The organism is Dyadobacter sp. HNCC25DJ186, assembly GCF_056895235.1.
This window is the reverse complement of sequence record NZ_JBXHAS010000009.1, coordinates 173,015-230,685: the sequence shown is the minus strand read 5'-3', so window position 1 is coordinate 230,685 and position 57,671 is coordinate 173,015. Positions and strand designations below refer to the sequence as shown.

Here is a 57,671-nt window from a genome sequence, read left to right as displayed (position 1 = left end):
AGAAAAAAACAATGTTGAGCTTTCGTTCAGTGCTGGAAATAAGGTTTTTGGCAAAAAAGCAGCCGGTTCGCCGTTCCGTGTTTACGCGATGAACCCATACCAAAACGATTCATTAAAATCCTGGGATTATAGTGTCGCGGCCGGTGATATTTTGCAGGACGAGTATAAAATCGAGGACTTTGAAAACGGTAATTACCATTTCAGGGTTTATGGGCCAAACGGATATTTCCGGGAATTTACCGGAGATGCTAAAAATCCGCTGCTTAAAATCAAATGTACCTATGAATCAGCGCGCCTGAATCCGTCGCGGTTAACGGGAAATATTGTGGTTACGATTACAAATCATGATACAAAACCACATACATTATCCATCTTTGACAATAGTTACAAAGCTGGTGTCCAAAATAAGGTGGTCGCAGCTGGTGGACAGACTTCGCTGACGCTTTATCTTGCTAAAAACTTTAACTGGTATGATTTCAGTGTAAAAATAAAAGGAAACGAAAACTTTGAAGAACGTTTCGCCGGCCATGTTGAGACAGGCGTTGTTACGAAAACTGATCCGCTGATGGGTGGAATAGTTTAGTAAATCAGAAATAAAAATATAAAGAGCCGGTTGACGATAAGTCATCCGGCTTTTTATATTTTGATCCACCCAAAATTTTTATGATATTATTTTATCATAAACCAATACAAAATCTTTCCAGCTCCGATCATGTCATTTTTTTGCAGCCCGCGATTTGCACGGCAACTAAAATATTGCCTAAATTTGGTTTGAATTAAATGGAGAATAAATATAATATTGTCGTTCGTGATCAGTGATTACCTCTCTCAATATTTAAAAATTTCGCCATTTTAATTTAAGTTTTTGATAAACAGATATAATGGCCGGACTGACAGATGAGAGGGAGTTGATGGATCGCTGCGCAGGCGGCGACCGGGATGCATATGCCAGGTTGTATAGTGGTTATTTATCTGCCCTTTTGAAATACATCTATCTCTTTACAAAATCAAGAGAATTAAGTGAAGAGATCGTTCAGGATGTTTTTGTGAAAATCTGGGAGAAAAAAGAAGGACTGTTGGTAGTTCAGGATTTTCAGGCTTACATTTTCAAAATTGCTAAAAATCATCTTCTCGACCATATTCGGAAGGAACAATCGCAATCTCGCTTTTTTTCTTTGACAGCTCCGTTTTCGGAAGTTTGTAACAAACAGGCAGACGACGATTTGATTTATGGACAATATTACCAGCTTGCACAAGACGCAATTAATCTGCTTCCTGAAAAAAGAAAGCAGGTTTTTGAAATGAAAACGAGAGAAGAATTATCGCTCGATGAGATTGCAGATCAACTTGGTATTTCTAAATCAGTAGTAAAAAAACAACTTTATGCGGCAACTGGTTTTGTTAAAGATTACCTGAAAAGACATGGAGAAATAACAGCAGATATGATAATATTCATGTATTTCTTTCTCCCTATTTAATTAATTCAAAAAAAAGTAAAAATAATTTTAATACTGAGGGGTTCTTTTCGACGGTCAATCCGTCTTCTCAGTATATGGAGGAAAATTACTACACCGAATTTCTTGAAAGGTATATCCAAAACCAGCATACGCCTGAGGAGCATGCGCTGTTTTTGAAATGGTTCAATTCCATTTCTTCGCAGCAGGCACAGCAGGTGATGAATTACTATGCACAAATTGCTGGTCACCAACCTGATTTTAGCCAGGTTGATGAAAATACTTCCCTGATCAAAAAAATTGAAGACCGCATCGATCAGATAGAAAATCCGGCTTATGAGACCGAAGCCAGTGTTTTCGGTTTGTGGAGTCTGTTGCGAAGGTTTTCTGCTGCGGCGGTGATCGTGCTTATTGGTATTGGTAGTTACTATATTTTTCTGAACAAAACGAGAAAACCGGAAATAGCTAACCAGAAAATCGAGACGAACGATGCGGCACCGGGTGGAAATAAAGCGATGCTGACTTTATCTGACGGCTCAAAAATAAATCTGAATGAGGCAGATGCCGGACAGATCGCCAGCCAGTCGGGCATTAAAATTAATAAGGTTACAGATGGGCAATTGGTTTATGCAAAACAGGGAGCCAATAGCTTGGCAGATAATAAAACAAATATCTTCAATCAGATCACCACACCCAAGGCAGGACAATACCAGATCGACCTTTCCGACGGAACAAAGGTCTGGCTCAATTCACTTTCTTCTATCCGTTTTCCTGCTGTTTTTAATGGAGATGAGAGAAAAGTAGAAATTACCGGAGAGGTTTATTTTGAAGTTGCTTCCTATCGCCAGGATAATCGGAAAATTCCGTTTTTAGTTGTTTGTAATAATCAGGTGATTGAAGTTTTGGGTACTCATTTCAACGTAAATTCTTATCGCGACGAAGCGGTCGTGAAAACTACGCTTCTTGAAGGAAGTGTGAAAGTGTATCCGCTGCAAGGTTCGGCCGGGAAAGCTGGTCAGTCGGTTAAATTGAAGCCGGGCGAACAGTCCATTGTAAAACAATCAAAAGCAAACGCATCCGGAATTGCGGTGGAAAAAGTGGACACCGAAAGTGCGATTGCCTGGCAAAAAGGTTTTTTCAAATTTAAGGATACGAATATTCAGGAGGTTATGCGACAACTTTCGCGGTGGTATGACCTCGATGTGGTCTACAACGGGCCTTTACCTGAGGAGCAGTTTACAGGTTATGTATCAAAAAAGGTAGCCGTTTCCAATGTTCTCGCAATCCTTGAAGAAGGAGGTGGAGTGAAGTTTTCTGTAAAAGACAAAAAAGTCGAAGTGATGGCGGCTGAATAATCATTTAAAAAAAACAATTAATCCTTTACGCTACGAAAATGACAAACGACAGTTGACCTACTTCACTGCTGGATAACCCAAAAAAAACACTCCGGATTGGCGTCCGAAGTGTGATCATCTACACTGAACTCTTTGGCCGGAATCAGTATAGCAGATGTTCAGGTTACAGACAGCCACGATTTTTTGCGAACCATTAACATGTACAATCACCTAAACAATGTAAAAGTATGAAATATGCTTTACTTAATCAACGCGGGTATGCGCGCCTGATTCCACTCGGTTTACAGAGATGGGAATGGTTGCTGCCGGCAGGCCTAAAACTAAAATTTGCTAGAATCATGAAGCTGACAGCCTTTCTCTTTTTTGTGGCTTTTATGCAAGTCAGCGCTGGCGTATATTCTCAAACCGTTAGGCTGAATGAAAATAACAGCGGACTTGAAAAGGTTTTTAACGAAATCAGAAAGCAGACCGGGTATAATTTCTTGTACAACAATAAGTTGTTGAAAAATACGCGTCCTGTTAACATTAAAGTAACCGGTGAAGAGCTGAAATCCGTTCTTGACCGGGTCTTTGAAAATCAGCCTTTGAATTATTCGATTATTGATAAAACGATTGTTGTCAAAAAAAGAAAATTGACAGCAGAAAGTATCAAACTTCCGGAAAGCTCACGGGAGAGTATGTCATCACCGGAGATTGCAAAAACGGATATTAAAGGCGCTGGCTCATTGACTAACCGTATTTCAGCCTATCAGACTGCCGTTATAGATATTACCGGAAAAGTCATTGACGAAAAGGCTGAGCCATTGCCGGGCGTGAGTATCGTGATCAAAGGTTTGTCGCAGGGAACAACAACCAGCGCGGACGGGAAATTTTCCCTGGCGGTTCCAGGCACAAGTTCGGTATTGATATTTTCATTCGTAGGTTATGTGCCGAAAGAAGTTGTAGTAGGAAATAAGAGTGTGATCGATGTAACACTTCTCGTCGATACAAAAGCGCTGGAGGAAGTTGTCGTGGTTGGGTATGGTGAGATGAAAAGAGCTGATCTTACCACGGCGCAGACTTCGGTTTCGGCGAAAGATATTGGCAGAACTGTGAATACGACAATTGAGCAGGCTATTCAGGGAAGAGCAGCCGGGGTTTACATCACACAAAATTCAGGTCAGCCGGGTGGTGGTATTTCAGTTAATATCCGCGGGGTAAATTCAATCAGCGGAAGTAACGAGCCACTGTATGTCGTTGATGGCGTTCAGATTCCGGGACAATCAGCATCTTACGGCGCGCAAAGTTCTTCCAACCCACTCGCTGGCTTAAACCCGGCAGACATCGAATCCATTGAGGTTTTACAAGGTCCGTCGGCCACCGCTATTTACGGCTCACGGGCAACTAACGGCGTTTTAATCGTTACCACAAAACGTGGAAAAGCGGGTGATACGAAGATATCTTATGGTTATCAGTACAGCTTGCAAACCGCACCGGCACCGCTGAAAGTGATGAATTTGCAGCAATATGCGCAGATGGTTGGTGAATATCATTTGCTTGCGGGCGGAGAAACGCCACAGGAGTTTTTAGATCCGTCGCTGCTTGGCCCTGGCACTGATTGGCAAAAAGAACTATTTAAAAGTGCTCCGATGAACAAACATCAGCTTAGCCTGAGCGGCGGAACGGATAAAACGACCTATTATTTGTCGGGAGAATATCTGAAACAGGATGGCGTAGCGCAGGGTTCTGGTTTTGATCGTTACGGTTTCCGGTTAAATCTTGATAATAAACCACGAAAATGCGCTTCGATCGGAGCAAATTTAAGTTTTAACCAAACGAATGATAATCTTACAACCAGTCAGGAAAACATTATTGCAAGCGCATTGCAATTGACACCTCAGGTTCCTGTGAGAAACATCGATGGCTCATGGGGCGGGGGCGACGAGAACAACGGAGCAAACCAGTTCGCGCCTGTGAATCCGATCGCGATTGCAAACCTGACAACGAATAAATTGGTCAGAAGACAATTTCTGGGTGGGCTTAATCTGGGTATTGAAATTGCTAAGGGCCTAAATTTTAGATCTTCCTTCAATACCAATCTAGGGTTTTCAAATTCAACCTATTACATCCCCACTTATGCGATTGGATGGGCGAGGAATGTCACAGCTACCCTTACGAACGGAACTGGAACGAATACCTATTGGAACTGGAACCAGCTTTTGGAATATACAAAAACATTCGGAAAGCATAGTATCAATGCCATGGTCAGCCATGAAGCCCAGGAGTCAAGTTATAAAAATGTGGGAGCGACAAGAACTGGTTTTTTAACCAATGACATTCTGGATTTGGCCGCTGGCGATGCATTAACTTCCAGCAATACAGGCGGTTCTGGCGACTGGGCGATGGAATCGTATCTTGGGAGATTAAACTATAATTACGGCGACCGCTATATCGTCATGGGTACCGTAAGAAGAGACGGTTCGGCGAATTTTGGTAAAGATAATAAGTGGGGTGTTTTTCCTTCTTTATCAGCAGCATGGAGAGTTTCTCAGGAAGCATTCTTCCATGTACCTTTTATTAATGAACTGAAATTACGCTTTGAGACTGGTGTTACCGGAAATCAGGGAAGCGGTGGGATTTATTCGCCGATGGGTACTGGTGCAACGCCGACAACAACCGGTTTTCTTCCAACAAAATATAGCAATCCTGGTTTGAAATGGGAGGAAACAAAAACGAGTAATTTTGGTATCAACATTGCCCTGCTGGATAACAGAATTCAGTTTGAGCTGGATTATTATATCAAAAACACAGATAACCTTTTGATGGAAAAACCCTTACCGTGGTATATGGGTACAAACGGTAACGGTGCGGTAGGTTCACCGACGGTTAACATCGGGGCGCTTCAAAACAAGGGTTTTGGGTTTACGATCAATACAACGAATATGAATCGTGGCGGTTTTAAATGGGAAACCAGTTTCAATATTTCAAGTTTTAAAACCAAAATTAAATCCTTCTATTCTGAAAGTGCTTTTGTTGATCGTACATCCTGGTGGTTACAGGACTGGACACAGCGCTCAGAAGTTGGAGAAGCTCCGTGGCTTTTCCGTGGTTACATGGAGGAAGGAATATTTCAAAATGTGGCGGAAATTGACGGAAGTGCGGTTCCGGTTGATAACAATGGAAACAGGATGCCGACAAACATAGACAATATCTGGGTTGGAGACGTGAAGTTCCAGGATATCAATGGCGACGGGAAAATCACCGAAGCGGACCAAACTGTGATCGGTAATCCATGGCCAAAAATGTTTGCAGGTCTGACCAATACGTTTTCTTATAAAGGTTTTGATTTGAGCCTTTTGTTCACAAGCACTTACGGAAATGATATCTATAATTATCTGGGCAAACTGAACACCAACGCGAGTAATATTAATCTGAGCCGTAACCTGCTGGTTCATGCAATGGATTATGCGAAACCAGTTATCAGCGAAAGCGGTGAGGTAACATTATCAAATCCAAATACTGACGTAGCGCGGATCTCGAACGGACCTAACGGAAACTTTACCCGCCATACCAACAAATGGGTTGAAGATGGTTCTTTTATTCGTCTTAAAAATGTTTCGCTGACTTACAATGTTCCTTCCGCATTTATGTCAAAACAGAAAATTGTAAGAGGAGCAAGATTTACGGTTGGCGCGCAGAATGTTTTGACTTTCACAAAGTATACCGGCTTCGATCCGGAAGTTGGGGCTTATGTTTCAAGAGATTCGAGTCCTGGAAACCAGGCGATTGGTCTGGACTATGGTCGTTATCCGCTGACTCCCGTTTACACTTTTAGTTTGGGTTTAGACTTCTAAAAACTGATTCACATGAAAAATTTCAAATATATATACCACTGGATTGTTGTCCTGATTCCTGCGTTGGTGTTGTCTGCTTGCTCGGAAGATTTTTTGGAACGTCCCCCGAAAGACTCCATTGTTGATGCAAGTTTTTACAAGACAGATGACCAGGTTTTGGCTTCAACGGCACTGCTTTACAGCAGAGTCTGGTTTGACTACAATGACAAAGCATCTTACAATATAGGTGATTTCAGGGCTGGAACTGCATTTTCCGCTTATAATGACCGTGGTAACGTTTTGTTCAACACAACGGGCAACACACCTGAGAATGGCTCAGCCTGGCGATCCTTTTTTATAGTGATCGGCCAGTCAAATCTTGCAATCAGCAACATCAATCAATATGCAGGCGAAGGAGTTACCCCTGCGATTAAGCGAATGGCCATTGCAGAAGCGCGATTTATGCGCGCCGTTGCTTATCGTTCCCTGGTAATGAACTGGGGTGCAGTTCCAATTATTGAAGATAATATCAAAATACTTTCTGATACTTCGGTTTCAAGAAATACACCAGAGAGCGTCTGGAAATTCATAACGAATGAGATGCGCGCCGTTGTTAATGATCTTCCAGAAACTCCAATACGCACAGGAAGACTTACAAGATGGTCAGCGGAAGGAATGCTTGCGAGATTTTATTTGAACCGGTCGGGTTTAGATGCTAAAGGAGCAGGTCAGAGAAACCAGGTTTTTCTGGACAGTGCCAAATATTATGCAGACAGAGTTATTACAAACAGCGGAGGCAGCCTGCTTAGAAATTACTCAGACCTGTTTCTTTTTCCTTATGACAACAATCCGGAATCGCTTTTTTCTCTGCAATGGGTTTACTCACCGGGAGCATACGGAACGCAAAACACCTCGCCATCTTATCTGGCATATAGCGCTGATATTGCCAATGGCGACGGCTGGGGAGGCGATAAAAGTGCAACCTGGTGGATGATTTCGCAGTATGAAGGAATCAAAGCGACAGCAACAGGTTTGCAGGGAAGAACGCTCGACCAGAGGTTAAAAGCAACTTTTATGCTTCCAGGAGCTTCTTATCCGGAAATCACACAGAGCATAACGGGCGGTGAACAAAAACTCGTATTCCCTTTCACAGGATCGGATAATAATTTCGTATCGATTAAAAAATACATTACCGGAAAAGCCAAAGACGTTGGTGGACAATCTGCATCGCAGAATTATGGAAACGATACCTACATGATGCGTCTGGCAGAAATGTATCTCATTTACGCCGAAGCAGTTTTGGGAAACAATGCATCCACGACCGATCCAAAAGCCCTGGCCTATTTCAATGTTGTGCACATGCGTGCCGGGTTGCCGGTTTTTGAAGATCCGTTGACTTTTGATGTGATTTTCAGGGAACGCCTTTGCGAATTTGCAATGGAAGGGATGGCCTGGTACGATCTGGTAAGTCTACATTATTACGATGCCGCAAAAGCTTATTCCATCCTGAACAGCCAGGATCGCGGTTTGTTCTTTACTGCGCCTGATCAATTCCCGAATCCAACTTCGTGGACTTTTACGAAAACGAGCTGGGCTACGACGGAAAGAACAATTGTTGCCAATAGCGGTAATTTTCTTTTACCAATCCCATCAGCCGAGTTAAGTCAGGCGCCGAATTTGCAAAAACCTCCGGTGGATTATTACGGGAAGTAAATTTTTGTGTTGCTCAAAACAGATATTCAAATGAAAAAAATATATAGCAAGATCCTGTTTATGACCGTCCTGGCGGCATTGATCAGTATAAATTTTTCCTGTTCGGAAAATGATGAACCTGGCGGCGGACAGCCAAGTATCAAGTATGTTCGGGTTACCAGACCAGAATCCTCCGATTCTTTACTGACGGGTGCGTTCCAGGGGAGTTTGATCGCAATCGTTGGAGAAAACCTGGCCGGGGCGCAGGAAATCTGGTTCAATGACCAAAAGGCGACTTTGACACCAACTTATGTTACCAGTAAGTCGATTCTTGTCAGCGTGCCAAGTCTGGTGCCGGCTGACATTACCAATAAACTGAGGATTATTTTCGGAGGCGGACAAACGCTGGAACACGATTTCGAAGTGCAGATCAGCGAACCGACGCTGTCCAGTATGAACAGCGAGTATGTACCTGATGGTGCCGTGGCAACAATCAAGGGCGACTTTTTTTACGAACCTCTGACCGTCACTTTTCCGGGAGGAATCGTAGGGGAACTGGTTTCGGTAGAAGATCAAACCATCCAGGTTCGTGTTCCGGCAGGCGTAAATCCTGGTCAGATCACTGTAACGACTAAGTTTGGCGGAACGAAGTCTGACTTTTGGTTCAGAGATAACCGTAATATTTTCCTGAGCAGTGATCCGTTTACCGGCTGGTGGAACGAGAAATATGTGGTTAAAGAACCGGTTGAAGGTGATCCGGTTGCTATCAACGGAAATTATATCCGTGTCAAAGAAGCCATTGGAGGCTGGGCCTGGAAAGAAGTTGCCGGCGGACCGCCGGATGCGATGGGGGCAATCAGCAAAAATGTTCCGGATGATGCGATTTTAAAACCTGCTGATTATAACCTGAAATTTGAGGTGAATACCAAGAAGCCTTACAATAATAATATGCTCAAAATCAACGTGGGCCTGAACGATTTTGTAACTGACGCTTGCCAATGGGCACCCCCGATTGATACCAAGGGAGAATGGGTGACCATCGTGATTCCGTTTGAAGAAGTTGCAGGAAGCTATGCAAGCGCAGGCGTCAAAATGGCTGTTAATCCAAATGGTTATTTCACACGTTTACTCTTTCACGGAGGTGGCGATCTTGATGCTGATATTGCACTTGATAATTTCCGGGTTGTGCCAAAAGTTCTTAAAAAATAGCTTATAAAACATCTGACGATGAAAATAGATTTTAACAAGCGGTTCATAACCGCACTATATCTGGTCCTGTTTTTCGGAATCCTGATTGCATGTAAAGATGATGACGTGACGACTTCCGAAGAGGTTCAGCTTTTAAGTTTCGGGCCTTCGGGGCTGAAGCCGGGAGAGAATATCAGTTTCATAGGTAATAATCTCGACAAAGTGACTGCGATTGAACTGACGGGTGCCAGTATTCCAAGTTCAGATTTTGTTACCCATACGGCCGAGCTAATTGTGTTAACCGTTCCGAAGGAAACTGATGAAGGGTTTGTGACATTAAAAACTGCTGCTGGCGATATTGTTTCCAAAACAATATTGAGTTTTGAAGTACCTGTAACCATTCAGTCTGTAACGGCAACAGCGAGGCCGGGAGATAATATTACGATTACGGGAGAGTACATGAACTGGGTGAGAGAAGTCCGTTTTGCCGGAGACACGGCTGTGGTACAGTTCGTGAGCCAAACCATGAATGAGCTGGTTGTGACAGTTCCGTTGGGAGCTGAGACCGGGCCAATTCTTCTTTCGACGGGTGGAACAGAACCATTGTCGATTGAAAGTGAAACGGAGCTCGTAGTTGCGCTCCCTTCAATCACAGCAATGACTCCAAACCCTGCGGAACGAGAAAGGAATCTTGTAATAAAAGGTGCGGATTTGGATCTTGCCATGGGTGTATTATTCAAAGGGGTAGTGGCGCCTGTGACGGAATTCGTAAGTAAATCTGCCACTGAAATTGTTGTTGTGGTTCCCAAAACTGCCGGTAAAGGTCTGGTTTCACTGGTTGCTTTTTCAGGTGTTAATGTTGCTTCGGCCGATACTTTGAGATTTGTTAATGATGCGGTTGTCGCGACAAAATAGTCACGTTTTTGATTAAGTTTTTGATAAAGACCGGGGGTTGTAGCAAACCTCCGGTCTTTTGTTTAACAGCTTTTGATTGCATGGTTATTGGTTGGAATATCAGACATGTAATATTTTAGTGATCATTGTTATAGTTATATTTTGTTTACAAAACTTTTGCTTTGTATTAAATTTTTAATAAATTATTAATATGTTTGCAGTAAATACCGAATAATATATTGTTTGTAATTACTTTTATCGGTAAAAATTAACTGGCAATAGGTGTGTTAACCCACGATCTGAAAAACGAAAAGGAGCTGCTTATACTTGCTGCACAAGCGGACGAAGGTGCATTCACTACGCTTTTTCATTTGTATAAAAATAAACTCTACGCATACCTTTTTCGCCTTACAGAATCTGATACGTTATCGGAAGATATTGTCCAGGATGTATTTATGAAACTCTGGAACGACCGTCAGACTTTGTCCTCCATTGATAATTTCGGCAGCTATCTTTTTAGAATGTCGAAAAATCATGCGATCAATTATTTCAAGCGAATGGCGCAGGAAACATTGATCATGGCAGAAATGTATGGACGGAATTCTTATGTTCATAATGAAACACAGGATATTATCGCATTGAAAGATGTTGAAAAACTGTTGAACGAAATTCTGGAAAAACTTCCTGCGCAGCAAAAGATCGTATACCACCTTAGCCGGGAAGAGGGAAGAACACACGATGAAATTGCTAACCTGCTTAAAATTTCTCCGAACACAGTCAAGAACCATATCGTTCAGGCTATGTCGACCATCCGTACACAGCTTCGCATGCATGCTGATACGATGCTTCTGGTCTCAATAATGTTTGCTCTGAAAAAATAAATCAGCTTTTTTTCAATACTGACTAGTCCCTTCGCTTTTCTCATTTGTCTTTTATTTGGTTATATGCCCGTTAGGGTTTATTTCTATTCTGGTTATTTGTTTTCAGCTGAAATAATTAATTGTAATAAAAGATTTTAACGTGTAAAATGGAAGTGGAAAGGATTGAGTATCTGACTAAAAATTTCTTTGCTGGGAATTGCACGGAAGCTGAAAAGCTTGAACTCTCGTTATGGGTAAATCAAAATCCTGACGATGAACGGATCGCTTCGCTTCTGGAAACTTCCTGGCAGGATTTTGTACCCAAAATTGAAATGTCAGAGAAATCCTCAGATCGAATACTTTCCAGTATTTTGTCTGAAAAAGAAGAAGCAGCATTTGACGATTTCTCTTCTACTCAAATAGGAACAAGATCTTTATGGCCGAAAATAGCTGCGGCTGCTGTACTAATATTGGGTTTTGGCTTATATTTTTTAATAGGTTCACAGAAGGAGCAAAAGCAGGCTCAGGATTCTACTTCTAAAACTACCAACAGCGACTTGCCGCCGGGAGGAAATAAAGCAGTTCTGACCTTAGGAGACGGCTCGAATATTGTTTTGGATAATGCCGGAAACGGAAATCTGGCAACGCAGGGAAATACTAATATTTTGAAATCCAAAAATGGTGAACTGGTTTACAAAAATGGTAACCAGGTTAACGAAGCAGTTGTATTTAATTCCTTAACCACGCCAAAAGGCGGGCAATATCATATCGTTTTGCCTGATGGCTCAAAAGTCTGGCTAAATGCGGCTTCAAGTTTAAGATTTCCAACCGTTTTTACTGGTAATGAAAGACGGGTTGAAATCACGGGCGAGGTTTATTTCGAAATTGCGCATAATGCGAAAATGCCTTTTATAGTAAAAGCTAACGACACCGAGGTTGCTGTTTTGGGAACGCATTTTAACGTAATGGCATATACTGATGAGAAATTTCTGAGAACTACATTATTGGAAGGTTCGGTTAGAGTATCAAAAGGAGGGAAGTTTGCACTGTTGACGCCAGGACAGCAGGCCAGGTTAAATTCTTACGGAATTAATGTGCTGAGCAATGTCAATATCGACCAGGAAATGGCATGGAAAAATGGCTTTTTTCAGTTTGAGGACGACAATCTGGAAACGATTATGCGGCAGGTATCACGCTGGTATGATGTAGATGTTGCCTACGAAGGAAGTGTAAGCCGTGAACGTTTCACCGGACGCCTGCCACGAAATGCTAACATTTCAAAGGTTTTGAAAATTTTATCACTCAGCGGATTAAAATATAAAATAGAAGGAAAAACAATTACTGTAACTCCATAACCCAACGAACACTTATGACGAAATAGACACCTTTACTACATTCAGAAACAGGTGTTGTCTCTATGCATTAACGCAAAAAAAAGAACGGGAACGTTGCAACCGTCCCGTTCAGAAGAGTCAGCACGTTCACAAATTATCTCAAACCGTTTAGTACAAACCCAACAACAAAAGTATGAATCACAACTCTTTAATCCAAAAGAGGCCTGGACTGTCGTATATAGCTGACAGGTGTCCCCGGCTTCTTTCAACCAGAACTATTTTGGTTATGAAAATGATCTTTATTTTTTCGCTGGCTTTTTGTATGCAGGTGAGTGCCAGCAGCTACTCACAGAAAATTACAATGGTGGCGCAAAATGCGACGCTGGAAAAAGTGCTTAAAGAAATCGAAAAGCAAAGTGGTTACTCTTTTTGGTATAAAACTGAATTGATCCAGAAGGCTGAAAAAGTAAGTTTCACGATCCGGGAAAGTAGTCTGGAAAACGCGCTGGAAAAATGTTTTAAAAACCAGCCGTTTGAATATTCCATTGTTGATCAGACGGTCGTGCTGCAACCCAGGAAACAGACCAAGCTAATCGCGCCGGTCAAAGAAATTCTCGAACTGATTAAAGGTCGTGTTGTAGGTTCGGACGGAAAACCACTAATAGGTGTTACGGTCATCGTAAAGGCAAGCAAACTTGGTACTACAACGGATACGGATGGAAACTTTTCGGTCAGTGCGGCTGATACGGACGTGCTGGTTTTCTCCTACATCGGTTTTACTACGAAGGAAGTTTTAGTTGGAAAACAAAGCAATATTGCTGTCGCGATGGTCGAAAGCAATACCACGCTTAACGAAGTGGCAGTGGTAGGTTATGGTCAGCAGTCGCGAAAAAATCTTTCAAGTGCCGTGAGTACCATTAAAACGGAAGAGCTGAACAGGGGAGCCATTACGGATGTGGGACAATTATTGCAGGGTAAAGTTCCCGGTTTGAACATTACGGCCAGCGGAGATCCGAACAAACCAGCAGCAGTTGTTATGCGCGGCGCATCAACGATAAATAGTGCACAAGGACCATTTTATGTGATTGATGGTGTTCCGGGTGCAGATATTTCTACCATTGCGCCAGATGATATTGCGTCAGTTGATGTTTTAAAAGATGCTGCGGCAACTGCGATATATGGTAACCGGGCGGCCAATGGCGTGATCATGGTCACTACGAAAAAGGGAAAACCCGGGCAAATGCAGATTTCTTACAATTCTTATGTAGGTATCGAAAAAGTATCAAATAAACTGGATATGATGAACGCGGCTGAACTGCGGTCATTTTTAGAAAAAAACAGTATTGGTTTTTCGCCGGCAGATGACAAAGGCGCAAGCACAGACTGGCAATCAGCGATCCAGAAAAAAACAGCAGTTTCAACCAATCACAACCTTTCATTCAATGGAGGCGGTGAGCATACTACTTACAGTGCCAGTTTGAATTTTGTGAAAAAAGATGGGGTATTGCTGAACAGCTCATTGCAGCGATTTATTGGTCGTCTTGGTATAGAACAATTGGCTTTGAAAGATAAATTGAAATTCAGTTTTTCTGTTACCAATTCGCATAGCAGCGCGGACGACGTGCCGTACAGAAATACGGTTTTGCTTCAATCTGCTATGTACCTGCCCGTTTCACCGATTAAAAACGAAGATGGAAGTTATTTTGAAAATTTCCAGAATACGAATTACTACAATCCTGTTGCGATGATGAACAACAGCGAAATGAATACCAAGACGAACAATCTGATCGGAAGTTTCAAAACGCAGGTTGAACTTCCTTTTGGACTTACTTATAACATTGACCTGTCATACCTGAATTCCACTGCGTTGCAAGGTTCGTTTTATAACAAATATTTTACGTCCAACTACAACAACATGTACGATAATCCGGATCCGGGTGTTGGATTTCACTCAGTTCAGGTTTTTGGGAGAAATGGTCAGGCGAGCAGAAGTTCTTACCAGAATACCAACAAAATTCTGGAAACGTATTTAACCTGGAACAAGGAGTTTGGAGACCATTCGATTAACGCAGTGGTCGGATATTCCTGGCAAAACAATAAAATCGGAGAGGGTTTTCAAGTAACGACCAGCAATTTGCCTGTTGATAATATCAGCTACAATAACCTGGCACTGAGTAATCCTTATGGAATTTCGGGTTATCAGATCAGTTTCGGACCAGACGGCATTTACCAGGAAACACAGCTAATCTCTGATTTTGCGAGATTTAACTATAACTATAAAAGCAAATATCTCTTGCAGGGATCGATCCGGAGAGACGGAAGTTCTGTATTTGGTGAAAATAATCAGTGGGGATATTTCCCGTCCGTAGGAGCGGCGTGGCGTATCAGTCAGGAATCTTTTATGGAAAACCAGGCTTTTTTCAGTGATTTGAAATTGAGAGCAAGTTATGGTGTAACAGGAAATGCAACGGGTTTCAATGCCTATACGGCACAGTTTATTTCGGGAAGTCTGGGAACTTACTATTACAATGGTGCACTGACCGGCGCATACGGCCCGACAAAATCTGAAAACCCGAATCTAAAATGGGAGAAAACGGCAACGACAAATTTTGGATTAGACTTCTCAGTTCTCGGAAACAAAATCAGCGGTTCGCTTGAATTGTATGATAAAAATACAACCGGCATGATTTACTCCTATACGGTTGACCCGATTCTGGTACCGTCAGGAAGCATTGTTGCTAACGGTGGAAGCGTTAATAACAAAGGGATCGAATTTAACCTGAGTGCAAAAGTTGTTTCCAAAACAAAGTTTAACTGGACAACAAGCGTTAATCTTGCCCACAACCGAAACCTGATCACAAGTTTATCAAACCCATTGTTTGCAGGGGGTGATTCAGTTCTTCTTTCCCGGCCGGAAGGTGGCGGGCAGTCAGGCAGATCTTTACAGATTTTGAAGGCTGGAAAGCCGCTCGGTCAGTTTTTTTCCTTCCAATATGCGGGTAAGAACGACAATGGCGTATCTCAGTTCCTGGCAGGTGACGGCAGTCTGACCACAACACCGATTGTTGGTAAAGACTATCACTATATGGGAAGTTCGCAGCCGAAGCTTTTGTTGGGATGGAATAACAATTTCAAATATGGCAATTTTGATATGAATGTCTTTATCAGAGGAGCTTTTGGAAATAAAATTTTCAATGCGACCCGTGCAGATCTGTTCAGGCCGAATACTGCTCAGTATACCAATATCCTCAAAGACGCTGCTGATGAATCTGTGAAAGATATCAATGCATATTTTTATTCATCCAGATTTCTTGAAAACGGCAGTTTCGTCCGGTTTGACAATGCTACGCTCGGTTACAGCTTCAAAAAATTAGGTCCTTTTGTGAAAAACCTGCGGGTTTATACTTCGGTAAACAACCTTTTTGTCATCACAAAATACACAGGAGTTGATCCGGAAGTAAATCAGGGCGGGATTGCCCCGGGAGTAGATTACAATAATTTCTATCCTAAAACCCGCACGTTTTTGTTCGGACTTAACATTTCAATTTAATCCTAAAACTTGAAATCATGAAAAGATCATATATCAAAATAGTATTGTCTGCTTTGCTGGCTGGTGTTATGGTTTCCTGCCATGACCTGGAAGTGCCGGTAACAACCGAGCTTACAACAGACGTTTTTCCAACATCTGCGGAACAATATATTTCTGCCTCAGGCCCTGCCTATGTTGCATTAAGAGGAAATTTCGGGGCGGAATATTTTCAGCAGCAATCCTATACTACCGACGAAGGCATTATGCCTGCGAGAGGTGGAAACTGGTATGACGGCGGTCAGAACCAGACATTTCATTACCACAACTGGACAGTCGACAACAGTTACATTAATGGCAACTGGACCTGGATGTCTACGATTATCGGAGTTTCGAATCAAACCATTTCTATTCTCAGGTCAAAAATGCCGGATGGCCCGGCGAAACTAACCGCCCTTGCGGAGATTAAAATGGTGCGTGCATTTTCTTATTTCATGATGATGGATAATTACGGAAATGTACCGCTTGATACGCTATACGGCGATTTTACCCCACGCACCAATACACCGCGTGCAGAGGTTTTCAATTTTATCGAAAAGGAAATCAATGATGCTCTACCTTATTTGAGCGATGTTTCCGGCGTGCCTACTTACGGGAGAGCCAACAAATGGACGGCTTATGCTTTGTTGGCAAAAATGTACCTGAACGCGGAATATTACACAGGCACAAAACGCTATGACGATTGTATTGCGGCTTGTGACAAGATCATGAGTTCGGGCTTATATGCGCTCGAACCAAAGAGCAGTTATCTGAAAATGTTCTACCCTACGAATGGCCCGCAACTGAAGGAATTTATTTTCGCTATCCCGTATGACCCGGCAGCAACCAACACGTTTCCTTTCCGTTCGGTGAATAACCGATCAAGATATGATGTGCCGAGAAGCGAAAATAAGAAATTCAGTCTTCCGTTCACGCCAGCCGGATGCGCGAGCACATTACCAGAATTCTACGCAAATTTTAACGACAAAGACGATGTCAGAAACGGGCAATGGCTTACAGGTCTTCAATTCATGAACGACGGCGTAACGCCTGTTACGGTAACAACGACGAACATCGGTTATGATCAGTTTTACAAAGGCGACAGCCCGTCTGCACCGTATACTTACCAGGTAAATTTGACGCCACAAGTTATTCTTAGACAAGATGTTAATGCCTTTGATGCCGGAAACGATGAAATTGCATGGCACATGGGTTACAGGAATATCAAGTTCTACCCTGATGCAACTTCTTTGAACAGAAACCAGAATAATGATATTCCTATTTTCCGATATTCGGATATTGTTCTCATGAAAGCAGAGGCAATTCTGCGCGGCGGGTCTGCGACACTCGGCCATACACCGTTACTTCTGGTTAATCAGCTGCGTGCGGAAAGAACAACAGCTCCTGCGTTGGCAAGCGTTGATCTTGAATTTATTTACGCAGAAAGGGCGCGTGAGTTTGCATGGGAAGGCTGGCGCAGAAATGATATGATCCGCTTTGGGAAATATGAGGGAAAATGGGGTTTTAAAACAGATGCTGACGTAAATCGCCGTATCTTCCCGATTCCGAGAGTCGCATTGCAGCTTAATCCGGTTTTAAAACAAAATCCTGGTTACTGAGCATTTCTATATGTCTATTCCTGAACCCGTAAAAAGTTGATTTACAATTCAGCAATTTATTTAAAATAGATTTATTGCAAAAAATGGCATACCAACCACACTGGAAGGTACGCCATTTTTGAATTTATGGAAAGTAGAAAAACGCGCCAAAGACTTTGTTCACTAACACAATTGCTAATGAAAGACATGCGTTTACGATTAAAAACAAGACACTTTAAAATGATTAGGTCCCGCTTATTTTCCATAGGGGTCATGATTTTTGTCCTGACTTCCCCCAGGCTTTTTGCTCAGAAGGATTTAAAACTTTGGTACAGGCAACCGGCCAGAAACTGGAACGAAGCTTTGCCCATCGGCAATGGAAGAATAGGAGCGATGGTCTTTGGCGGGGTTAATGAAGAACTAATTCAGCTGAATGAAGAATCGCTTTGGTCTGGCGGGCCGGTCAATCCGAACCCCAATCCTGGTGCGGTAAAATATCTTCCTCAAATACGTAAAGCGCTGGAAAACGAGGACTATAAGCTTGCAGAGGATCTTACGAAAAACATGCAAGGGTTGTTTACAGAATCCTATGAGCCGCTCGGAGATCTGATGATCAGGCAGGATTTTGCAGGAACGCCAACAGCATATCGAAGAGAACTTGATATATCAAATGCAACATCAACGACAACATTCACCGTCGATGGCGTAGAATATAGTCGCGAGATATTCATTTCCGGACCAGATCAGCTGATGGTTATCAAACTGAAAGCTGGTAAAAAAGGTGCGTTGAATTTTTCAGCTTCGACAAAAAGTCAATTGATATATACGAACGTCAGTATTGCAAAAGATGAAGTGGCTATGAAAGGGCAGGCGCCCTCTCACACGGATCCAAGTTATAACCAGACAATGGAAATTCCGGTGATTTATAACGATCCGTCCAGATGCCGAGGTATGCGTTTTGAACTCCGGATGAAGGTAAAGGAATCTGACGGAGAAGTGACTTCCGATAGTTTGGGTTTGAACTTTCGTGGTGCGAGTGAAGTGATTCTTTTAGTTTCTGCTGCTACAAGTTTTAATGGCTTTGATAAATGTCCGGATAAAGAAGGGAAGGATGAAGTGAAGCTCGTTGAAGGTTATCTGAAATCGTCCGGCCCAAAAAGTTATGACGCGATGAAGAATGATCATGTTGGCGATTATCAGCAATATTTCAACCGTGTAAACCTCGTTTTAAACGGCAATCCAAAGATGGACCTGCCAATGGATGAGCGTTTGAAAAACTATACAGAAGGTGCAAAAGATCCGGGTCTGGAATCATTGTATTTTCAGTTTGGTCGATATTTGCTGATTTCCAGCTCACGCCCGGACGGAGTACCAGCAAACTTACAAGGTATCTGGAACCATGAGGTCCGTCCGCCCTGGAGTAGTAATTTTACAACGAATATCAATACGCAGATGAACTACTGGATGGCGGAATCTGCAAATCTTTCAGAACTGCATACACCGTTACTGGAGCTCATCAAACATATGGAGGTGACGGGGAAAGAGACAGCCAGGAACTTTTATAACGCAAATGGTTGGGTCGTTCATCACAATTCTGATATCTGGGCGACTTCGAATCCGGTAGGGGGCAGTCCATCCTGGGCCAACTGGCCCATGGGAGGTGCCTGGCTTTGTCAGCATTTATGGGAGCATTATCAATTCACCGGAAACAAGGAATTTCTATCAAAAACGGCTTATCCCTTGATGAAATCTGCTGCTTTGTTTTGTATCGATTGGCTTATCAAAGATAAAAATGGCAAACTAGTTACTGCGCCGTCCACAACACCTGAAAATATATTCCTGACGGAAAAGGGGTTTAAAGGGTCCGTTTCTGTGGCCACGACAATGGATATGTCCATTATTTGGGATTTGTTTACAAACCTGATTGAGGCTTCGGAGCGACTGGATACAGATGCTGATTTTAGGAAGACTCTGATTGAGAGACGTAGCCAATTATTTCCTTTGCAAGTGGGGAAAAAGGGAAATCTTCAGGAATGGTCCAAGGACTGGGAGGATACCGAACCGGAGCACCGGCATATCTCACACTTGTTTGGACTATTTCCGGGACGCCAGATTTCGCCCCTTAAATCTCCGGTTTATGCCAATGCTGCCAGAAGAACCATGGAGCTTCGCGGAGACGGAGGCACAGGATGGAGTAAAGGTTGGAAAATAAATATCTGGGCCAGGTTACTCGACGGGAATCATGCTTATAAATTGATTCGCGAACAATTGAAACTTACCGGTGTAGAGGGCACGAATTATGCGAAAGGTGGCGGCACATACCCAAATTTGTTTGACGCACACCCGCCGTTCCAGATCGACGGAAATTTCGGGGGCACTTCGGGAATCACAGAGATGCTTATCCAAAGTCATGACGGATTGATCAATATTTTGCCGGCTATTCCGGATGACTGGGTCAGTGGAGAAGTGAAAGGTTTAAAAGCCCGCGGAGGTTTTGAAGCCGATGTTGCCTGGGCGAATGGCAAAATTACTTCGTTGATTATCAGATCAAAACTAGGTGGGAATTGCAGAATTGGTATACCTAATTCCTTGAAGTCCTCGGGTACAGTGAGATTGGCACCAGCAAAGGGAGAAAATAAAAATGCATTTTTCAAAAGTGTTCAACCAGCAGTAGGGGAAATGGTTTTAGTTAAAAAGGGAAGTCTTGCTGTTGATTTTGAAACTGAATCCGGTAAGGAATATATTTTTAAAGCTGTTAAGTAGCATATAGGTAATTTTTTAAAGACAAAGAGGGCAGTCGTTTATAACGCTGTCCTCTTTGTCTTTAATTTTTTTTTCATTAAATTATCTGGTGGTTTAAGATTCTATTACCCACATCCAGTTTTTTGGCCAGCAATCTGAATTGATCTTCTCATGAATAATCAGTTCATCGTTGACAAATTCATATCCTATCAAGCTTCCGCCCTGATTTTCTACATCCGATTTCGCGATGTTGTGGAGTTCAATCCAGGTTTCCGAAGTAATTTGGTCAGTGTCCAGCCATTTTAATGACTCCCATTTAGGATTCTCAGAATTGTAGACGTATCGCAGGACTAAATAATGAAGATAGGAATCGCTATTGAGTCCCATGACGGAAGGTTGTTTTTTAATAATTTTCATGATTTTAGAGACGGTTCATATTGGTGAGAAACATAGTAATTATAGAAAGTTTTGTCAAAAAAACAAATCAATTCTACCCCAATTTATTTAGAGGAGATTGATTGTAAAAAAAATCCCGGTCAACAGCATTCGTGTAGAAAGCGTTAACCGGGATTAAAGAGAAAATATTAAGGGGACAAGTTTTATTTTAAAACTTCTGATGGACGGCTTTATAAGAACCTTCTTCAATATCCTTCAAGATGGAATCGTATTTCGGTTGCCAGCCTAAAATTACTTTTGCTTTTTCGGAGCTGACCAAGCTGTTCGAAGCAAAACCGAATGCGGCCGCATCCGGTCCCCATTTTTCGATAGCACGATCCAGCGTAATTGATTCCGTTTTCCCCTGGAAATTTAGCAGCTTACTAATGCTTATTGCAATATTCTTTAACGACGTATTTCCGTTCTCTGTATAAAAATACGAGCCGTCAGAAGCTTTTTCAAGTGCCAGTACATACAGTTCGGCAAGATCTTCAATGTGGATATTCGACCATTTATTCTCACCTTTTTCAATGTATATACCCGCCTGCCTTTCTTTCGCAATTTCGATCAGCATCGGTATCTGAATACTATTCTGTTTGATACCCGTTCCTGTCCCGTAAATCATGGTCGGGACCAAAACAATCGTGCGGATATTGTCCTTGGCAGCAGCCAGAATATGATCATTTAGTGCAACCCTATGGAGTTTTTCCAATCTTGGCTGTACGGGAATGTCCTCCGAAAATACAAAATCATTCAATTCTCCTCTGGCATTGTCACCTACAAGGCTTGATCCCGATGTAAAAATGAAAGTTTTTCCTGTGCCTTTTAATTCTTCGAGAAAAGTGATCACAGAATAAACGTCGTCCGCGTCCGCGGTGTGGATAATCGCATCGGCATCAGCAGCAGATTTACGCAAAATTTGCATGTCATGGATCGAGCCCATGACAGGTATCATTCCTAATGCACTTAATTTTTCTGCATCCGCCTGTTTTCTGACCAAGGCAGAAACATGATAACCTTTTTTAAGAAGAAGCGTTGCAACTGATCCTCCGATGTAACCAGTCGCTCCGGTGATGAAAACATTTTTTATAGACATGTAGATTGATGTTTAATATATAATGGTTTGCAGCAATGCCGCAAGAATCTTTTCACAAAGTTGGTGTGAAAAGTGTTATCATAAAAATAAGTACTTTTATAGCTTGGTATTATAAAAATGATAGTTAAGCGATGGTGAATCTGGAATGGTACAGGACTTTTAAAGCGATTTACACCACAGGCACGCTTACAGGCGCAGCGGAGACTTTGTTTATTTCGCAGCCGGGCGTAAGTCTGCATTTGAGTTCTCTGGAAAGTTATGTTGGGTATAAATTATTTGATCGGACAGCAAGAAAAATGATCCCGACAGAACGTGGAAAAGTATTCTATAATTTTATAATAGAGCCGCTTACAAAACTTGAAGAAGCGGAAAAGAATTTTCAGAAAAGCACCGAAAAACAAACGCCGACGATCAGCGTAGGTATGTGTTTTGAAACTTTTCAGATTACTTTGGAGCAATATATTTCGACCTTGCCTTTCAACGTGATAATCCAGTTTGGCCAGTATCCCGAAATGCTCGATAATCTTGAAAAAGGTATCCTGGACCTTATTATTACACCTCAGAAGGGGACCAGCGCAAATATTGAGCATGAGGCATTTTCTTCTGAAACCATTGTATTGGTTGGTGGCAATGAAATTGATCACGAAAAACTTGATGAGGTCCTGGCGGAGAAAAATCCGGAAACTTTGGAGAAATGGTTAAAACAACAAAAATGGTATGGCACAACGGGAGACATGGAACATCTCAGGAAATTCTGGCAGCTCAATTTTAACAAATATCCCGATTTTCGTCCCAATTACATAGTCCCTAATTTGAATTCCATTGTTCGTTGTCTGACCAGTGGTGTTGGCCTGGCTATTATTCCTGATTTTCTTTGCAAAAAGGAAGTTGACAACGGCCAGATAAAACTTTTGTGGGAAGGCAAAACAAAGTTGATCAACACGTTATACTTCGGTACACGGAAGAAAAATATGTACAATGAAGAAACTGATGTAATTAAAAAATTATTCAGAGAAGTAATGTAAATGAATTATTTTGATCATTTTAGAATTTATTTGATCGATTTATTTGGAATATAGGATGTTTCCTGTTTACATTTACAGCATGAAAAAGCAAATCACAATTCTTTCTATTTCTTTCTGGTGGCGCACTACCTAACTCTGGTATTGTGAACGCTGGCTTTCCTGTTAGAATATTATTTTCTGATCTATACAAGGCTCTCTGTTCGCAGGGAGCTTTTTTTATATCTAATCCTTAATAAATTATGACGTATCAAGTTGACGAAAATGGATTTTACGGGCCTTATGGCGGAGCGTATGTGCCCGAAGTTTTGTATCCAAATGTAGAAGAATTAAGATTGAATTATCAGGTGATTCTGGACGATCCGGATTTTCAAAAAGAGCTCGGCCGGTTACTAAGTTTGTATGCCGGACGCGCTACGCCTCTTTATCCGTCTGTTTTTTTATCAGAGAAATATGGAGCAAATATTTTTTTGAAAAGGGAAGATCTTTGCCATTCCGGCTCACATAAAATCAACAATACACTTGGGCAGGTTTTGGTAGCAAAACGTCTCGGGAAAACGCGTATTGTTGCAGAAACCGGTGCCGGATCACACGGCGTAGCAACTGCGATGGCCTGTGCATTGCTCAAATTGCCATGTGTTGTTTATATGGGGGAAATGGATATGGTGAGACAAGCCCCCAATGTGGAGCGGATGAAACTTCTTGGAGCCGAAGTGATTCCGGCAAAAAGTGGAAGTAAAACGTTAAAGGATGCGACAAACGAGGCTTTTCGGGACTGGATCAATAACCCGGATGATACCTTTTATGTGATCGGTTCGGTGGTCGGGCCGCACCCATATCCTGACATGGTGGCTAAGCTTCAATCGGTGATCAGTAGGGAATTGCTGGATCAGGTCCCCGCACTGACTGGTCAAAATTTGCCTGATTATGTCATCGCTTGTGTCGGGGGTGGGAGTAATGCTGCTGGCTCTTTTTATTTTTTTCTGGATCATTCGGAAGTAAAACTTATAGCGGCCGAAGCGGCCGGGAAAGGTTTGGATTCAGGGTTTTCGGCAGCTGCAACTTTGTTGGGAAAGGAAGGTATTCTGCACGGATCAAAAACGAAATTTATGCAAACTCCGGAAGGACAAGTCTCAGAAGCACACTCCGTATCCGCCGGTCTCGACTATCCCGGTATTGGTCCGTTACATGCTTATCTGCATGATTGCGAAAGGGTAAAATTTCTTCCGGTGACTGATGATCAGGCCCTGGATGCAGGCATTATGTTAAGTAAAAACGAAGGGATAATTCCGGCAATCGAGTCGGCTCATGCACTTGCAGCACTCGAACAGCTGGATTTGAATTTAACAGATGTCGTGGTGATATGTCTTTCAGGGCGTGGTGACAAAGACCTGGAAACATACATTAATTATTCAACTGCTAAAAATTAATTCTATGAACAATCTGACTGAAAATCGGCTTAGCAAGGTTTTTAAAAATAATAAGAAAAAGATAAGTATTTACCTCACGGCCGGATATCCAAACCTGACGGATACGGTTAAAATACTTGAAATTCTGGAAAAGGCTGGTGTTGATTTTGTAGAAATTGGTATACCATTTTCGGATTCTGTCATGGATGGACCTGTTATATTGAACAGTCATAAAAAGGCTCTGGAAAACGGTATGACACTGGATATTCTTTTTGAACAACTGGAAAGAATTCGGGAGGATGTTTCCATTCCCATAGTTTTGATGGGATCTATGAATCCGGTTTACCAGTATGGTTTTAAGAATTTCTGCAAAAGATGCGCCGAGGTTGGTGTTGACGGATTGCTGCTGCCGGATCTTCCTTTGTCAGATTTCAACCAGTACTATCAGGACCTTTATCGACAAAATAAGCTTGCACCGATTTTTATGATTAGCCCTAAGACAAGCTCCGCACGGCTGGCAGCGATTGATGAAGCCGGAGCGGGTTTTTTGTATGCTGTTTCCAGCAGTTCAACAACAGGCTCTTCAACTAAAATGGCAGATAATATTGGTTATTTTGAGAGACTCAGAAATCTGAAATTAAAAAATCCTGTTGCAGTTGGGTTTAATATTAATAAAAAACCTGATGTCCGGATTGTTCATCAATACGCCGATGCAGCCATCATTGGCTCTGCGTTCGTCAAAGAAATTGAATATAAAATTGACGAAGACCGCATCAATAGTTTTATCGATAGACTTCGAAATTGACATACCTGCCGCTTTCAGATCCGGGACATTGTTTAAGCTTTCTTTTTTGAAAGAGAAGAAAGCCATAGATATCCCAATAATCCGGATAGAAGTGATCCTGCTAAAATTGAAAACTTGGCTTCTGCCAGGATCAATTGAGCACCTGGAAAGGATAACAAGGCGATAAAAACGGACATAGTAAAACCGATTCCTCCTAACATCCCAAGGCCTAAGATATGTTTCCAGGATGCTTTTTTCGGAATTTGTCCAACACCAGATTTTACTGCCAGCCATGAAAAGACAAAAATTCCAAGCGGTTTTCCTACAACCAGGCCAAGGATAATACCTAGTCCAAGCATGGTGGTTAAGCCGCCGATCATTTCAGATTGAAAAGTGATGTTGGTATTCGATAAAGCGAAAAGGGGCATGATGATAAAATTGACCGGATTCACCAGAATATGTTCCAGTTTTTCCAGCGGAGATTCCTGTGCATCCGGGGTGGTTGGAATGGCGAAAGCCGTCAGTACGCCAGCGATAGTCGCGTGGACACCGGAGTGATGAATAAAATACCAGATGAATAGCCCTGGAATCAGGTACGCTGCAAGATTTTTGACGCCGGCTTTATTTAGTACCAGTAGGAATAAAAATATGCCTCCGGCATATCCCAGATAAGCAAAATGGATGTCGGAGGAATAGAAAATGGCAATCACCAGAATGGCGATAAGATCATCAACAATAGCCAAGGCGGCCAGGAAAATTTTTAGCGAGGCAGGTACTTTTTTGCCTAACATGGTGATGATGGCAATGGCAAAAGCGATATCAGTTGCCATGGGAATACCCCAGCCAGCATGCGTTTCGGTGCCTTTATTGAGAAGGAAATAAATTGTCGCGGGAGCAATCACGCCTCCAAGAGCGGCCAGAATAGGCAGAGATGCTTTTTTGAACGAAGATAGCTCTCCTTCAATAAGTTCGCGTTTAATTTCAAGGCCGACCAGTAGGAAAAAGATCGCCATCAGGCCGTCGTTAATCCAGAGTAATGTTGAATACCGGAGGTGAATTGATTCTGTATTAAACCCAATTTCGGTAGCCAGCAAATTTTCAAAGGATGGTCCAAGAGAGGTATTAGCAATAAGGAGCGAAATGAAAACGCAAGTGATCAGGATGATTCCACCAATTGATCCTGACCTTAAAAATTCTTTGAAGGAATTAAGATTTATAAGTTTTGCCATAATGCAAATCTAGCCTAAAATTTGTCGGAAGAGAACAAAAAAGCAATAATTTGCAGCCTGATAAATCTGGCGCATAACAAATCTATGACTGATTTCACATCTATCTCTTATCTGAGAAATGGTAATTTGAAACAAAGAACGGCCTATGAAATTCTAATCAGGTGTTGCATAATGGATATCTTGCAAGACTTTGATCCGATCGTCGTCGGTACGATTCCGATCGGGATCGATATTGATGGTAGCGACCTGGATATCATTTGTTTCTGGCAGGATCAACATTTCTTTAATCGGAAACTTGCTGACAACTTTATGATATTTGAAGCTTTTCAGATTCGTATTGTTACCATAAATAGTGAATTAACAACCATTGCGAATTTTCATATTGACCACCTTGAATTTGAGATTTTTGGACAAAATGTTCCATCTAAAAGTCAGTTTGGGTATCGGCACATGCTTGTTGAAAATAAACTATTACTGGAAAGGGGAGAGGATTTCAGGCAAGAAATTATCAATTTGAAACAACAGGGGTATAAAACAGAACCAGCTTTTGCAAAAGTGCTCGGGATGGAAGGGGATCCATATCAGGCACTTTTGAAACTGGAAATGGCCTGTCCTTAGATGAACAATATTTCAAACAGATTTTTAGCGGTTTGTAGATATTAATAACACCGGTTTAGTTATTCCTTTTCGACATTTTCAAGAAACGGTTAATCAGGAATACTGATGCAAGGGTCAGACCAATGATCAATCCAAGCCATATACCCGGCGCACCCATGTCGAAATGAAATGCGAGAATATAGCCAGTCGGTAAACCGATTACCCAATAAGCTATGGCGATCAGAATAGTCGGCGCCTTTACGTCTTTTATTCCACGCAAAAGTCCTGCACTGATTGCCTGTGTACTGTCTGAAATCTGAAAAATTGCCGCAAAGATTAATAAATAAGCTGCCAGGTCGAGAACCTGGACATTATCGTTGAACGCTTTCGGCAACTGATACCGGAAAACGGCAAAGGCGATTGCGCAAAATGTTCCATAGATCAGCGCCGTAATCATGGTGCTTTTTCCAATAACTGCAATTTTTGGCCAGTTAGCCTGTCCCATCGCATTACTAACCCGTATAGAGCCTGCCTGTGCCAATCCCATAGAAACCATAAAAGTAAATGACGCGCTGCTCAGCGCGATCTGATGTGCTGCCTGCGCGACCGCTCCGATGGTTCCGATGATGATCCCCGAAACGGCAAAGGCACCGGCTTCCATACCAATCTGTAAACTGCTGGGAACGCCGATATGAAGCAATTCACCCAGCGTTTTTGTGCGAAGTTTCCACTGGTTTTTACGAATAGCGATGTATTTGCTAAAAGTTTTATGTTTTAAAATAGTGATCGCAAGAGCCACAAATATGAATGAACGCGTGATCAGTGTGGCATAACCTGCACCGATCAATTCCAGACGTGGAAATCCCCAGTTCCCATAAATCAGCAACCAGTTTAAAAGAATGTTGACCGGCATTCCGGCCAAAGACAGCAGCATGGCCGTTTTAGTAAATTCAAGCCCGTCTGTAAATTGTTTGAGCGTCATAAACAACAGCATAGGAATGATAGACAAGCCCATGAGCTGCATAAAAGGAAGGGCAAGAGTCACAACCTCAGGGTCCTGGCCGAGGTGAAACAGTATATTTTTTCCAAAAACAAGGGTTAGAGAGATCAGCAATGCAGTCAATGCACAAAGACAGAATCCATTGAAAAGATAGTGTGAAACCTGTTGCGCATCACGTTTTCCATGTGCCAGCGAAACCATCTGGGAAACGGAAATGGTCATGCCGATACCAATCACGAAAGGGATGTTCATCGTGTTGACAACCAGCGCAGCAGCGGCAAGTTGCTTGTAGCTTATTGCACCCACCATCGCCGTGTCGATCAGGTGTAACGCCATTTGGGCAAGTTCACCGATGATTATAGGTAATGCTAAACGTATTGTTTTTGAAGCTTCACTTTTCATAAGATTTGCAATCCACTCTTAAAAAGATGCAAAGTTATGGAAGTTTGAAAAAAGGCAGGCAGAGAAACAAAAAGTAATTAAAATATAATTTCATGCCCGGTTCTTGAAAATTTTGAAGTTTTTAGTATCAGTATATATTTGGATCATATCTTGAATAAAAACAATTTTCTTATGCTAGTTTTCGCTGATTTACTGCAAATTTATTTTTTTGTGCACCGGTCGAAAAAATGTACCATCGGCAGTTCTGAGCCAAAGCCATTTTTCGACCCAGGCAACCTATTTAAAATTGGTATTATGAGTTGCAGCGTGGAATTCAGATGTGATTTGTAAAACAAATATTACTTAGTAGCATAGATAGCTGTTATTGAGGTAGTATCTGTGAATATAATCCACAGTTTTTTCTCAGATCACACTGATAGTTAGCGAATTCCACATGAACACAGGCCATAGTAACCTGAATGATGTATTTAATTTCTGGTATGATTATTTAATTTTCCAAGGAAACCTGATTAATCATCGCAAATCAAATTCGTTATGGTACAACTACTTAAATATTCGGATATATTAGGACCTTATTTTTTCATGATTCTTGTGATATTTACCTTCGCAAGTGCGGTATGGCTAATTTCAGGATTGAGGAAAAGTTCTACCGATAACCAGTGGTTTGTAAAACGTACTAAAAAAAACTACAAAAGAATAGTTGTTCACTGATTTGCACATATCTTCTGGCATCACGCAATACATGACCGGAGGATTATTAACGGAGTATTATCAATTGTTATGGTGTCGTGTGATTTCCGAGACGTGCGATCTTGATAATCTATAAAAAATTACAGTTTCAATTGTTGTGCTACCAGCGGCTTCTCCATAGTCGCTTTTTTTGTGATCAATCCTTGTGTCGTAGGTATAAAAAAACATCCCGTAGGCAATACCCGGGGATGTCTGATTTTACTCAACGTTATGAGAACCATTTAACTGGTTTTCAGTTTCAAAGCTAACTCATTTTTTGCAAAATCACCAGCATTTTTTGTAGAATACAATTACGTAAACCCGGAAAAATAAGTCAAATGAAGAAGAAACTATGAAAATTTATATTGATACTTATTTAACTTTTAGAAGTAATTTTATAGTATAAATTCGTCTCATTTATATTTTTATACACTTAATTGTATCAGGTATTTTAGTGATTTGGACAGGACCAAATTGCTTATCGGTGAATGGGAAGAATTAACCGATATTTCTCGTAAATCTTCAACTACAAATAGTTCAAAATTCTTCGGGGTAATGTTTTGGTAAAATAGCGCAGAAAATACATTTTTGTCCAGCAATTTTAATATTTGTGTTTTCGAAAATAATTTAAAAAAGTATTAAGATTTCTCTAATTCGGCCGGTTTTATGCAACGTTTAAAGTCACAGCTTCGATGAATTTTTGCAAATCACTTGTAGAATACCGCTCCTTTTTCAATTGCTCAAACTCAGCGTGGATGGGTAACATCTTATTATATTTGGATAGGGCGCTGTTTGTATGTGATTTTAATTCTCTTCCTTTATATTCCAGATATTCGTCCATACGGTCAACCAGATACGACATCATGTAATAGTGCATGCCGCCGTTGACATCAAAACCTTCAAACTCCAGACTGCCCAAGTCAAGCAATTCTCGGTCTTCGTCGGTCAGATACCGGATTGACTCATTAATCCTGCTGTACATTTTTAAAATATTTTCGACTTCCTGGTATGTGCTAATTGGCACCTCCTCATAAAGTGTATTAAAAACTTTCTGATAAAGCCCTGTATAGCCCTTTTCCAAAATTTCAATTCTCCTTTCGTACAACGCCTTTTCCTGAGCGTCACCGAACGCAGATAAAATTTTGCACTGATTAATTAATAATTGTCGCTCCACGAGTGATATGGTCTCGGGAATCCTATTATTTTGCTTTTCAGAATCCATTAAGAACGTCGATAAGTTGATAGATAGTGGAAGTAAACTGCAAAAGTAAATGGTTTTGGCAATCCAAAAAATTAGGGAAGGGATGCTTTTCAGGAATAATACTCCTTATCAGCAAGGGTATGTACGGCAGAAGAAACAAAGAATCTATTGACTTCCTGACAGATTCTGAAATCATTTTTACCACTGACATCGATTCATTTGACACAAAAAATGAACGGACGGATACCCACAAATATGAAATCTTATGCAGATATTTGAGAAAAGAAACCGATTTTGAAAACATTAATTTAAAACCAAATCTGACCCTTAAATGAATTATGCTGTCATATTGGACGCGGTTGAAAACTTTGTTAAGTCAGGAAATTACAAAAATAATTCATTCGGATTACCATACCATAATGTCAGGCACACGGAAGATGTTGTCGCCAATGCCTCAAAACTCGCAGGAAATTACAAGTTAGATGAAAGGGATTTTTTTGTAGTTATTGCAGCTTCATGGTTTCATGATTGTGGCTACGATACTGGCGGAGCTTCCGGTCATGAAAAAAGAGGCGCTAAAATTGCTGCGTCTTTTTTGACAGAACTTACCGTTGAGCCGGAAGTTAGTATGGCTATCGAAGGATGTATCATGGCCACGCATATTCCCCAATCTCCCAAAAATTTACTTGAAGAGATCGTTTGTGATGCAGATTTATATGATTTGGGTACTGATGAATTTTCAGGAAACAGCAAGTTACTTCGCAAAGAAGCTGAGCTGGAATCGTGTGAGAAAATAGATAAGAATGCCTGGCGAATGAAGACGATTAAGTTTCTCGAATCACATCAATACCATACCGATTTCAGTAGAAATTTGTTAGAAAGCGGAAAGCAGGGAAATCTTGAAAAACTGAAAAGGAAACTGCTTAAAGAGGGGAGTTCCCAATTTGATCCGCCCACTCTTGAATTGCAGAAAGAAAACTCCAATGAGACTATGAAAGTAGAAATAAAAAGAGCAGAGGAGGAAAATGAAAAAAACAAGAAGGTGAAGAATGACAGACCGGACAAAGGTATCGAAACGATGTTCCGGATTAGTTCAGGAAATCATCAGCGGTTGAGTGATATGGCAGATAACAAAGCGAATATCATGATTACGACAAATTCGATCATTATTTCTGTCCTGTTGAGTGTCCTGCTTCGAAAGCTGGAAGATAATTCAAATTTAATCGTGCCGACTTTGATGCTGTTGACGGTTTGCGTAACGACCATGGTTTTCTCCATTTTGTCGACACGGCCATCAGTCCCGCCTGGAACTTTCACAAAAGAAGACATTGAGAATAAAAAAGTGAACCTGCTCTTTTTTGGTAACTTTTATCGGATGCCTTATGAAGATTTTGCAGGTGGTATGCAGGCGATGATGAATGATCGTGAATTTCTATATGGCAGTCTGACCAAAGATCTTTACTCGCAGGGCATTATTTTGGGTAAGAAATATCGGCTTTTACGCACCGGTTACAATATTTTCATGTTTGGCATAGTAATCTCCGTGATTGCTTTTGTGATCAGTTCGGTGTTTCTCGGATCCTAATTTTTCTTACGCATGAGTGCTTATTTTTTTGCAGACCGGGATATCAGCTGGCTTTCTTTTAATGAACGGGTTTTGGAGGAGGCAGGAAAAGCATCTGTTCCTTTAAATGAAAGGATCAAATTTCTGTCAATATTTTCTTCAAACCTGGATGAATTTTACCGCGTCCGGATGCCCGCTCTTCTGGCGTTGAAAAAAATGGACAAGGAGAAAACCGGCCTGACAGTATACAAAAAAGCGGTTCAGATTATAAATCGTCAGCAGGAAGAGTTTGGAAAGATTTTTAACGAGGCCGTTTTGCCCGGTTTGACCAGCCATTGTTTTAAGTTGTTTTACAACGAAAACATTCCGGAGAAGTTAGAGGAACAAACCAACTATTATTTTTTTACCCAGGTCGCTGGCTTTTTGCAGCCGATCGCCATTAAAAAGAATACGGATTTTTTTCTCGAAAATAACCAGCTTTACCAGGCCGTTGTTGTTCAATATGCTTCGAGTGATGAGCAGTTATTTCTGATCAATATTCCGACAAACAACTTGCCGCGTTTTTACAAAATTTCACAGGAAGACGGCGATTATATTGTTTTTCTGGAAGATGTAATTCGCCAGAATTTACAGCATCTCTTTCCGTCGGCTGTAATTATTGGTTCGTACAATATTAAAATTACCAGAGATGCCGAGTTGGATCTTCGTGATGAATATGGAGATATGGCATCTAAAATTGAAAAACAGCTTCGGAAGCGGGATTTTGGTTTTGCCACCAGATTCCTGTACGAGCCGGGTATGCCTTTGAGTCATTTGCAGGAAATGGTCGAGATATTTAATCTTCAAAAGGCATCCGTTGTTGAAGGAGGAAAACATCATAATCTCAAAGATCTGGCGCAGCTTCCTGTTCCTAATACGGCACTTTCCTATAAACCCTGGCCCGCTGTCCAGCGTATCAAATCTTCGGAAATTAGCGAAACATTGTTTCATTCAATTGAGAAAACAGACAGGGTTGTCCATGCGCCTTATCAGTCGTATGATACCATAATTCGTTTTTTTAACGAGGCTGCAATTGATACTTCTGTGGAGCGGATTTACACGACGATGTACCGGGTAGCAAGTGATTCCCGCATTGGTTATGCGCTGATCAGTGCCGCAAAAAATGGAAAAAAGGTTTCTGTTTTAGTTGAATTAAAAGCGCGTTTCGACGAGGCGAACAATATCCGCTGGGCAAAAAAAATGAAAGCTGCCGGAGTGAAAATTATTTACAGCAGCAACCTGCTGAAAGTTCATGCGAAGATCGCGCTTGTGAAAAGGAAGAATCAGAACGCCCCATACCTTGGACTTTTGGCGACAGGCAATTTGAATGAAAGCACCGCACGTTTCTACACAGATCACATTTTGCTAACTGCCCATCAACCCATGTTGGCCGAGATGGAAGTGCTTTTTGATTTTTTGAGGAAACGAAAAGGCAAGGCAACGCAACCAATTCTTTTCCAGCATTTGCTTGTTGCGCAGTTCAATTTGCAGACCCGCTTTCTGGAATTAATTGACAGAGAAATTGAAAATGCCAAACGTGGTTTGGCGGCTTCGATCACAGTAAAAATGAATAATCTGGAAGAAGAGGTTTTGATATCGAAACTCTATGATGCTTCGAATGCCGGTGTGAAAATCAGTCTTATTGTTCGCAGTATTTGCCGGTTGGTCCCGGGAATTCCCGGCCAGAGCGAAAATATTACGGTGAAAAGAATCGTAGACCGATATTTGGAACATGGCCGGATTTTCCTTTTTCATAACAATGGAAATGACGAGGTATTTATGGGATCGGCTGACTGGATGAACCGGAATATTTATCGAAGAATTGAAGTTTGTTTTCCGATCTATGATGAGGTTATAAGAAAACAGATGATAAACCTTCTCGCCATTCAATGGAAGGACAATGTACAGGCAGTATTGATTGATAAGGATCTGCATAACGTTTCGCTGAAAAACGGCAACGCCGGGCAGGTTAGGTCTCAGGAGGCGATTTATGAACTTTTATCCGCTGAAAATAAATAAAACAGACAGTTTTGTCTGTTTTAAAATATTAAAATGCTAGGTCAAAATATTATATTCCGGATCTTTTTTGTTTTTAGCTTTCTGTGTAAGGGTTGTAACTCCCCAGGCAGATAAATCAGATTTTTTTAGAGAACGAGACTTTGTTCTGTCAACATACCATGTCGGTAAGTATGCTGCCGCCGGTTTTTTTGATCTTAATCTATTTAGCGTTTAAACAGACAGTTCTGCGAATTATATAGGTTATTCTGAAACAAAAAAACAGGCCGCTGAAGAGAATATTCTGCGACCTGTTTAACTATTATTTAACCACAATTATCAACTTTTAATTTCGCCAGCCTCCGCCGAGTGATCGGTAAAGATCAACGTTTGCAGCAAGCTGCGCACGCTTGATCGCGACCAATTCCAGCTCGCTTTGAAGTACGTTGCTTTGTGCGGTAATCACTTCAAGATAATTTGCCATACCACTCTGGAAAAGCATTTTCGAATTTGATATTGCTTGCTGCAGCGTCCTGACCCGCGTGTCCGCGATGGTCTGTTGTTCTTTCAGTTTTTCAATTTTTACCAATGCATCCGATACTTCACCGACCGCATATAATACCGTTTGTCTGAATTCCATCACCGTTCTCTCGCGTTCTAATTTAGAAACTTCGAACTGCGTTTTTAACTGATTGCGTTGAAACAAAGGCTGGGTAAGTCCGCCGGCTGCGGCACCAAACAGAGAAGCAGGAATGTTAAACCAGTTCGATGCCTTAAAAGAATTGATACCTCCTGATGCTGTGATCGTGAGCGCCGGATACATATTCGCTTTCGCGATCCCGACGTTGGCATTGGCAACATCCAGAGCAAGTTCGGACCGCCGAATATCAGGGCGACGGTTTAAAATTGATGTCGGAACCCCAGTCGCCAATGTTTCAGGAAATGAAACCTGATCAAGTTTGAAATTTCTTTCAGTTCTGCCGGGCAAATCTCCTGCAAGGATGCTCAGCGCATTTTCCTGCAAAATTATGGCCTGCTGCAATTCAGGAATTAGTTTGGCAGCTGTCAGTTTTTGTGCTTCTGCTTGCTGGATTGCAAGTGAGGTTACCTGCCCGGAAGTAAACTGAAATCCAAAAATTCTTAGCGTACTGTCACTTAATGCCAGATTTTTTTCTGCGATACCAAGCTGTGCGTCCAGCATCAACAGGTTGTAGAAACCCTGAGAAACCATAGCAACCAAATTGGTTTGGATTGCGTTTTTTACCTCGATTGTCTGGAGGTATTCTGCCAGCGCCCGACCATTTCTGTTCTTAATTTTCCCCCAGATATCAGCTTCCCAGGATAGGCCGACACTGGCCGTGAAATCTTCAATGTGGGTTGTGTTCAAAAAAGAACTGGCACTTAATCCATTCAAACTGTTATCAGAAGGACGGTTCGAGCCGGCACTGATTTGAAGTCTGGCATCAGGGAAATAAGCCCATTTTGTCTGTTTGAACAATAGCTGCGATGCTTCAATATTTTTAAGCGCAATCTGCATATCATAGTTTTTCGCGATCGCGCTGTCAAGCAATTTTTGAAGCGAAGCGTCCGTGAAAAAGCTATCCAGCGGTAAATCTGCAATGCTTGCAGTATCTGTTGTCGCGACTGTATTTCTGAAAGTCTCTGGTAATGCAGCCTTAGGTGTTTCTACGTTTTTCGAAATTTTACATGCTGCCAGAGCAGTTAGCAAGACAAAAAACGCGAGTATATTAAAGTACTTTTTCATAATATAATTTAAATAGCTTCCGCCAATTCGCCGACTTCGTTTTTGACAACGGCAACAGGTTTTCCTGTCACCATTTCCTGTAAATATTGGAAGACGATAAACAGAACAGGAATGATAAATAATCCTAGAACAACGCCTGTGATCATACCACCCGCTGCTCCTATACTGATTGAATGATTGCCCTGAGCGGATGGTCCCGCTGCGGTCATCATGGGTATAAGTCCTACCACGAATGCTAACGAAGTCATAATGATCGGGCGAAGACGCAGTTTTGCAGCTTCAAGGGAAGCGAATAATAACGATTTTCCTGCTTTTCTTCGCTGAACGGCAAATTCTACAATTAAAATCGCATTTTTTGCCAACAGGCCGATCAGCATGATCAAGGCAACCTGGACATAAATGTTGTTTTCAATTCCTGTCAAACCAATCGCGGCAAACACACCGAAGATTCCGGTTGGGATGGATAAAATAACGGCGAAAGGAAGGATGTAACTTTCATACTGGGCTGAAAGAAGGAAGTATACGAAAACCAGACAAAGCATGAATACAACGACGGACTGGCCACCTGATGAGATTTCCTCCTTGGTCATACCCGAAAATTCATACTTAAATCCATTGGGCAGATTCTTTGCAGCAACTTCTTCAACAGCCTTAATCGCGTCCCCCGAACTAAATCCTGGTTTTGCTATTGCATTGATACCGATCGAGTTAAAAAGATTATAGCGGGAAGCATTTTCAGGGCCATATACCCGTTTCATTTTAACAAGCGTATTAATCGGAACCATTTGGCCCAACCTGTTTTTGACAAGCACCCCGTCCATGGAAGCGGGATCCGTCCGATCGGCGACATTTGCCTGAACCATAACACGGTAATATTTACCAAAACGGTTAAAATCTGATGCCTGTGCGCTACCGAAGTAGGCTTGCATGGTTTGCAGGATGTCTTTCACGTTGACGCTTAGCTGTTCTGCTTTCACTTCATCAACTTCCATTTCCAGCTGTGGATAATCTGCTCTGAATGCTGTAAATGCTACTGCGATCTCAGGGCGTTTCATCAATTCACCAATAAAACCATTGGCCACACCGCTGAATTTATCCAATGTTCCACCATTTCTATCCTGCAAAACAAAGTCGAGACCGTCAACATTACTGAACCCGGGAACAGTAGGGAAGGTAAAGACGAAGAAATTTGCTCCTTTAATCGCTCCAAGTTTTTGGCGTACCTCGTTCATAATTCCGTTGATGTCTTTTACTGAGCCACGTTCTTTAGCAGGTTTTAGCAAGACAAAAGCAACGGCTGATGATGGGCTGGAAGACTGCGTAAGAATATTAAACCCCGAAAGGCCCATCAACGTTTGTTTCGACTCCATCGATCCAAGAATGGTTTCCGCTCTGTGAACAACTTCTGTTGTGCGTTCCAGCGAAGCGCCAACCGGCATGGATAATGAAATCGCAATAAATCCCTGATCCTCAGAAGGTATAAAGCCGGTTTTTGTTTTAGTGACCATATAACCTGTTGCGATTGTAACCAAAGCCAATGCACCCAGACTTAGCCATCTGTAATGGATCAGGAAACGAAGACTGCTTACATAACGGTTTGTCAGTTTGTCGAAGGAGGCATTGAAACCCATGAAGAATTTCTCTTTGAAACTCTTTTTAACATACACTCCATTTTCATGATGTTTGTGTTCTTTCAGGAAAATGGCGCATAAGGCAGGGCTTAATGTCAACGCATTAACAGCTGAGATCACAATTGCGATGGCCAGTGTAAAGGCAAACTGACGATAAAAAACACCAGTTGAACCTTCAAGGAAACCAACCGGGAGAAACACAGCTGACATGATCAACGTGATCGAGATAATTGCGCCAGTGATTTCACTCATTGCAGATACTGTGGCTGCCTTGGGCGGCAATCCTTTTTTCTCCATTTTTAAATGAACGGCCTCGACGACGACAATGGCATCATCGACGACAATTCCTATGGCTAATACCAAAGCGAAAAGGGTAAGCAGGTTGATCGAGAAGCCAAAAAGTGACATGAAGAAGAATGTTCCTAAAATGGCAACGGGTACTGCGATCGCAGGGATAAGGGTTGAACGGAAATCTTGCAGGAAAATATAAACGACAATGAAAACCAGGATAAATGCTTCGAGCAAAGTGTGTTGAACCTGCTCAATGGACTGATCCAGAGAATCTTTGGTGTTATATAAAATCAGATATTTCATTCCTTTCGGGAAATCTTTTTCCGCTTTTTTCATCAGATCCTGAATCGCAATTTGAATTTCATTTGCGTTGGATCCGGCAAGCTGCATGGTCGCAATGTTCACACCTTGTTTTCCATTTACGCGGGTGAAATTCCCGTAAGTGTAAGAGCCGAACTCAACTTTTGCGACATCTTTCAGCCTCAAAATCGAACCATCTGCGTTCGAGCGGATGATGATATTTTCGTATTCCTCAGGTTTGTTCAGCTTCCCTTTATACTTAATTACGTATTCAAAGGATTCCTGGCTGTTTTCGCCGAATTTTCCTGGCGCAGCTTCCAGGTTTTTGTCTCTTATCGCGGCGATCACTTCATTTGGCGTCAGGTTGTAAGTCGCCAACTGGCTAGGTTTTAACCAGACACGCATCGAATAATCTTTATTTCCGCCAAAAATGATCGACTGACCGACACCTTTGATCCGTTTGATCTCAGGAATAATATTGATCTGCGCGTAGTTTGCGAGAAATGTCTGGTCATAAAGTGCTTCGTTTTCTGAATACAGGTCAACGACCATGAGCAAACTATTTTGTTGTTTGGCTGTTGTCACTCCTGCCTGAACAACCTCCGCCGGCAACTGGCTTGTCGCCTGGGAGACCCGGTTTTGAACATTAACCGCCGCCTGATCCGGGTCGGTTCCCAATTTAAAATAAACGGTGATCACCAAAGATCCGTCATTACTGGCGGTTGAGCTCATGTAGCTCATGTTTTCAACTCCGTTAATTGATTCTTCAAGCGAAGGAGCAACGGAACGAAGAACGGTTTCTGCATTCGCGCCAGGATAATTTGCAATAACCTGAACCGCCGGTGGTGCAATATCGGGGAACTGTTGCAGGGGTAAATTGGTCAGACCAAGTATCCCGAGTATCACCAGCAAAACGGAGATAACAGTGGCTAAGACAGGTCTGTCTATGAATTTCTTAAACATAACGATTCAATTTGGGTGTTTTTATTAATTCTGAGCGATCACCGGCTTAGTTTTTTCCGGCGTGATCACAGTGCCTTCCTGCAGGATGTCAAGTCCCGCTGATACGATCCGGTCGCCAGCTTTGACTCCGTCTTGAATCAGGTAATTGTTACCGCTTTTTCCAATAATCGTGATCGGTAATTTCTTCACTTTATTACCTTCCCCTACTGCATATACGAAGACTTTATCTTGCAGTTCCAGCGTAGCAGATTGCGGTACTAGCACTGCGGATTCATGCTGAAGGCTAAGTCTTACTTTTCCTGTATTTCCTGAACGAAGAAGTCCCTGAGCGTTCGCGAAAGTTGCGCGTAAAGTGATAGCCCCGGTGTTCTTGTCAAACTGTCCGTCGATCATGTCGACTTTTCCTTGTTTTGGATAGACAGTCTGGTCAGCAAGCAGCAAAGATATGGGTTCAAGGTTTTTCAATTTGTCATTCAGCGTTGCGCCATTATATTGTGCTTTGAACTTGATAAAATCGCCTTCTCCAAGTGAAAAGTATACGTGCACTTCCTGGACATCTGAAAGCTGCGTCAAAGGTTCAACGTCTGCGCGCGAAACGAGGCTTCCGTTTTTCTTAGGCAACCGTCCAATAAAACCACTCACAGGCGCTTTAATCGTGGTATACCCCACATTAATCTGCGCAGATCCAACGACAGCTTTCGCTTGTTCAGCATTCGCGATCGCCACGGCATTGGCTGCTTTGGCCGCTTTTAACTGAAAATCGGAGATCACTTTGTTTGCGACAAGCGGTGTTAATTTGTCAATTTCAAGCTGCGAATTAATGATTGAGGCCTGTGCCGCACTCAAATTCGCCTTGGCATTGTTCAATTGTTCGCGGTAGGGATTGTCGTTGATTTTGAACAAAGGCTGACCAGCTTTAACATACGCGCCTTCGTCAACAAAAACCTTGTCAAGGTATCCATCCACTTGCGGGCGAATTTCTACATTTACTTTTCCTTCAATAGAAGCGGGGTATTCCTGGTAGGTAGTTGCCTGTCCCGACGTGATTTCTACAACAGGTAACGTTGGTGGTGGCGGAGTTGTTGGTGCCTCCTGTTTTTGCGCGCATCCGTATAACAGGACAGCAACGCCTAAAATTAGATTTTTCATGAAAGTGTTATTAATAGTAATTAAGAGATGAAAACTTTGGGTTGTGTTTTCTTAACAATTTGCGGTGGTGATCCTATAATGTTTATTTTGGAACGATCGTTCAAAAATAAATCGATTTTCTCAGAAAATGTTTAGAAATTACTTTCCGTTAGCTTTAATTGGTTTTTTTGGTGTTGAAAAGTGGAATATTATTATGGAAAACGTTGGAGATCTGAAATAACCTCAGGTATCAGAGATGTTTAACACCAATTCTGATTGCTTTCAGGCCAGCTACGCCTTGCAACGCTTCCAGTTCAAGATATTCAAGATCATCATTCACTAAGCCCATTTGCTGAAGATCTCCGATATAGTCAAGGTATTCTTCGGCTTCGCTGTCGCTAAAATATACCAATGCAATTTTTCCCGGCTGGGTCAGGCGCTCGCCGCTTTCCCGCACAAGTGCTTTGTCGATCCGTTTTTTGATAATTTCATACCGGATATTATAAGCACCTTCCACATCGAATCTTCTTTCGTCATTTCTAAAATTGATGTTGATCGGATTTGAATGAATAAATATTAGCTGCGTAGTTTTCAGCGGACGCGGCAGTTGGGGCAGCAGCTTTTCAGTAAGCCTGGTAATTTCGGCCATCGACGTGAGCTGCCACAAACGAAGATTTCTCAGATAGACGCTATCAAAAGGTTTTTCAGGTGCCATCGATTGCCCGATGTACATGTCGTACTCAATACCATCCGTCCTGAATTTCTCAAAATAAAACGGATAAGCTGATTTCAGCGCTTTCTGAGCGTTGTCAATGTAATTTGAAACTGACGAGTTTATCTGTTGAAGTGACGATTCCAGCTTTCGCCTGTTTTCAAAAACCAGACCGTCGGTTTCCGAAAGTGCTTGAAAATAGAAATCCACAATGTCTTTTGTCATCGGATATTCTTCCCTGATTTTTAACAGATAAGGATTAACTTCGGCAGCCAGAAACCTGTTAAGTGCAAGCTCATCTTCCGAAGAAAGATATCTGTTTATTTCAGTCGCCCACCGGTCACATGCACAAACAAATGTGTCGGTTGTCTCCAGCTCAATCATTTTTTTGATCGAATGAAAAGTGTTCCCGAGAAGTGACAGCTGATTTTTAATGTCTTCACGAACGGCGCGATTTCTTTCAAAAGTCGAATTTCTGATATCGATCGCTCCATACAGAGGATGCACTTTTTCAAACGTAACGGTCTCGATTTCGGCATTTGTCGAGCTCATACTCGTTTCAAGAAAATTCCATGCAGCTTCATTAAATTTCCATTGCACCGATGGCTGCAAAGGCGTGAATTTGTCGCGAATAATATTCTCAATTTTGGCATTGAATTCATCCGTGCTATATTTCAGTAGCTGTGCAATCAGCGGCAATGCGGTTTGGATCCTGGAAAATATTACATCGTCAAGCTTAATCCCATGTTTTGAAAATACTTCCAGAATTCCTGCCACTTTGTTGTTGTGAAAAACGGGAACAAACGCAAATGAGGTTATGCCCGCAGATTTCAAAATATTAAGCAAAGGCTGTTCCAGTACCTCCTGATCATTGATATGGTTGAAAACAGCAGTCTGAGGATTCGTATAATATTTATTCACAAGCTGATTAAATCCTTCCTCTGTTATGCCAAATTTTTTCGCAGCCTCAACGATCATGCTCTGCGAACATTCAGCATTTGCAAACACATATTTGCCATTGATCTGATAGGAGGGTATCAAGCCAAAATCAACGCGGTCGTCGCCAGCCAGAGTTTTCAGTGCCTGAATGATCGAATCATTGGATTCCGTCTCGTAATTATGGTTAACCAGCGCTTCTTTAATAATCTCGGTCGCCCGTTGAATCGTGACATCGAGTAAGGTTATTACAGAAAAACCTTCAAAGCGAAAACGGTTTAGCGGCAGAATATTTTCAAGAACTGTCGTATCAGCACCCTTCTGAAGATAAGGTTCAATCGTCTTGTAATCCAACGCAGGTAACTTTCCATTCAGCTGAATATCAATAAACCGCGTGTCAGTATTGATGTTATAAAACTTTGGCAGATTTGTGACTGCGTCAGTATACTCAAACAAAATTTCGTTTTTGATGTGCGAAGGGATATTGTAGAGCCTTTCCAAAATCAGCCGGTACATAAACTGGATTTGCTGCGTTTTATAATGCTGTACCGGACTAAGATTTAAAGCCTGACCAGCTGCCGTTTTATTAGCTAAAAAATTGTAAAATCCGTCGGTACTAAAAAAAATCTTATCAGGAACGGGAGTGCTCAACGCCCAGAAATGCTCTTTTTCATTCGTTGCCAACGGTGTCAGGATCATGTAAACGAGCTCCATCAGCTCTTTATACCGCGCAGAATCCCGGGTTAAAACGGATGTTCCATTACCTTTTATTTCGTTTTCAAACTTATCAATCACGAACCTGTAAAATTCCGATTTAATCGCTGGTTCGTCTTTTAGCATTTTTTTCAAGTGAGCAACAAATGGCTTAAAAGACAAAGCAGATTCCGTCAGGGCAGGCCTGAAATCGTTGTTTTTGATTTCGAGGGCTCCTTTTAAAGAATTCGGGCTGATATTTGATTTTGCCAGGTACATGTCCTCTCAAATGGTATCTTAATACTGATAATTACTTTCAAAACTAAACTTCGCTTCACCAATCCGGCTATTTGAGGATGAGTTCAGAAAGCACTTTTAACTGGATTTAATAGATAATCGATATTATTGAATGATCGTTCCAGATGTCAGGGTTAATATTGAAAAAAGATTATTTTTCTTTGTTTTATACTATTTAAAATGAAATTATGCTTAAAATTCACATCCAAAGTCTTCAAACAGGTAATTTTTGTAACTAATGGTTATAATTAAGATACTATCAAAACAGGTACATGTTCCGCTCTGGCTTCTATTACCATATATGGTTTTTTATAAGGGATACTAAATTTTTGGTGCGATCACCGGCTGAAATTAAGAGACATATTTCCAACATCGTGGCTGTATTTTTTGTCAGACCCATTTTCCTTTACGGTATTAAATAAATAGTAGCGATTTAACAATTGAGACAGGAAAGATTCTTTTGAAAAATACATGGTCAGTCTGGAAAAGCACTGGCGTACTTAAATAAAGCCGCGTTGCAAAAACAGCTCAATTTTGAACTTAAACAAGAGTTTTTGTAGTACAAACAATGTAATATAGAAAATATTCTACACTAATATCAAAAACATTCTATATGATATAAAAAGTAACCTTTGTAACTTTGTAGCGTTCTTATATACAATTATGTATTAATGTACACAATTTTCTTTCCCGGCTTCGGGTTGGTAATATAAAAACGTTGAGTGTATTACATAAGACCTGCTATGATTTCACAGCAGGTCTTCTCTTTTTTATTGGTTTTGGGAACATATTGATAACACCATCAATCTCAGCAGCATCGAACCTGGAACATAAAAACTTTTTTACTTGCGTCAGGCAGAAAAATACCGGGCATAATCCTTTGCAAACTGATCGAAACGAATCGGTTCTTTTCCTGTTGCTTCCATGATGCCAGATTTTACGTCTGAGGCTTCGCCGGCTTTGTAGTGCGCATAGTCTTCCACCAAACCTTCCGCCTGCCATTTGGGAAAGCCAACCTGTAACAATGTCTCATGTAACATATCGGGTGTGATATCGATAAATTTTATTGTCCGGTCCGTTGCCTTAGACAGTTTTTCAGCAATTTCTTCATGCGTAAGTGACTCCGGACCGGTAAGATTGTAGATTTTTTAATTCCTTTTTCAGACAAAAGTTTAGTAAGTTCCTTTCCGATATTTCCTGTTGCTCCGGTGACCAGGATTTTTGAGAATGTTGTAGTTGACATGAGACAAATGTTTTTCCCGAATGATTTATTTCTGTTACAAATGTACCCACGCCTTATTTTTAAAAATTGTAAGAAAACGAAACATCATTGCAAACCTGACCGCCAGGTGATTTGAGCTGACTTTCTTCGTAGTTTTGTTATAGAAATTACTATCAGATAAATCCGTTAAATGGATCCAATTGGCTTACATATTGATGTTGGCGCACCGCTTAATGAAGTGGTAAAACATTTGTATTGCATCCGGACGCCTGAAAATTTTGATACACTGGTTCAGCGTTTGTCTCCGAACCTGGAAATGATGCTGGTTTTTAATTTTGGAAAACCTGTTCGTATCTCGTTCGGCGATGGAATATTTCAGGAACAACGGATGGAGAAAATGGCTGTTATTGGGCCGCTTCGTAAAATGCTCAATTATGAAGTCCTCCCTGACACCAGCCTGATTGCCGTTGTATTTAATGCTGATGGATTTTATCGTTTGTTTCAATTGCCGGTAGATAGTCTTAATGGCGAAACTGTTGTCGATCCGGATGAGCTTTTGGGTATTTCGGGGTTTAGGCAACTATGGGAAGAGCTTGATAAGTTAACGGGACTGGAACAAAAAGTTGATTTATTAAAGGAATACGGGCGTTCGTTTATTCAAAATACGGAAGATGCAAGTGTCCCCTTATTAAATGGAATTGGATATTTTCAGCAGGAATCTGTGCAGCCTGTACGCGCGATCGCAATGGATTCCGATCTGTCGGAGCGCACAATTCAATTAAGATTTAAAAAATATCTCGGATATTCGCCAAAGGAGCTTTTGCGTTTTATCAGGTTCAAAAAGGTAATCAATCAAATCCTGCAAAATAAAAATAACCAGGTAGATTGGTATGGCCTCATTGACGAATTTGGTTATCACGATCAGAGCCATTTGATCAAGGATTTTCATCATTACCTGGGAACTACACCTCAAAAATTCGTAAAAGATATTTTAGGGAAAGAATTCTGTGTCAGCAAGGAGGGGAGATATTATTCGTAGGTATCATTAAAACGTTTTGATTCCACCGTAATAATTTTGTTATTGGCCGTTCGTCCCACGTATTTTCTGTTATGGCAATTTTCCAGGTATTCAAAAGCAGCACTAAAAATCAATATTATTATCTTTTAAAAGCTACCGGCAATTCACAGCTTATACTTTCCTGTGATGGCTTTTCTTCAAAACAAACGTGTCTGGACGGAATTGAATACGTAAGGAAAAATGCGGCGGAGGATGTGCGTTTTAAGCGTCAGGACAGTTATCTAAGTTTCACTTTCACTATTGAAAATGACAGTCAGCAGACCGTGGCAAAAAGTGAAAACTATACCTCAGAACCACCCCGCGAGCAAATTATTGAGTTGATAAAAAAAGACGCCGGCTATGCCATTATACAGGATTTAACCTGAGCATCCTATTCAATATTTACTGAAACTGACAACCAGTTTGTAGCGGCATGCCATTGTTATTTTGCTTTCAGCGAGCAACTTTGAAGTTAATATATACCAGATACTAAACGCTCACCGATAAGTAAAATCCTATCCGTACATAAAATCAAAAAGCCGGAAGAAAGATCTCCCGACTTTTTAATTTAGATTATTTTAACCTGAAACGGGACCTCAGAAAGTATAAGTGAAGTTAGCCAGCAAAGCCCGTGGTGTCTGAGGAGCAATGGTAGACCAGCCTTTGTAATATTCTTTATCAAAAGCATTATTCAATTTAAGACCAATACGATAATTATCAGCTTGATAAAATAATGATGCATTCGCAATGGTATAGGCAGGCAGAATAAACTCTCCCGTAGATGCGTAGTTAATGGCGAAACGCTCACTGGCTCCGTTGCAACCTGCCCCGATACCAAAACCTTTTAAGTTTCCGGCTGGTACTTCATAATTTGCCCAAACATTATATAGTGTTTTCGAACCTGCTTCAAGAGGCCTTGTATTCAGAATGTCAAGGTTGTCGGATTTGGTAACCTTGCTATCGTTGTTGCTGAATCCGGCTCTGATATTCAGTCCATTCACCGGGTTGGCATTTACCTCAATCTCAAAACCTTTGCTGTATACTTCGCCACCCTGGATTTTGTTGAAAGGCGACGCCGGGTCGGTGATCACCTGGTCAGTGACCTTGATGTCGTAATAACTTATTGTTGCATTTAGTTTATTTTTGATCAGGTTGGTTTTGATACCAAATTCAATTTGGTTCGCTTGCTCTGGTCTGAATGATTTGAACGTTTGCGGGCCGTCTGCCGGGTTTCCAACAAGCGAAGGAGCTACGTTGGTAAATCCATTTTGGTAATTGGCAAAAACCGATATTTTGTCGACAACCGGCTGGAACATAATTCCAAATTTTGGTGACAATGTAGTCTGATTATAATCATCATCGGACGTAGCGATACTGCCCCGATTGTCAAAATGGTCAAGACGAAGGCCAACCATGACAGATAAATTATTTGTAATATTTAATACATCGGAAGCATACGCACTGTAAATATTATATTTTGATTTCGAATTGGATACAGGTTGCGAAGCCAAAACAGCATCAACGGCTGCCGTAGAAAGTGGATAGGCCCTCGTTTCCAGTGAATCCGCCGTAAACGGATCGTCACCATTCGCACCGCCTTGCGGCGTTACGTTTCCATAAAATGCATAACCGGTTCCATTACTTGTAGAAGTGGCTGAGAAATAATCGAGGCCTAAGACCACCCTGTTTCTCAGCTTACCCACCTTAAAATCGCCGATGAAGTTTTGCTGAATATCCGACGTGCCGGTATATTCATTCTGCTTGTTAAGGAACCGTGAAAATGTGTCGTTTTCAAGAATTCCAAAATCGAACAGATAAGTGTAATATCCTTTCGTCGAAGTTGAACTTTTGGAAACCAGCGTCTGCGACTGCCAGGTGTCTGAAAGGCTGTAATCCATTTCAACCCGGTAATTCTGCGTTGGGTTCTGTAAGGTCAGGTCGTTACTTGTAAATGACAGATTGTAGTTATATCCTAGCTCATCAATATTTTTCGAATGCTGAGGGGCGCTTCTGTTCAGGAAAAGAAACATAGGATTTGTTTGTTCGGCCTGCGTGATTTCTCCGTAAAATGAAAACGACAATTTATTATTCACCTTGTAAGAAAGTGAAGGCGCTACAAAAAAAGATTTCCGGAAACCTGCATCCTGGAAGCTCCGCTCTGTGGCGTACGAAGTATTCAGCCTGAAATATATATTTTTCTCTTTGCTTAAAGCTGCATTAAAATCTCCTGTGATCTGATTTAACCCAAAAGAACCTGTTGTAAACGAAAGTTCGCCTCCCGTGCCAACGTATGGCTTTTTCGTAACCACATTGATAAGCCCGCCATAAGAACTTACTGCATTTCCAAATAACGTTGCTGACGGTCCTTTCAGAACTTCGATCCGTTCAATGTTTGCGGGATTGATTGTTCCGTTGGTCAGTCCCGGCAAGCCGTTCACAAGTTTAGGTTGTACAGAGAATCCACGGAGCGAGAAATAACCGGCTCCGTCGCCGCCCCGACCCGTTGATGTCCATAAGTTTTCTACACCCGTTGCATTTTTTAATGCATCGTCAAAGTTTGTAACGATTTGAGTTTTTAACAGGTAATCCGTCACGGTACTATAAACCTGTGTATTTTCGAAATCCTTCAAAGGCAATTTTGAAACATACGCCGTTTTGCTGCGCGAAAATTTATTATCTCTTTCCCCTTCGATAACGATTTCCCGTAAAATTTCATCGCCTTCATACAATGTTATGGTTTTCAGATCCATTTCATTTTGCGAAATGGTAAATGGCAATTCTTTTGTTTTAAACCCCAGTGAAGAAATTGATACAACATAATCACCATCATTAATATTGAATATTTCAAAGACGCCAGCTTCATTGGTGTGAGTGCCTTTGCTGGTATTTTTAATATGAATGGTAACGCCGGGTAAAGTATTTTTCGAGTTATCTATCACGATTCCTTTCAGACTGCCCGTCTGAGCAAAGGAATAAGATGAAAGAAGCACGAAGATTGGAATGGATAGAAGATATTTCATTTATGTAATTTAGAATTAGAATAATTAACTTGGGTGTGCAAATGTATCGTGCGTTATCTACTCCTCCAAACTATTTGTAATATTTCGTTATCTCATCACTGAAATGTCTGCTGGCTTTTAATATGGTTTTGAAACAAAAAGAGCTGCATACCATAAGCGGTACGCAGCTCCTGAAAAGAATTTAATCGCGATCAAAAAATCTTGGTCTGGGCTCATTTGGCATAATAAACAGGCAAGTTGATGCCCTTTTACCAGCTGATCACCCCAAATCATTTTCGATTTATAAATGATTAGAAAATTCCAATGTAGTGATTTCCAGCTTTATTAACCAGTTTTGCCCCTTTTGTAACGGCACCGGTTTTGCTGTTGATCACATAGATATTTCCGTCTTTTCCTACCGGCGTTACGGCGACATAAACTTCGTCTCCACTCACCAAAATTCCCTGATATTGACCAAAATCCAGATCAGCATCGTATGGAAGATCTACTTTTGTAGCTGTTTTTGCATTCAAATCAAGGCGGGCAACGAAGCCCTGGTTCGATCCGTCATGCGTATAAAGTGCATAGGCAATACCGTCACCGGCATATCTCCAGCAATCTACATAAACGTCTTTTACGCCAAGTGCCGCATCCAGGCTGAATACGTATGCGTTGTCGTATTCATTGTTTTGATTTATTTTAAGAATATGGGAGCCCTTTGAATCTCTCTGGGTTGCCTGATAAATGTTTCCATCCGTTCCAAGGAACGAATTGAAGCTGCGGTATCCGCTGTTATCTCCGAATCCAACCGTTGAAGTAATTACTTTCGGATTTTCCAAAGAAGGATAATCAACAACCACAGCCTTCGAGCCCAGTCTTTCAAATGTGCTTTCTGTCAGACCTGTTGCAGGATTTCTTTTCTGCATCCAGGTGCCGATGATCAATTTATTTTGTGCTTTGTTCAAAACAGGTGCATCAAGACGGAAAATATTATGTCCTGCAAGTTCCTCCGCAGCAGTTAACGGAATCTGATATTGTTTGTAACCCGAGATCAATACTTCCTTTAAGTTCAATGCCAACACTGTTGCAGTTCCGCGATAATATTGGAAAGGCGCTGTCGGAGTAGGGCCTGTTGTCACATTATTAGCCTGGATATTTGCTACGTTTACAGCAATACCTGTTTTGTCGCCATCGAACAACTTGACCCAGCGGGGAGAAGTACTTGCGTATTGTGAGATATTAACCGTCACATCTTCTTGTGTAAATTTTCCGGCACCCTCTACTTTATATCTTGAAAATTCCCCGCCGTTATCACCCGTATAGGCGATATTGAAAAGAGTGTTACCGTCTTCTGATGATTGCAAACGGGCAGTTCTGTTCGATTTTACGGCATATCCATTGTCATATACACTAATCGAGATATCAGGATTTTTCGCATCGGCTTTGCTTACAGAGTAAACCATCGTTCCACCATTTCCGTCACCGGGAGTCGTTCCCATCAATGCGCCGGCAACCGTGATCCAGCGATCTTCCGTAGGTTCGGGTTCGGGGGTATTTATCTCAGTATCATCGTTGTTACAGCCGGAAAGTGTCGCAGCCATCAATAGGCCGCTGAATACAAGCGCATTTAAAAATTGTTTTTTCATTATGGATAAGCGTTAATTAAAAATTATTTATAGCGTAATTTAGTTTGAGATAAAATGCTCTTCCGGGTTTCTGGACAGCAAAATTGTCGTAGGCCTGTTGGTCAAAAATATTTTTCAGGTCGGCACTAACGATGAATTTTTTGTTTGGGAAAACGTAGCTTACCCCAATGTCCTGGATATATTGGCGAGGCGTTCTGAAATCCTCAATGTCAAGCCAGGTGGTATAAAACCGCTCAACAAATCTGAATCCGTAATAAATATTTAGTATCGAGCTTTTTGCCAAAACGTCTTTTACTGCATATTGAACTGAGGCATTGGAAGTAAAAAATGGCTCGTTGGGCAATTGCTTGTTATAATAATCGTATTCTCTCCCGTTAGCGTCGTACTGTGTATTGAAAACAGAGTTGAATTTTGACAGATTGAAACTGACGTTGAGGTTTTTATTAAAGGTATAGTTGGCTTCCGCCTCAAAACCGATTGCTTTTGTTTTGCCAAGATTTTCAAAAGGGTCAGTCTGCACGGCATCGTTAAGTCTTGGATTAACACGGCGGACGATTTTGTCTTTTGTATCACGTAAAAAACCAGATAATCCGAATGAAAATTTATGCCTTTCGAGATTGTAAGGACCCGCTCTAAATCCTACATTTAAGTTGTTGCTAATTTCCGGGCGAATACCAAAATTCTCTACGATGTTCTCGCCAGGACTTCCAAATACTTCTTCTTCTGACGGAAGCCTCACTGCTTTTTCTGCGGAGGTAAGCAGGTATAAGTTCTTTTTAATTGCATAGGAAAAAGCTGCTCCGTATCCCGTTGTGGTTTTATTGCTCGCAACTCTGTCCTCCCGTCGTGTATTTTCTCCGCCAACCACAACCAGCACGGGATCCATCCGGTCGATATTCTGTTGATAGTATTTTCCGAACAGACTGGTTCTTAGTTTTGCATCAAAAGCTTTAAGTTCATAGGCAACTGACGTAATATTTTTTGTCAGATCTCTCGTGCCGATGAATTCTCTTTCTCTTTCCGAGCGCATAAAGTCTTGCTCGTTTCTATCGATTGTGTAAAAAATATGGTTGAGGACCAATCTGTGATTTTCTGTGATATCGTAATTGAATCCACCGCGGGCCGTGGTCACGCGACGGTTGATGTGATTCATCGTAGGTGCACCTTGCTGTGCGCCGGCTGGCCGTAATATAGGATCGCCATTGAGTCCGAGGCTGAGTTCGCCAAACCAGTTGTAGTTCCATTTCACAGTATCAATCACCACTTGTTTTCTGCTGCTTGACATCCCGCTCAACGTTGCTTCAAGCCCTTTGATCAGAAAATTTTTCTTGCGGTAATTAACACTGAAAATGTTTGCCTGAGACTCTGTAAACCTTCCTTTGTACGGTATCGACATGTAAGTGCCATGCTGGATTTCATTAAAATCACTTGACCCGTTAAACCCTAAAAAGAACTGGTCAGCCCATTTTACGTCTGTGAACCCAATTTCAACCTGACCGCCAATCGACCGATAGGCGTCATTGAAGCGTTTGGCCCTGACATAATCGTATCTGCCGTTAGGTAAAATATTTCTTACAAATTTCCCCCAAACTTCGTAATCGTTGTCTGAGTAATTATAAAATCCGGATCCTTTGACAGTCAAGCCGTTTTTGTCATTCCGATACATACCCGTTAAGCTGGATTGAAGCGTATTGAAGGAGCCGTAAGAAATGGAAGCAGTCAGATTATTATTCATCCCCTTTTTCAGGATTACATTGATTGCGCCTCCAAGTGCGTCATCAGCAAGGTGGGCAGGGATCACGCCCTTATATACTTCGATTCTTTCGATATTAGATGGAGGAATACTATTCAAGCTGAAAGAGGCTCCGTAAGTGGAGATTGGAATCCCATCTATGAAAATGCGAACGGAGCCGCCGGACATTCCGTTCAAATTATAGGTTACAGCAGATCCTAAACCACCATTCTGGCGGACTCTGATACCGGCCGACCTGTCCAAAAGTTCATTCGTTTGAATATTCCTGGTTGCTACTTCTTTGGTATCGATTACGTTCACAGCGAAACCCTGGGTTTCAATTTCTTTCTTCTCCGTTTTCTGTAAAATTTGTACCTCGTTAAGATCAAATGCGGCTTTTTTTACCAGAAGATCCAGGTTGTGATGTGCTTTGTTAACATGAATCTTCACACTTTTTGACTCAATCTCTACTGAGGTCGTCAGAATTTCCTGATGTCCATAAGGGACATTTTTTAATTCAAAAACACCCCGGTCGTCGGACATTGTAACGAGATTTGTACCTGCTAATCTTACCGTCACGTGACTGATATAGTCGCCTCCGTTCTCTTTAACCTTTCCCTTTACTGTTGCTGTTTGGACAGGCTTGGTTTGCGCAAAAACTAAATGGTGAAGAATGAACAAGAGGAATAAATAAAAATATTTCATAAGTATTGATAAGGAGTGTTTTTAACACATCGGGTAAAATTATTTGTATGGATAAATCGCAATTAATTATTTTAAACTAGACCTATTCTAAGTTGTGGTCTCTAATTTTCCCATGTTGCTTTTTTTAATTACCGTGGTATGTTTTGATTAGTTATCCTATGGAAAGCATAGGTTTGGAAATTTCGAGGCCGAAAAGTATTAAGGACGGGGGTAATAAACTAGTTAATTCCTTCTCGCGTCATAAAAACTCCCGATAACGTCAGTTGTTAAAAGTCATCATTTGAGGTTGTCAGGAAGCAGCCAAATAATATTTTATGACGGAAATTCGGTGCGTATTGTTCAACAAGTTCCTCAATTTTGGCAGTTGTTTCAGCAGTAATATTATGAGAATGCACTGGGTATCATAAACCGTTACGGCAATCCGATAACTTTACAAATTCTGTGAAAAATGTGCAGAGAGGGCATTTGTCAAATCTAATTGCACTAAGTTTTTGAATTTTAGCAGGAATAATTCTTCCAGCAAATATTTGTTTTGAAAAAATGATATCCAGAAAACTGTGCACTTTTACCTTGGGTTTCCTTAAAATAAATGATTGGCAAAGTTTTGGTATAATATGTTGCTTTGAAATCCTTTCGTGGTTTCATGTATACGATTTTAACATAACTTCATTAACATGTCTGAAACAATCAAATCGACTCTTCAAAATCCAGTTGATAAATATCCCCAGCCACCATTCAACAAGCAGCCGCAGCAAGTGCCAGGACTGGCTTCCAAGATGGATCCAAAACCTGATCACGGTGAAACTTCCTATAAAGGATCCGGGCGGTTGGCCGGCAGAAAAGCGCTGATAACCGGTGGAGATTCTGGAATTGGCCGTGCCGCGGCAATTGCTTACGCCCGGGAAGGAGCTGACGTCGTTATCAATTATCTGCCATCGGAACAGTCTGATGCAGATGAGGTGATCGCGCTTATTGTGGCTGAGGGACGGAAAGGGTATGGGATCCCCGGGGATATTACAGAGGAATCTTTCTGTAAGGAACTTGTGGAGCAGGCGGTGCAAAAACTGGGCGGTCTGGATATACTGGTTAACAATGCAGGCCACCAACAGGCGGTAGATTCCTTGCTCGACCTGACTTCGGAAGGTTTTGACGAAACAATAAAAACAAATATTTACGCCCCCTTCTGGATCACAAAGGCAGCTTTGCCGCATCTGGAGGCAGGGTCAGTTATTATTGCCACTTCGTCTGTTCAGGCATATGACCCATCGGATAATTTATTCGACTATGCGCAGACCAAAGCTGCAAATGTTGCTTACGTCAAATCGCTGGCCAAGCAATTGGGGCCAAAAGGCATTCGTGTCAACGGAGTTGCGCCAGGGCCGGTCTGGACTCCCTTGCAAGTGAGTGGGGGACAGCCACAAGACGCGATTGTGGAATTTGGAAAAGTCACGCCTTTGGGCAGACCAGGTCAGCCTGCGGAATTAGCATCCATATTCGTACAGCTTGCAGCCGAAGATGCAAGCTTTGCGACAGGGCAAATCTACGGTGCTGCCGGTGGAAATGGCCATCCGTAACGAATAGATGATCAATACAAAATAAAGCACGGCGTGAGCCGTGCTTTATTTTTATATCGGATAATAACGATTGTTATCAGAAAGGCAAAGGTCTTATAATGATGCAGTTACGCATCGGCTTCCTGCTTCTCAGGCGCCACCAAATCAAGACGATAAATTTCCATGATGTTTTGAAGAAGTTTTTTAAAGTCGATATTCAGGTCGATTAATTCTCCTGTATGCACATCAAAAACCCATCCATGGACAGTTAAATCACGATCGCGCTGTGCTTTTTGCACCTCAGCTGTTTTAATTACATTGATACACTGTTCCTGAACATTCAATTCTACCAACCTCTTATAGCGGGATTCCTCATCGTCAATCTTATTTAATTCGTCTTTGTGCATGCGGTAAACGTCACGAATATTTCTAAGCCACGGATTCAATATTCCCAAATCACCTGATTTCATCGCTGCCTGGACACCACCGCAATAATAATGTCCGCAAACGACTATATGATTCACTTTAAGATGCTCAACAGCGTAGTTGATAACAGACATGACACTCAAATCTGTATTGGGAACCATGTTGGCAATATTTCTCAATACAAATGCTTCGCCCGGAGCGATTCCCATCAGTTCTTCGGCCGAAACACGGCTATCGGAACAACCAATGTATAGAATGTCGGGAGTCTGGCCTTTGGAAAGTTCGCTAAAATAGCTTGGTTCAACATTTAGCTTCTTTTGAACCCAGTCTTGATTATTTTTAAAAATTTGTGCAATATCCATTGTAATAATTTTTTTAGATAAAAGGTATTTTAATCATTACTTAACATCAACTTACAGGATTTATCTGTAAACATTTTTCGCTATTCATGCTAAAAAACTATACCCGCATTAAGTCACTCAAAATAGCCATAAGACTAATAATTCTCCCTTAAATAATGAATACGTTAATTTCACAATATCCGATGCTGTTTCATAGTAATCAAATAAATTTTAGAAAATATTTCACAATTGACCAGCAATCACCCGGAGTTTTATAAAACTGTGGGGATCGTCTGAGTTGTTAAAACCAATCATTCGAAGCACTTTTTAGTTTCCGGTAAATTCAAGGTTTTGGAATTGTACTACTCAGCTCGTCATAATATTTGTCCACCAATTCCGGTAAATTCGTGATTCCTAATTTTCTAAATAAGATCGACTTGTGGGTTGCTAAGGTTGAATTGGCAATTCCCAGTGAGTAGGCAATAGAAGACGTAGATTGTCCCTGAATTATACCTTGTGCAATTTGAATTTGACGCTTACTAAGTGTATAAATCGGGCTGGCAGACCATTTTTTAGGACTACCAGTCAATGTTTTGCTCTTTTTTAAGTTCGCCGTCAGGGTTTCCTGCGCCATTTGTTCCATTAAGCTAAGACACAAATGTTGACGTCCGTTTAAAACCGATTGGATAGACTGAGCAATTTCATCACAGCTGGCATTTTGAGTTAAAAAACCATCGGCACCAGCGAGGAGGCAATCCAGGGCGTCAGAATATTTCAAATATCGGGCAAAAACTAAAACCCGGGTTTTGCTATTCTGTGTTTTGATTTTTTCAATTAATGCCGTTGCTTCTTTTGAAACTGAGCCTATGATCACCAGGTTAAACTGATCAGACTTAAGGTTTGTGAGATTGGAAGATTGTGGCGACAAGCTATCGAAGGACGTTACACGACCGACGTTCTCTTCTATAATTTCCCCCAATCCAACTCTAACTACATAACTATTTTCAATAAATAAAATTTTAATCTTTGCCATAATCTATAAAACTCGAACGGATATTGTGGAAGGTATTGGTAAGCAGAACTGCGCATTGCAGTGGGTCTGGCTTTGCATTAATGTGAGAAGTGGTAAGCAGCATCACTGTTGTTAGTCTGAACTTACTTAATGCCTCGCCGCGATGCTTAGGCAATCAGTCGGGTCTACTTAAACTAAAAAGGTTTCAAGTTCCTTCGGATTCAGTGGTTTTGATAAAAAACCGGAAAGCAAAGGGTGGCTATTCGCTTTTTGTAGTTCATTGTGATCTATTGATGAAGACAGCATAATGATGGTGAAACGTCGGCAGAACTCTTCACCACGCCTGGCAAGAGAATCTAGAAAGTCCCATCCGCTCAGTATAGGCATATTAATGTCTAACAAAATAATGGTTTTGATATCTTCTGTTTCAGTGATCACCTCTTGCTGAATGGTTTCCAATGCAATTTCAGGGTCTGAATAAACCTGAACTTCTGCATCCGGATTGAGTTTTAGCACACCAAATTTAGCGATCGTATTGCAAATTTTGTCGTCGTCAACCAACACGAAACGTGTTGGAATCAATTTATCGTTGTTTTGAGATTGGGTCATTGTTGTTATAAATTCTAAAATTAAATAGGAGTAAGGTGGTTCATTTAGGGCAATCGGAAGAAAATCCGGATGAAACTAAATCACTGCATTCTATGGATTACGGACTTTGCTATACGATAATGTGTGCTCAACGATCTCTGGTCGCATCATAACTAATTCGGTTTATTCCAAAGCAGTGCCGCTCAAATCGGTGAAAAGCGAACTAAACTTGCGAGTTCGATCGAATCGTCTGATCCATGCAACGCTTGTTCACATTAAACCTTGTTTGCATTAACACTACAATATATTTCTTGCGGCATTTCACAATTTCTTAAAGCGAATAATAAATGTAAAAGCTCGCAAGTGGCCAATAATTTTGGGGCAATTGATATTGTAAAAACATGAATGGTCGGATGAAAGCATCTTGTGTTCAGTAAATAAGGAGCTTGATCGTGTGACAAAGTATATCTACAATTATCGTACCAATCATCTAACAATGTAGAATTATTTCTATTATTTTTGAATAGATATGGCAATAGGTGCGGATATTTACAGTCACAACAATTAGTGTGTCTTGAAGGGGCCTTTCAAAAAGCTTGTATCATCACAATTTTATTTCGCCTCAATATTTAATTTACAACCCACGTACAACTTCCAAGTTGGTGCAGTTGATTAATTTAGCCCCATATCTCTATTGCAATAAGTCATTTGTGATTGTCAAAGTATAATCGACCCGGTGACAGCCATGGTCGGGATCTGTGGGATTATGTTTGCGTTTTTCCCAAAGTGAATCCTGTACGGGATCCTGGCGATATATAATATTTTTTTTACCGTCCACCATGGTATACAAAGAAAAGCTGGAGAAAGTGTTGGTCGGCCGAGGAATAGATCCGAACATTGCATCCTGTCCGAGTAATACGCGTTGTTTATTAATGACCTGCGTAAAATCAATTTGGTTATTCAGTATAGGTGCCGAAAATTCGACCAGGAAATTTTGATCTGTTTGATTATCAAGATAGTAGAAACTTGCACCAACACATTCATATATTATGTTATCCTCTTTTGCTTCCCTACAACCAATAGCAAAGACTAAATAAAGGCAAATAATCAAATTTTTCATGGTCGAGATTAACGAGTTCATACTTCAAGTATTCAAAACATGCATGTTGACGATATCAGGGAAATAAAACCGCAAGTTCCTTATTTCAAACTACAAAGTGTGCAATTCGATTTTGCAGATTCCAATTCGTTCTCGACTGCGCTCTTCACTCTTTTGAGAAGTACAATTTTATCGTTGTACACCAGGGTATTTTGCGCTATCATAAAAGCACGTTGCTGATTGCCGGAATCATCAATACGTATCATTACATCCGGATGAACCGGGCAGGTGAAGGCCGCTTTGGCTTTGAGAATTGACATCCGGGCTACGGTGTCAATGTATTCCGTAAAATTATCCATGATGATGAAGTTTTAACTAACCCATGAAGTTAGTTTGTTACTTCAAAACATTTTAATTTTTTATGTGATGTTTTGATTAAATTATACAGAAGAAATGACCCGCCAGGTCACAATCACTAAAATGCAGAGGGTAATCCAGGCCATCATCGAAGTTAATTTTTCAAAACTGGAACAACTACTCCCATCGGGTCAGCTTTTTTTTGAAGTGTTCTAATAATAG

40 protein-coding genes (1 of these 40 cut by a window edge) are annotated in these 57,671 nt (G+C 41.3%); 21 read left to right on the top strand and 19 right to left on the bottom strand.

The genetic code is table 11. The features are described 5' to 3' along the window. From AC1XUO_RS23295 to AC1XUO_RS23240, 12 genes are all read left to right on the top strand, one after another. Positions 1-583, top strand: partial view of a phosphocholine-specific phospholipase C gene (locus AC1XUO_RS23295; RefSeq protein ID WP_483332240.1) — the final stretch only. 1,931 nt of this gene lie to the left of the window's left edge; only the last 583 of its 2,514 coding nucleotides appear in the window; its start codon lies beyond the left edge, outside the window; the stop codon is at positions 581-583. A 298-nt stretch (positions 584-881) separates the two neighbouring features. Next, on the top strand, positions 882-1,478 hold the full coding sequence (locus tag AC1XUO_RS23290) for an RNA polymerase sigma factor (protein ID WP_483332239.1): 597 nt from the start codon (positions 882-884) through the stop codon (positions 1,476-1,478). A 74-nt stretch (positions 1,479-1,552) separates the two neighbouring features. After that, positions 1,553-2,809, top strand: a complete 1,257-nt coding sequence (locus AC1XUO_RS23285; protein WP_483332238.1) for a FecR family protein — start codon at positions 1,553-1,555, stop codon at positions 2,807-2,809. A 227-nt stretch (positions 2,810-3,036) separates the two neighbouring features. Beyond that, the gene (locus AC1XUO_RS23280; RefSeq protein ID WP_483332237.1) at positions 3,037-6,642 is read left to right on the top strand and encodes a TonB-dependent receptor; all 3,606 of its coding nucleotides are present in this window, start codon (positions 3,037-3,039) and stop codon (positions 6,640-6,642) included. 12 nt (positions 6,643-6,654) lie between these two features. After that, complete coding sequence (locus AC1XUO_RS23275) at positions 6,655-8,334, top strand: RagB/SusD family nutrient uptake outer membrane protein (RefSeq protein ID WP_483332236.1); 1,680 nt, start codon at positions 6,655-6,657, stop codon at positions 8,332-8,334. Positions 8,335-8,364: 30 nt separating this feature from the next. Then, positions 8,365-9,522: a glycan-binding surface protein gene (locus tag AC1XUO_RS23270; RefSeq protein ID WP_483332235.1), complete on the top strand. Its 1,158-nt coding sequence runs from the start codon at positions 8,365-8,367 to the stop codon at positions 9,520-9,522. Positions 9,523-9,540: 18 nt separating this feature from the next. Next, complete coding sequence (locus AC1XUO_RS23265) at positions 9,541-10,416, top strand: IPT/TIG domain-containing protein (RefSeq protein ID WP_483332234.1); 876 nt, start codon at positions 9,541-9,543, stop codon at positions 10,414-10,416. Between the two features lie 263 nt (positions 10,417-10,679). Continuing rightward, complete coding sequence (locus AC1XUO_RS23260) at positions 10,680-11,276, top strand: RNA polymerase sigma-70 factor (protein ID WP_483332233.1); 597 nt, start codon at positions 10,680-10,682, stop codon at positions 11,274-11,276. Between the two features lie 146 nt (positions 11,277-11,422). Then, positions 11,423-12,610 carry a FecR family protein gene (locus AC1XUO_RS23255; protein WP_483332232.1) on the top strand — a complete coding sequence of 396 codons (1,188 nt, stop codon included), beginning with the start codon at positions 11,423-11,425 and terminating at the stop codon, positions 12,608-12,610. A 265-nt stretch (positions 12,611-12,875) separates the two neighbouring features. Next, positions 12,876-16,139, top strand: coding sequence for a TonB-dependent receptor (locus tag AC1XUO_RS23250; protein WP_483332231.1), 3,264 nt, complete (start codon positions 12,876-12,878; stop codon positions 16,137-16,139). A 17-nt stretch (positions 16,140-16,156) separates the two neighbouring features. Further along, positions 16,157-17,773, top strand: a complete 1,617-nt coding sequence (locus AC1XUO_RS23245) for a RagB/SusD family nutrient uptake outer membrane protein (RefSeq protein ID WP_483332230.1) — start codon at positions 16,157-16,159, stop codon at positions 17,771-17,773. Positions 17,774-17,992: 219 nt separating this feature from the next. After that, complete coding sequence (locus AC1XUO_RS23240; protein ID WP_483332229.1) at positions 17,993-20,515, top strand: glycoside hydrolase family 95 protein; 2,523 nt, start codon at positions 17,993-17,995, stop codon at positions 20,513-20,515. A gap of 93 nt (positions 20,516-20,608) precedes the next feature. On the opposite strand, the gene AC1XUO_RS23235 is transcribed toward AC1XUO_RS23240, so the two are convergent. Both AC1XUO_RS23235 and AC1XUO_RS23230 read right to left on the bottom strand, forming a co-directional pair. Beyond that, a complete protein-coding gene (locus AC1XUO_RS23235) occupies positions 20,609-20,911 on the bottom strand; it encodes a hypothetical protein (protein ID WP_483332228.1) in 303 nt (100 codons plus the stop codon). Positions 20,912-21,098: 187 nt separating this feature from the next. After that, positions 21,099-22,025, bottom strand: a complete 927-nt coding sequence (locus AC1XUO_RS23230) for an NAD-dependent epimerase/dehydratase family protein (RefSeq protein WP_483332227.1) — start codon at positions 22,023-22,025, stop codon at positions 21,099-21,101. A gap of 131 nt (positions 22,026-22,156) precedes the next feature. On the opposite strand from AC1XUO_RS23230, the gene AC1XUO_RS23225 reads away from it, so the two are divergent. The 3 genes from AC1XUO_RS23225 (at position 22,157) to trpA (ending at position 25,261) form a co-directional block, all read left to right on the top strand. Further along, a complete protein-coding gene (locus AC1XUO_RS23225) occupies positions 22,157-23,050 on the top strand; it encodes a LysR family transcriptional regulator (protein ID WP_483332226.1) in 894 nt (297 codons plus the stop codon). 239 nt (positions 23,051-23,289) lie between these two features. After that, complete coding sequence (trpB, locus tag AC1XUO_RS23220; RefSeq protein ID WP_483332225.1) at positions 23,290-24,477, top strand: tryptophan synthase subunit beta; 1,188 nt, start codon at positions 23,290-23,292, stop codon at positions 24,475-24,477. A 4-nt stretch (positions 24,478-24,481) separates the two neighbouring features. After that, a complete protein-coding gene (trpA, locus tag AC1XUO_RS23215; RefSeq protein ID WP_483332224.1) occupies positions 24,482-25,261 on the top strand; it encodes a tryptophan synthase subunit alpha in 780 nt (259 codons plus the stop codon). A gap of 32 nt (positions 25,262-25,293) precedes the next feature. Here the strand turns inward: trpA and nhaA are convergent, their stop codons facing one another. After that, positions 25,294-26,469, bottom strand: a complete 1,176-nt coding sequence (nhaA, locus tag AC1XUO_RS23210) for a Na+/H+ antiporter NhaA (protein WP_483332223.1) — start codon at positions 26,467-26,469, stop codon at positions 25,294-25,296. A gap of 84 nt (positions 26,470-26,553) precedes the next feature. Here nhaA and AC1XUO_RS23205 point away from each other — a divergent pair, with 84 nt between their 5' ends. Then, positions 26,554-27,087 carry a DUF4269 domain-containing protein gene (locus AC1XUO_RS23205; RefSeq protein ID WP_483332222.1) on the top strand — a complete coding sequence of 178 codons (534 nt, stop codon included), beginning with the start codon at positions 26,554-26,556 and terminating at the stop codon, positions 27,085-27,087. Positions 27,088-27,142: 55 nt separating this feature from the next. Here the strand turns inward: AC1XUO_RS23205 and AC1XUO_RS23200 are convergent, their stop codons facing one another. Both AC1XUO_RS23200 and AC1XUO_RS23195 read right to left on the bottom strand, forming a co-directional pair. Further along, positions 27,143-28,468: an MATE family efflux transporter gene (locus AC1XUO_RS23200; RefSeq protein WP_483332221.1), complete on the bottom strand. Its 1,326-nt coding sequence runs from the start codon at positions 28,466-28,468 to the stop codon at positions 27,143-27,145. Between the two features lie 1,393 nt (positions 28,469-29,861). Next, positions 29,862-30,419 carry a YfbU family protein gene (locus AC1XUO_RS23195; protein WP_483332220.1) on the bottom strand — a complete coding sequence of 186 codons (558 nt, stop codon included), beginning with the start codon at positions 30,417-30,419 and terminating at the stop codon, positions 29,862-29,864. A gap of 310 nt (positions 30,420-30,729) precedes the next feature. Between AC1XUO_RS23195 and AC1XUO_RS23190 the strand changes: the two genes are divergently transcribed. Further along, positions 30,730-31,983, top strand: a complete 1,254-nt coding sequence (locus AC1XUO_RS23190) for a Pycsar system effector family protein (RefSeq protein WP_483332219.1) — start codon at positions 30,730-30,732, stop codon at positions 31,981-31,983. Between the two features lie 12 nt (positions 31,984-31,995). Continuing rightward, on the top strand, positions 31,996-34,020 hold the full coding sequence (gene ppk1 / locus AC1XUO_RS23185) for a polyphosphate kinase 1 (RefSeq protein ID WP_483332218.1): 2,025 nt from the start codon (positions 31,996-31,998) through the stop codon (positions 34,018-34,020). Positions 34,021-34,342: 322 nt separating this feature from the next. Here the strand turns inward: ppk1 and AC1XUO_RS23180 are convergent, their stop codons facing one another. The 6 genes from AC1XUO_RS23180 to AC1XUO_RS23155 form a co-directional block, all read right to left on the bottom strand. Further along, entirely contained in the window at positions 34,343-35,761 is a 1,419-nt protein-coding gene (locus AC1XUO_RS23180) for an efflux transporter outer membrane subunit (RefSeq protein WP_483332217.1), read from the bottom strand. 8 nt (positions 35,762-35,769) lie between these two features. Next, positions 35,770-38,946 (bottom strand): efflux RND transporter permease subunit, encoded by a 3,177-nt coding sequence (locus AC1XUO_RS23175; RefSeq protein WP_483332216.1) that lies wholly within the window; start codon positions 38,944-38,946, stop codon positions 35,770-35,772. Between the two features lie 24 nt (positions 38,947-38,970). Then, positions 38,971-40,095 carry an efflux RND transporter periplasmic adaptor subunit gene (locus tag AC1XUO_RS23170; protein WP_483332215.1) on the bottom strand — a complete coding sequence of 375 codons (1,125 nt, stop codon included), beginning with the start codon at positions 40,093-40,095 and terminating at the stop codon, positions 38,971-38,973. A gap of 229 nt (positions 40,096-40,324) precedes the next feature. Further along, on the bottom strand, positions 40,325-42,694 hold the full coding sequence (locus tag AC1XUO_RS23165) for a GAF domain-containing protein (RefSeq protein WP_483332214.1): 2,370 nt from the start codon (positions 42,692-42,694) through the stop codon (positions 40,325-40,327). Positions 42,695-43,563: 869 nt separating this feature from the next. Next, positions 43,564-43,752, bottom strand: a complete 189-nt coding sequence (locus AC1XUO_RS23160; protein ID WP_483332213.1) for a hypothetical protein — start codon at positions 43,750-43,752, stop codon at positions 43,564-43,566. Positions 43,753-43,775: 23 nt separating this feature from the next. Continuing rightward, entirely contained in the window at positions 43,776-43,955 is a 180-nt protein-coding gene (locus AC1XUO_RS23155; protein ID WP_483332212.1) for a hypothetical protein, read from the bottom strand. 169 nt (positions 43,956-44,124) lie between these two features. Here AC1XUO_RS23155 and AC1XUO_RS23150 point away from each other — a divergent pair, with 169 nt between their 5' ends. Beyond that, entirely contained in the window at positions 44,125-44,973 is an 849-nt protein-coding gene (locus AC1XUO_RS23150) for a helix-turn-helix domain-containing protein (RefSeq protein WP_483332211.1), read from the top strand. A 71-nt stretch (positions 44,974-45,044) separates the two neighbouring features. Further along, positions 45,045-45,377, top strand: a complete 333-nt coding sequence (locus AC1XUO_RS23145; protein WP_483332210.1) for a YegP family protein — start codon at positions 45,045-45,047, stop codon at positions 45,375-45,377. Positions 45,378-45,587: 210 nt separating this feature from the next. On the opposite strand, the gene AC1XUO_RS23140 is transcribed toward AC1XUO_RS23145, so the two are convergent. The 3 genes from AC1XUO_RS23140 to AC1XUO_RS23130 all read right to left on the bottom strand — a co-directional run bounded on the left by AC1XUO_RS23140 (position 45,588) and on the right by AC1XUO_RS23130 (position 52,073). Further along, positions 45,588-48,011, bottom strand: coding sequence for a TonB-dependent siderophore receptor (locus AC1XUO_RS23140; protein WP_483332209.1), 2,424 nt, complete (start codon positions 48,009-48,011; stop codon positions 45,588-45,590). 290 nt (positions 48,012-48,301) lie between these two features. Beyond that, the gene (locus tag AC1XUO_RS23135) at positions 48,302-49,636 is read right to left on the bottom strand and encodes a hypothetical protein (RefSeq protein ID WP_483332208.1); all 1,335 of its coding nucleotides are present in this window, start codon (positions 49,634-49,636) and stop codon (positions 48,302-48,304) included. A 16-nt stretch (positions 49,637-49,652) separates the two neighbouring features. Then, positions 49,653-52,073 carry a TonB-dependent receptor gene (locus AC1XUO_RS23130; RefSeq protein WP_483332207.1) on the bottom strand — a complete coding sequence of 807 codons (2,421 nt, stop codon included), beginning with the start codon at positions 52,071-52,073 and terminating at the stop codon, positions 49,653-49,655. A 674-nt stretch (positions 52,074-52,747) separates the two neighbouring features. On the opposite strand from AC1XUO_RS23130, the gene AC1XUO_RS23125 reads away from it, so the two are divergent. After that, positions 52,748-53,647: an SDR family oxidoreductase gene (locus tag AC1XUO_RS23125; RefSeq protein ID WP_483332206.1), complete on the top strand. Its 900-nt coding sequence runs from the start codon at positions 52,748-52,750 to the stop codon at positions 53,645-53,647. 107 nt (positions 53,648-53,754) lie between these two features. Here AC1XUO_RS23125 and AC1XUO_RS23120 read toward each other — a convergent pair whose 3' ends face one another. The 5 genes from AC1XUO_RS23120 to AC1XUO_RS23100 form a co-directional block, all read right to left on the bottom strand. Beyond that, the gene (locus AC1XUO_RS23120) at positions 53,755-54,414 is read right to left on the bottom strand and encodes a carbonic anhydrase (protein ID WP_483332205.1); all 660 of its coding nucleotides are present in this window, start codon (positions 54,412-54,414) and stop codon (positions 53,755-53,757) included. Positions 54,415-54,736: 322 nt separating this feature from the next. After that, a complete protein-coding gene (locus AC1XUO_RS23115; RefSeq protein WP_483332204.1) occupies positions 54,737-55,426 on the bottom strand; it encodes a LuxR C-terminal-related transcriptional regulator in 690 nt (229 codons plus the stop codon). A 168-nt stretch (positions 55,427-55,594) separates the two neighbouring features. Continuing rightward, positions 55,595-56,014 carry a response regulator gene (locus AC1XUO_RS23110; RefSeq protein WP_483332203.1) on the bottom strand — a complete coding sequence of 140 codons (420 nt, stop codon included), beginning with the start codon at positions 56,012-56,014 and terminating at the stop codon, positions 55,595-55,597. 670 nt (positions 56,015-56,684) lie between these two features. Further along, positions 56,685-57,113, bottom strand: a complete 429-nt coding sequence (locus AC1XUO_RS23105) for a hypothetical protein (RefSeq protein WP_483332202.1) — start codon at positions 57,111-57,113, stop codon at positions 56,685-56,687. An 80-nt stretch (positions 57,114-57,193) separates the two neighbouring features. Beyond that, positions 57,194-57,451 carry a hypothetical protein gene (locus AC1XUO_RS23100; RefSeq protein WP_483332201.1) on the bottom strand — a complete coding sequence of 86 codons (258 nt, stop codon included), beginning with the start codon at positions 57,449-57,451 and terminating at the stop codon, positions 57,194-57,196. Positions 57,452-57,671: the final 220 nt, after the last annotated feature.

Bases quoted from the DNA above. Each gene is read 5' to 3' on its own strand.
- AC1XUO_RS23255 (WP_483332232.1), top strand. From the start codon at position 11,423: ATGGAAGTGGAAAGGATTGAGTATCTGACTAAAAATTTCTTTGCTGGG.
- AC1XUO_RS23190 (WP_483332219.1), top strand. From the start codon at position 30,730: ATGAATTATGCTGTCATATTGGACGCGGTTGAAAACTTTGTTAAGTCA.
- AC1XUO_RS23245 (WP_483332230.1), top strand. From the start codon at position 16,157: ATGAAAAGATCATATATCAAAATAGTATTGTCTGCTTTGCTGGCTGGT.
- AC1XUO_RS23285 (WP_483332238.1), top strand. From the start codon at position 1,553: ATGGAGGAAAATTACTACACCGAATTTCTTGAAAGGTATATCCAAAAC.
- AC1XUO_RS23125 (WP_483332206.1), top strand. From the start codon at position 52,748: ATGTCTGAAACAATCAAATCGACTCTTCAAAATCCAGTTGATAAATAT.
- AC1XUO_RS23145 (WP_483332210.1), top strand. From the start codon at position 45,045: ATGGCAATTTTCCAGGTATTCAAAAGCAGCACTAAAAATCAATATTAT.
- AC1XUO_RS23135 (WP_483332208.1), bottom strand. From the start codon at position 49,636: ATGAAAAAACAATTTTTAAATGCGCTTGTATTCAGCGGCCTATTGATG.
- AC1XUO_RS23175 (WP_483332216.1), bottom strand. From the start codon at position 38,946: ATGTTTAAGAAATTCATAGACAGACCTGTCTTAGCCACTGTTATCTCC.
- AC1XUO_RS23130 (WP_483332207.1), bottom strand. From the start codon at position 52,073: ATGAAATATTTTTATTTATTCCTCTTGTTCATTCTTCACCATTTAGTT.
- AC1XUO_RS23205 (WP_483332222.1), top strand. From the start codon at position 26,554: ATGACTGATTTCACATCTATCTCTTATCTGAGAAATGGTAATTTGAAA.
- AC1XUO_RS23110 (WP_483332203.1), bottom strand. From the start codon at position 56,014: ATGACCCAATCTCAAAACAACGATAAATTGATTCCAACACGTTTCGTG.
- AC1XUO_RS23290 (WP_483332239.1), top strand. From the start codon at position 882: ATGGCCGGACTGACAGATGAGAGGGAGTTGATGGATCGCTGCGCAGGC.
- nhaA (WP_483332223.1), bottom strand. From the start codon at position 26,469: ATGGCAAAACTTATAAATCTTAATTCCTTCAAAGAATTTTTAAGGTCA.
- AC1XUO_RS23265 (WP_483332234.1), top strand. From the start codon at position 9,541: ATGAAAATAGATTTTAACAAGCGGTTCATAACCGCACTATATCTGGTC.
- AC1XUO_RS23200 (WP_483332221.1), bottom strand. From the start codon at position 28,468: ATGAAAAGTGAAGCTTCAAAAACAATACGTTTAGCATTACCTATAATC.
- trpB (WP_483332225.1), top strand. From the start codon at position 23,290: ATGACGTATCAAGTTGACGAAAATGGATTTTACGGGCCTTATGGCGGA.
- AC1XUO_RS23100 (WP_483332201.1), bottom strand. From the start codon at position 57,451: ATGGATAATTTTACGGAATACATTGACACCGTAGCCCGGATGTCAATT.
- AC1XUO_RS23155 (WP_483332212.1), bottom strand. From the start codon at position 43,955: ATGTCAACTACAACATTCTCAAAAATCCTGGTCACCGGAGCAACAGGA.
- AC1XUO_RS23195 (WP_483332220.1), bottom strand. From the start codon at position 30,419: ATGGATTCTGAAAAGCAAAATAATAGGATTCCCGAGACCATATCACTC.
- AC1XUO_RS23230 (WP_483332227.1), bottom strand. From the start codon at position 22,025: ATGTCTATAAAAAATGTTTTCATCACCGGAGCGACTGGTTACATCGGA.
- AC1XUO_RS23105 (WP_483332202.1), bottom strand. From the start codon at position 57,113: ATGAAAAATTTGATTATTTGCCTTTATTTAGTCTTTGCTATTGGTTGT.
- AC1XUO_RS23250 (WP_483332231.1), top strand. From the start codon at position 12,876: ATGAAAATGATCTTTATTTTTTCGCTGGCTTTTTGTATGCAGGTGAGT.
- ppk1 (WP_483332218.1), top strand. From the start codon at position 31,996: ATGAGTGCTTATTTTTTTGCAGACCGGGATATCAGCTGGCTTTCTTTT.
- trpA (WP_483332224.1), top strand. From the start codon at position 24,482: ATGAACAATCTGACTGAAAATCGGCTTAGCAAGGTTTTTAAAAATAAT.
- AC1XUO_RS23115 (WP_483332204.1), bottom strand. From the start codon at position 55,426: ATGGCAAAGATTAAAATTTTATTTATTGAAAATAGTTATGTAGTTAGA.
- AC1XUO_RS23160 (WP_483332213.1), bottom strand. From the start codon at position 43,752: ATGTTACATGAGACATTGTTACAGGTTGGCTTTCCCAAATGGCAGGCG.
- AC1XUO_RS23150 (WP_483332211.1), top strand. From the start codon at position 44,125: ATGGATCCAATTGGCTTACATATTGATGTTGGCGCACCGCTTAATGAA.
- AC1XUO_RS23275 (WP_483332236.1), top strand. From the start codon at position 6,655: ATGAAAAATTTCAAATATATATACCACTGGATTGTTGTCCTGATTCCT.
- AC1XUO_RS23225 (WP_483332226.1), top strand. From the start codon at position 22,157: ATGGTGAATCTGGAATGGTACAGGACTTTTAAAGCGATTTACACCACA.
- AC1XUO_RS23280 (WP_483332237.1), top strand. From the start codon at position 3,037: ATGAAATATGCTTTACTTAATCAACGCGGGTATGCGCGCCTGATTCCA.
- AC1XUO_RS23140 (WP_483332209.1), bottom strand. From the start codon at position 48,011: ATGAAATATCTTCTATCCATTCCAATCTTCGTGCTTCTTTCATCTTAT.
- AC1XUO_RS23180 (WP_483332217.1), bottom strand. From the start codon at position 35,761: ATGAAAAAGTACTTTAATATACTCGCGTTTTTTGTCTTGCTAACTGCT.
- AC1XUO_RS23170 (WP_483332215.1), bottom strand. From the start codon at position 40,095: ATGAAAAATCTAATTTTAGGCGTTGCTGTCCTGTTATACGGATGCGCG.
- AC1XUO_RS23120 (WP_483332205.1), bottom strand. From the start codon at position 54,414: ATGGATATTGCACAAATTTTTAAAAATAATCAAGACTGGGTTCAAAAG.
- AC1XUO_RS23235 (WP_483332228.1), bottom strand. From the start codon at position 20,911: ATGAAAATTATTAAAAAACAACCTTCCGTCATGGGACTCAATAGCGAT.
- AC1XUO_RS23240 (WP_483332229.1), top strand. From the start codon at position 17,993: ATGATTAGGTCCCGCTTATTTTCCATAGGGGTCATGATTTTTGTCCTG.
- AC1XUO_RS23165 (WP_483332214.1), bottom strand. From the start codon at position 42,694: ATGTACCTGGCAAAATCAAATATCAGCCCGAATTCTTTAAAAGGAGCC.
- AC1XUO_RS23270 (WP_483332235.1), top strand. From the start codon at position 8,365: ATGAAAAAAATATATAGCAAGATCCTGTTTATGACCGTCCTGGCGGCA.